58 protein-coding genes, 1 pseudogene and 1 riboswitch (1 of these 60 running past the window's edge) are annotated in these 55,972 nt (G+C 68.5%); of the genes and pseudogenes, 30 read left to right on the top strand and 29 right to left on the bottom strand.

Features of this window, described 5'->3' with window-relative positions; genetic code table 11:
* The 11 genes from ACH442_RS40780 to ACH442_RS40730 form a co-directional block, all read left to right on the top strand.
* Positions 1-1,755: the 3' portion of a type IV secretory system conjugative DNA transfer family protein gene (locus tag ACH442_RS40780; RefSeq protein WP_396343493.1), read on the top strand. 714 nt of this gene lie to the left of the window's left edge; only the last 1,755 of its 2,469 coding nucleotides appear in the window; its start codon lies beyond the left edge, outside the window; its stop codon occupies positions 1,753-1,755.
* Positions 1,756-1,960: 205 nt separating this feature from the next.
* Positions 1,961-2,815: a replication-relaxation family protein gene (locus tag ACH442_RS40775; RefSeq protein ID WP_396343492.1), complete on the top strand. Its 855-nt coding sequence runs from the start codon at positions 1,961-1,963 to the stop codon at positions 2,813-2,815.
* A 326-nt stretch (positions 2,816-3,141) separates the two neighbouring features.
* Complete coding sequence (locus ACH442_RS40770; protein WP_396343491.1) at positions 3,142-3,843, top strand: hypothetical protein; 702 nt, start codon at positions 3,142-3,144, stop codon at positions 3,841-3,843.
* A gap of 92 nt (positions 3,844-3,935) precedes the next feature.
* On the top strand, positions 3,936-4,523 hold the full coding sequence (locus ACH442_RS40765; protein WP_396343490.1) for a hypothetical protein: 588 nt from the start codon (positions 3,936-3,938) through the stop codon (positions 4,521-4,523).
* A gap of 126 nt (positions 4,524-4,649) precedes the next feature.
* Entirely contained in the window at positions 4,650-6,053 is a 1,404-nt protein-coding gene (locus ACH442_RS40760; protein ID WP_396343489.1) for a MarR family transcriptional regulator, read from the top strand.
* 302 nt (positions 6,054-6,355) lie between these two features.
* The gene (locus ACH442_RS40755) at positions 6,356-7,345 is read left to right on the top strand and encodes a DUF932 domain-containing protein (protein ID WP_396343488.1); all 990 of its coding nucleotides are present in this window, start codon (positions 6,356-6,358) and stop codon (positions 7,343-7,345) included.
* An 88-nt stretch (positions 7,346-7,433) separates the two neighbouring features.
* The gene (locus ACH442_RS40750; RefSeq protein WP_396343487.1) at positions 7,434-7,838 is read left to right on the top strand and encodes a hypothetical protein; all 405 of its coding nucleotides are present in this window, start codon (positions 7,434-7,436) and stop codon (positions 7,836-7,838) included.
* Positions 7,835-8,278, top strand: coding sequence for a hypothetical protein (locus ACH442_RS40745; protein WP_396343486.1), 444 nt, complete (start codon positions 7,835-7,837; stop codon positions 8,276-8,278). The genes ACH442_RS40750 and ACH442_RS40745 overlap by 4 nt, the downstream gene beginning before the upstream one ends.
* Before the next feature lie 37 nt (positions 8,279-8,315).
* Positions 8,316-8,654, top strand: coding sequence for a hypothetical protein (locus ACH442_RS40740; RefSeq protein WP_396343485.1), 339 nt, complete (start codon positions 8,316-8,318; stop codon positions 8,652-8,654).
* A 79-nt stretch (positions 8,655-8,733) separates the two neighbouring features.
* A complete protein-coding gene (locus ACH442_RS40735) occupies positions 8,734-9,075 on the top strand; it encodes a hypothetical protein (protein WP_396343484.1) in 342 nt (113 codons plus the stop codon).
* Positions 9,076-9,157: 82 nt separating this feature from the next.
* The gene (locus tag ACH442_RS40730; RefSeq protein ID WP_396343483.1) at positions 9,158-10,174 is read left to right on the top strand and encodes a hypothetical protein; all 1,017 of its coding nucleotides are present in this window, start codon (positions 9,158-9,160) and stop codon (positions 10,172-10,174) included.
* A 76-nt stretch (positions 10,175-10,250) separates the two neighbouring features.
* Here the strand turns inward: ACH442_RS40730 and ACH442_RS40725 are convergent, their stop codons facing one another.
* Positions 10,251-10,469, bottom strand: coding sequence for a hypothetical protein (locus ACH442_RS40725; RefSeq protein ID WP_396343482.1), 219 nt, complete (start codon positions 10,467-10,469; stop codon positions 10,251-10,253).
* Between the two features lie 349 nt (positions 10,470-10,818).
* Here ACH442_RS40725 and ACH442_RS40720 point away from each other — a divergent pair, with 349 nt between their 5' ends.
* The 4 genes from ACH442_RS40720 to ACH442_RS40705 all read left to right on the top strand — a co-directional run bounded on the left by ACH442_RS40720 (position 10,819) and on the right by ACH442_RS40705 (position 13,869).
* Positions 10,819-11,631 carry an SAM-dependent methyltransferase gene (locus ACH442_RS40720; RefSeq protein ID WP_396343481.1) on the top strand — a complete coding sequence of 271 codons (813 nt, stop codon included), beginning with the start codon at positions 10,819-10,821 and terminating at the stop codon, positions 11,629-11,631.
* A 599-nt stretch (positions 11,632-12,230) separates the two neighbouring features.
* On the top strand, positions 12,231-12,560 hold the full coding sequence (locus ACH442_RS40715) for a hypothetical protein (RefSeq protein WP_396343480.1): 330 nt from the start codon (positions 12,231-12,233) through the stop codon (positions 12,558-12,560).
* A 12-nt stretch (positions 12,561-12,572) separates the two neighbouring features.
* Positions 12,573-13,109, top strand: coding sequence for a hypothetical protein (locus tag ACH442_RS40710; protein WP_396343479.1), 537 nt, complete (start codon positions 12,573-12,575; stop codon positions 13,107-13,109).
* A 256-nt stretch (positions 13,110-13,365) separates the two neighbouring features.
* Positions 13,366-13,869 (top strand): barnase inhibitor, encoded by a 504-nt coding sequence (locus tag ACH442_RS40705; RefSeq protein ID WP_396343478.1) that lies wholly within the window; start codon positions 13,366-13,368, stop codon positions 13,867-13,869.
* Positions 13,870-13,933: 64 nt separating this feature from the next.
* On the opposite strand, the gene ACH442_RS40700 is transcribed toward ACH442_RS40705, so the two are convergent.
* The 3 genes from ACH442_RS40700 to ACH442_RS40690 all read right to left on the bottom strand — a co-directional run bounded on the left by ACH442_RS40700 (position 13,934) and on the right by ACH442_RS40690 (position 16,470).
* Positions 13,934-14,266 carry a hypothetical protein gene (locus ACH442_RS40700; protein ID WP_396343477.1) on the bottom strand — a complete coding sequence of 111 codons (333 nt, stop codon included), beginning with the start codon at positions 14,264-14,266 and terminating at the stop codon, positions 13,934-13,936.
* 269 nt (positions 14,267-14,535) lie between these two features.
* A complete protein-coding gene (locus tag ACH442_RS40695) occupies positions 14,536-14,793 on the bottom strand; it encodes a hypothetical protein (protein ID WP_396343476.1) in 258 nt (85 codons plus the stop codon).
* 48 nt (positions 14,794-14,841) lie between these two features.
* On the bottom strand, positions 14,842-16,470 hold the full coding sequence (locus ACH442_RS40690; RefSeq protein WP_396343475.1) for a methyl-accepting chemotaxis protein: 1,629 nt from the start codon (positions 16,468-16,470) through the stop codon (positions 14,842-14,844).
* Between the two features lie 216 nt (positions 16,471-16,686).
* Here ACH442_RS40690 and ACH442_RS40685 point away from each other — a divergent pair, with 216 nt between their 5' ends.
* The 4 genes from ACH442_RS40685 to ACH442_RS40670 all read left to right on the top strand — a co-directional run bounded on the left by ACH442_RS40685 (position 16,687) and on the right by ACH442_RS40670 (position 20,129).
* Positions 16,687-17,217, top strand: a complete 531-nt coding sequence (locus ACH442_RS40685; RefSeq protein WP_396343474.1) for an ATP-binding protein — start codon at positions 16,687-16,689, stop codon at positions 17,215-17,217.
* Positions 17,106-17,549 (top strand): STAS domain-containing protein, encoded by a 444-nt coding sequence (locus ACH442_RS40680; RefSeq protein WP_396343473.1) that lies wholly within the window; start codon positions 17,106-17,108, stop codon positions 17,547-17,549. The genes ACH442_RS40685 and ACH442_RS40680 overlap by 112 nt, the downstream gene beginning before the upstream one ends.
* A 117-nt stretch (positions 17,550-17,666) precedes the next feature.
* Positions 17,667-19,637, top strand: a complete 1,971-nt coding sequence (locus ACH442_RS40675; protein ID WP_396343472.1) for a PAS domain S-box protein — start codon at positions 17,667-17,669, stop codon at positions 19,635-19,637.
* 111 nt (positions 19,638-19,748) lie between these two features.
* On the top strand, positions 19,749-20,129 hold the full coding sequence (locus ACH442_RS40670; protein WP_396343471.1) for a response regulator: 381 nt from the start codon (positions 19,749-19,751) through the stop codon (positions 20,127-20,129).
* Positions 20,130-20,405: 276 nt separating this feature from the next.
* Here ACH442_RS40670 and ACH442_RS40665 read toward each other — a convergent pair whose 3' ends face one another.
* Both ACH442_RS40665 and ACH442_RS40660 read right to left on the bottom strand, forming a co-directional pair.
* Entirely contained in the window at positions 20,406-21,050 is a 645-nt protein-coding gene (locus tag ACH442_RS40665; RefSeq protein ID WP_396343470.1) for an SMI1/KNR4 family protein, read from the bottom strand.
* A gap of 1,401 nt (positions 21,051-22,451) precedes the next feature.
* Positions 22,452-25,124: a LysM peptidoglycan-binding domain-containing protein gene (locus ACH442_RS40660; protein ID WP_396343469.1), complete on the bottom strand. Its 2,673-nt coding sequence runs from the start codon at positions 25,122-25,124 to the stop codon at positions 22,452-22,454.
* 146 nt (positions 25,125-25,270) lie between these two features.
* Here ACH442_RS40660 and ACH442_RS40655 point away from each other — a divergent pair, with 146 nt between their 5' ends.
* The gene (locus tag ACH442_RS40655; protein ID WP_396343468.1) at positions 25,271-27,145 is read left to right on the top strand and encodes a hypothetical protein; all 1,875 of its coding nucleotides are present in this window, start codon (positions 25,271-25,273) and stop codon (positions 27,143-27,145) included.
* Between the two features lie 934 nt (positions 27,146-28,079).
* Here ACH442_RS40655 and ACH442_RS40650 read toward each other — a convergent pair.
* Entirely contained in the window at positions 28,080-29,564 is a 1,485-nt protein-coding gene (locus ACH442_RS40650) for a recombinase family protein (protein ID WP_396343467.1), read from the bottom strand.
* On the opposite strand from ACH442_RS40650, the gene ACH442_RS40645 reads away from it, so the two are divergent.
* Entirely contained in the window at positions 29,563-30,090 is a 528-nt protein-coding gene (locus tag ACH442_RS40645) for an SAM-dependent methyltransferase (protein ID WP_396343466.1), read from the top strand. The two genes, ACH442_RS40650 and ACH442_RS40645, sit on opposite strands and share 2 nt — an antisense overlap.
* A gap of 76 nt (positions 30,091-30,166) precedes the next feature.
* Here the strand turns inward: ACH442_RS40645 and ACH442_RS40640 are convergent, their stop codons facing one another.
* Complete coding sequence (locus tag ACH442_RS40640) at positions 30,167-31,213, bottom strand: CPCC family cysteine-rich protein (RefSeq protein ID WP_396343465.1); 1,047 nt, start codon at positions 31,211-31,213, stop codon at positions 30,167-30,169.
* 217 nt (positions 31,214-31,430) lie between these two features.
* On the opposite strand from ACH442_RS40640, the gene ACH442_RS40635 reads away from it, so the two are divergent.
* A complete protein-coding gene (locus tag ACH442_RS40635; protein WP_396343464.1) occupies positions 31,431-31,979 on the top strand; it encodes a hypothetical protein in 549 nt (182 codons plus the stop codon).
* A gap of 293 nt (positions 31,980-32,272) precedes the next feature.
* Positions 32,273-32,548 carry a hypothetical protein gene (locus ACH442_RS40630; protein WP_396343463.1) on the top strand — a complete coding sequence of 92 codons (276 nt, stop codon included), beginning with the start codon at positions 32,273-32,275 and terminating at the stop codon, positions 32,546-32,548.
* Between the two features lie 22 nt (positions 32,549-32,570).
* On the opposite strand, the gene ACH442_RS40625 is transcribed toward ACH442_RS40630, so the two are convergent.
* The gene (locus ACH442_RS40625) at positions 32,571-33,227 is read right to left on the bottom strand and encodes a TetR/AcrR family transcriptional regulator (protein ID WP_396343462.1); all 657 of its coding nucleotides are present in this window, start codon (positions 33,225-33,227) and stop codon (positions 32,571-32,573) included.
* 118 nt (positions 33,228-33,345) lie between these two features.
* On the opposite strand from ACH442_RS40625, the gene ACH442_RS40620 reads away from it, so the two are divergent.
* Both ACH442_RS40620 and ACH442_RS40615 read left to right on the top strand, forming a co-directional pair.
* A complete protein-coding gene (locus ACH442_RS40620) occupies positions 33,346-34,176 on the top strand; it encodes a TIGR03620 family F420-dependent LLM class oxidoreductase (protein WP_396343461.1) in 831 nt (276 codons plus the stop codon).
* A gap of 2 nt (positions 34,177-34,178) precedes the next feature.
* On the top strand, positions 34,179-34,916 hold the full coding sequence (locus ACH442_RS40615; protein WP_396343460.1) for an SDR family NAD(P)-dependent oxidoreductase: 738 nt from the start codon (positions 34,179-34,181) through the stop codon (positions 34,914-34,916).
* Here ACH442_RS40615 and ACH442_RS40610 read toward each other — a convergent pair.
* Together ACH442_RS40610 and ACH442_RS40605 are read right to left on the bottom strand one after the other, a co-directional pair.
* Positions 34,886-36,307: an amidase gene (locus tag ACH442_RS40610; RefSeq protein ID WP_396343459.1), complete on the bottom strand. Its 1,422-nt coding sequence runs from the start codon at positions 36,305-36,307 to the stop codon at positions 34,886-34,888. The genes ACH442_RS40615 and ACH442_RS40610 overlap by 31 nt on opposite strands.
* 65 nt (positions 36,308-36,372) lie before the next feature.
* Positions 36,373-37,116, bottom strand: coding sequence for an SDR family oxidoreductase (locus ACH442_RS40605; protein ID WP_396343458.1), 744 nt, complete (start codon positions 37,114-37,116; stop codon positions 36,373-36,375).
* A 104-nt stretch (positions 37,117-37,220) separates the two neighbouring features.
* On the opposite strand from ACH442_RS40605, the gene ACH442_RS40600 reads away from it, so the two are divergent.
* A complete protein-coding gene (locus ACH442_RS40600) occupies positions 37,221-38,135 on the top strand; it encodes a helix-turn-helix transcriptional regulator (protein ID WP_396343457.1) in 915 nt (304 codons plus the stop codon).
* On the opposite strand, the gene bluB is transcribed toward ACH442_RS40600, so the two are convergent.
* A complete protein-coding gene (gene bluB / locus ACH442_RS40595; protein WP_396343456.1) occupies positions 38,044-38,664 on the bottom strand; it encodes a 5,6-dimethylbenzimidazole synthase in 621 nt (206 codons plus the stop codon). The genes ACH442_RS40600 and bluB overlap by 92 nt on opposite strands.
* An 11-nt stretch (positions 38,665-38,675) precedes the next feature.
* Positions 38,676-38,882, bottom strand: a riboswitch (cobalamin riboswitch).
* A 106-nt stretch (positions 38,883-38,988) separates the two neighbouring features.
* Between bluB and ACH442_RS40590 the strand changes: the two genes are divergently transcribed.
* The gene (locus ACH442_RS40590) at positions 38,989-40,704 is read left to right on the top strand and encodes a DUF6528 family protein (protein WP_396343455.1); all 1,716 of its coding nucleotides are present in this window, start codon (positions 38,989-38,991) and stop codon (positions 40,702-40,704) included.
* Positions 40,705-40,741: 37 nt separating this feature from the next.
* On the opposite strand, the gene ACH442_RS40585 is transcribed toward ACH442_RS40590, so the two are convergent.
* The 12 genes from ACH442_RS40585 to ACH442_RS40530 form a co-directional block, all read right to left on the bottom strand.
* Positions 40,742-41,050 (bottom strand): NIPSNAP family protein, encoded by a 309-nt coding sequence (locus ACH442_RS40585; RefSeq protein WP_396343454.1) that lies wholly within the window; start codon positions 41,048-41,050, stop codon positions 40,742-40,744.
* 31 nt (positions 41,051-41,081) lie between these two features.
* Complete coding sequence (locus ACH442_RS40580) at positions 41,082-41,423, bottom strand: ester cyclase (protein ID WP_396343453.1); 342 nt, start codon at positions 41,421-41,423, stop codon at positions 41,082-41,084.
* A 119-nt stretch (positions 41,424-41,542) separates the two neighbouring features.
* Entirely contained in the window at positions 41,543-41,938 is a 396-nt protein-coding gene (locus ACH442_RS40575) for a DUF6578 domain-containing protein (protein ID WP_396343452.1), read from the bottom strand.
* Positions 41,939-41,954: 16 nt separating this feature from the next.
* A complete protein-coding gene (locus ACH442_RS40570; protein WP_396343451.1) occupies positions 41,955-42,851 on the bottom strand; it encodes an LLM class flavin-dependent oxidoreductase in 897 nt (298 codons plus the stop codon).
* Positions 42,848-44,920 carry an LLM class flavin-dependent oxidoreductase gene (locus ACH442_RS40565; RefSeq protein WP_396343450.1) on the bottom strand — a complete coding sequence of 691 codons (2,073 nt, stop codon included), beginning with the start codon at positions 44,918-44,920 and terminating at the stop codon, positions 42,848-42,850. The genes ACH442_RS40570 and ACH442_RS40565 overlap by 4 nt, the downstream gene beginning before the upstream one ends.
* Before the next feature lie 56 nt (positions 44,921-44,976).
* Positions 44,977-45,777: a thioesterase family protein gene (locus tag ACH442_RS40560; protein WP_396343449.1), complete on the bottom strand. Its 801-nt coding sequence runs from the start codon at positions 45,775-45,777 to the stop codon at positions 44,977-44,979.
* An 8-nt stretch (positions 45,778-45,785) separates the two neighbouring features.
* The gene (locus tag ACH442_RS40555) at positions 45,786-46,040 is read right to left on the bottom strand and encodes an aldo/keto reductase (protein ID WP_396343448.1); all 255 of its coding nucleotides are present in this window, start codon (positions 46,038-46,040) and stop codon (positions 45,786-45,788) included.
* Between the two features lie 230 nt (positions 46,041-46,270).
* Positions 46,271-47,038, bottom strand: coding sequence for an SIR2 family NAD-dependent protein deacylase (locus tag ACH442_RS40550; protein ID WP_396343447.1), 768 nt, complete (start codon positions 47,036-47,038; stop codon positions 46,271-46,273).
* A gap of 137 nt (positions 47,039-47,175) precedes the next feature.
* On the bottom strand, positions 47,176-47,724 hold the full coding sequence (locus ACH442_RS40545; RefSeq protein ID WP_396343446.1) for a nitroreductase family protein: 549 nt from the start codon (positions 47,722-47,724) through the stop codon (positions 47,176-47,178).
* Between the two features lie 312 nt (positions 47,725-48,036).
* On the bottom strand, positions 48,037-48,648 hold the full coding sequence (locus ACH442_RS40540) for a hemolysin III family protein (protein WP_396343445.1): 612 nt from the start codon (positions 48,646-48,648) through the stop codon (positions 48,037-48,039).
* Positions 48,645-49,052 (bottom strand): TIGR03618 family F420-dependent PPOX class oxidoreductase, encoded by a 408-nt coding sequence (locus tag ACH442_RS40535; RefSeq protein WP_396343444.1) that lies wholly within the window; start codon positions 49,050-49,052, stop codon positions 48,645-48,647. Before ACH442_RS40535 ends, ACH442_RS40540 begins: the two co-directional genes overlap by 4 nt.
* Before the next feature lie 14 nt (positions 49,053-49,066).
* Positions 49,067-49,780 carry a GTP pyrophosphokinase family protein gene (locus ACH442_RS40530; RefSeq protein ID WP_396343443.1) on the bottom strand — a complete coding sequence of 238 codons (714 nt, stop codon included), beginning with the start codon at positions 49,778-49,780 and terminating at the stop codon, positions 49,067-49,069.
* Between the two features lie 121 nt (positions 49,781-49,901).
* Between ACH442_RS40530 and ACH442_RS40525 the strand changes: the two are divergent.
* Positions 49,902-50,033 (top strand): annotated as a pseudogene (locus ACH442_RS40525) (LLM class flavin-dependent oxidoreductase); the annotation flags it as partial.
* Positions 50,034-50,213: 180 nt separating this feature from the next.
* Here the strand turns inward: ACH442_RS40525 and ACH442_RS40520 are convergent.
* Both ACH442_RS40520 and ACH442_RS40515 read right to left on the bottom strand, forming a co-directional pair.
* A complete protein-coding gene (locus tag ACH442_RS40520) occupies positions 50,214-50,423 on the bottom strand; it encodes a hypothetical protein (RefSeq protein ID WP_396343500.1) in 210 nt (69 codons plus the stop codon).
* A gap of 28 nt (positions 50,424-50,451) precedes the next feature.
* Positions 50,452-51,414: an EamA family transporter gene (locus tag ACH442_RS40515; RefSeq protein ID WP_396343442.1), complete on the bottom strand. Its 963-nt coding sequence runs from the start codon at positions 51,412-51,414 to the stop codon at positions 50,452-50,454.
* Positions 51,415-51,484: 70 nt separating this feature from the next.
* Between ACH442_RS40515 and ACH442_RS40510 the strand changes: the two genes are divergently transcribed.
* On the top strand, positions 51,485-52,036 hold the full coding sequence (locus ACH442_RS40510) for a CGNR zinc finger domain-containing protein (protein ID WP_396343441.1): 552 nt from the start codon (positions 51,485-51,487) through the stop codon (positions 52,034-52,036).
* 6 nt (positions 52,037-52,042) lie between these two features.
* Here ACH442_RS40510 and ACH442_RS40505 read toward each other — a convergent pair whose 3' ends face one another.
* The 3 genes from ACH442_RS40505 to ACH442_RS40495 are packed head-to-tail and all read right to left on the bottom strand — an operon-like array spanning position 52,043 to position 55,088.
* Positions 52,043-53,314: a hypothetical protein gene (locus ACH442_RS40505; protein ID WP_396343440.1), complete on the bottom strand. Its 1,272-nt coding sequence runs from the start codon at positions 53,312-53,314 to the stop codon at positions 52,043-52,045.
* On the bottom strand, positions 53,286-54,017 hold the full coding sequence (locus tag ACH442_RS40500; RefSeq protein WP_396343439.1) for a methyltransferase family protein: 732 nt from the start codon (positions 54,015-54,017) through the stop codon (positions 53,286-53,288). Before ACH442_RS40500 ends, ACH442_RS40505 begins: the two co-directional genes overlap by 29 nt.
* Before the next feature lie 48 nt (positions 54,018-54,065).
* The gene (locus ACH442_RS40495) at positions 54,066-55,088 is read right to left on the bottom strand and encodes an alpha/beta fold hydrolase (protein WP_396343438.1); all 1,023 of its coding nucleotides are present in this window, start codon (positions 55,086-55,088) and stop codon (positions 54,066-54,068) included.
* A gap of 95 nt (positions 55,089-55,183) precedes the next feature.
* Between ACH442_RS40495 and ACH442_RS40490 the strand changes: the two genes are divergently transcribed.
* Positions 55,184-55,657, top strand: a complete 474-nt coding sequence (locus tag ACH442_RS40490; protein WP_396343437.1) for a carboxymuconolactone decarboxylase family protein — start codon at positions 55,184-55,186, stop codon at positions 55,655-55,657.
* The last annotated feature ends 315 nt before the right edge of the window (positions 55,658-55,972 follow it).

Here is a 55,972-nt window from a genome sequence, read left to right as displayed (position 1 = left end):
CTGTGGTTCCTTGAGGTATTCCTTCCGGGACCGTCCCGGACTCGTACTCCGGCGAATTCCATGGCCGGGCGCTCGGCCGACCGGGATCCGGTCGCCGGGGCCGAGGCGCGCACGGTGGTGGACAAGGCCGTGCGGGTGCCGCACTTCGAGATCGCGGTCCGGTTCGCCGTCGCCGCTCAGCCGGACAAGAGGCCGCCCACGCCGGAACGCACCACAGAAATTCAGCGGCGGCTCGCCGGATTGGGGCACACGATCGCCTCGGCCGCCGCCGCGTACACCGGCCCGAACCGGCTGCGCCGGATGAAGATGCCGCACCCGGTCGCCACCCTCGCCGCACGGCGGCTGCGGCGCGGGTTCCTGGCCACCGTGCCGGAGCTCGCGGGGCTCGCCGCCCTCCCACAGGACCTGGCGGTGCCCGGTTTGGATCGGGCTCGGGCCAAGGCGGTGCCGGCGCCGGTGCAGGTGCCCAGCGGTGGCCGGGGCGTGAAGATGCTGGGCCGCTCGCAGGTCGGGAACCACAAGGTGGGGCTCAAGGTCATTGACGCGCGGCAGCACATGCACATCGTCGGCAAGACCGGCGTCGGCAAAAGCACGCTGTTGCTGAATCTGATCCTCGGCGACATCAAGGCTGGGCGGGGGACCGTGGTCATCGACCCGCGCGGGGACTTGATCAACGACATCCTCGACCGGCTCCCGGCCTCCTACGCCAACCGGATCCACATCATCGATCCGGATCAGGAGAACCCAGCCTGTTTCAACCCGCTCGACGACCAGGGCGACGTCCATTTGGCAGTGGACAACCTCGTCGGGATTTTCGCGAAGATCTTCCAGGGCCAGTGGGGGCCGCGCATGGACGACACCATGCGCGTCGCGTGCCTCACTCTCATGCGGCATGCGAAGCCCACGCTGAGCCTCGTTCCTTCGCTGCTGCAGGACCGGCAGTTCCGGGGCCGGTTCACCCAAGGCCTGGACGACCCGGACGGGCTCGGCGGGTTCTGGCTCTGGTACGACGGCATCAACGAGCAGTTCCGCGGCCAGGTCATCGCGCCGGTCCTCGCGAGGCTGCGGGCGTTCCTGCTGCGGGACTTCGTTAAGAGCGTGATCGGCAACGCCCACAGTTCGTTCGACATGGGCAAGGTCCTCGACGGCGGAGTGCTGCTATGCCGGCTGCCGAAAGGGCAGCTCGGTGAGGAGACCAGCCGGATCCTCGGCTCGCTGATCGTCGCCCGGGTCTGGCAGGCGGCCATCGCCCGCGCAGGCATCCCCGAGGATCAGCGCAAAGACGCCACGTTGTACGTGGACGAGGTCCAGAACTTCCTCACCTTGCCGGGCTCGGTCGGCGACATGCTGGCCGAGGCGCGCGGGTACCGGCTCGGCCTAGTGATGGCCCACCAGGACCTTGCGCAGCTGCCGAGGGACGTCGCCGCGGCGATCAGCGCGAACGCCCGCACCAAGGCGATCTTCAACGTCGACCCGGCCGATGCGCGGGAGCTGTCGCGGCACACCAAACCCGAGGTGGACGAGCACGACCTCGCACACCTTGACGTGTTCACCGCTGTGGCCCGGGTGCTGGTGGACAACCGGGAACTCCCGGCCTTCACCTTCGTCACCAACCCGCCGCCGGAGCCGGACGGGGAACCGACCGCGATCCGCGTGGCGTGTGCCGCTGCGAATACGCCCGCCGGGGAGGAACCGCCGATGCAGCAGCTCGCCCGCACGGCGATGAAGCGGCGGATGGCCGACCGCGACCGCTGACAGCCGGTGCGTCCGGGGGCTCGTCTGGGTGCGGCATTGGGGGCTCGTTTGGGGGTGTCTGCGAAACGAGGTCCCAGACGAGCCCCCTGCGCGTCGCCTGTCAGGTGTCTGAGCTGTGCGGATACCGGCGGCGGCCGTCTCACAGTCAAGATCCACATGTCCAGACTCCCTACAGGGTGTCTCTCTCCACCAGGGGGTGATCACTATGCCGTTTTCGCGTACGGCCAGCCTGCTGGCCATCTATCCCCATATCACCCCTCGTGATCGTCTACTCCTCCAGCTCCTCGACGACCATCAGGTCCTGACCACCGGCCAGATCCACCGGATGCTGTTCATCGCCCGAAGGACCTGCCAGCTACGCCTCAACGAGCTGGCCGCCCTAGACCTGGTGGAGCGGTTCCGGTTCTCCCGCGTCGGCGGCGGCAGCCAGCCCTGGCACTGGACGCTCGGCCACAACGGGCACCGTTTCCAGGCCGCCGCCCACGAACGGCCGGAGCCCACACCGAGGACCAGCAACCAGACCGTGCAACGGCTATCGGCGAACCCGCACCTGCCGCACCTCGTGCTGGCCAACGAGTTCTTCGTCCGCCTGACCGAGCACGCCCGCCGGCACCCGGACACCCGCCTCGACCGGTGGTGGTCCGAGCACGTCACCACCAAGCAGTACCGGACCATCACCGCCGACGGACACGGCCTCTGGACCGCCGGCCCCGTCACGATGGGCTTCTTCCTTGAAGCCGACACCGGCAGCGAGCCGCTCGGCCGCCTGGTCGCCAAACTCGACCGGTACGCCAAACTCATCCGCCGTGGCGGCCCGCAATACCCGGTGCTGTTCTGGCTCGGCACCGAGCAACGCGAAGAACATCTGCACCGGCAACTGCCCGGCCAGCACACCGCCGTCCCGGTCGCGACCTCCGTGCACGCCAGCGAACCCGCCGCCCGCGTGTGGCTGCCGCGGGGCGCCACCGGCCGAGTCGAGCTGGCCGAACTGCCGAGCGACCACGGGCAGCCGGTCGCGGACAACCCCAACTACGACGATGACGGCGTCTTTGTCCTCTGACAGCCGCTGACAGCTCGATACCCCAACCTGTCAGCCCAGCTCAACGGCATGATCGCTATTCCTGACAGAAGCGGCGCTGTCAGGCCGCGAAGCTACGGTGCAGTTTCTTCTTTTTCTTTTGTTCGCACCGCCGCCCGTCTCGGCCCCCTTTGCGGGACTGCCCCGCGCCTGGCCCAGCTCACCTCATAGCCCACCTTCCCGGTCGGCTCGTGGTCTGCGCCCCGCGCATCTCTTCGGCAGTTTCCCGCCGGTCCAGACGCCGCGATCCGGTGGCACCACCCCCGGCAACACCAACCCAAACCCCGCTTCGCGAAAGGAGCACCGCCATGCCCGCCAACGACCCCCTCACCGATCAGATCGTCACGGTCTGCTTCAACCCCGGCGAAGACGCCGACTGGTTCGCCGCCAGCGAGAAGGTCAACGACCTCATGAACGCCAACGGCACCCCGGCCCGCCGGTTCCGCGTGCGGCACCGCAAGTTCATCGGCTGGTTCACCCGGTTCCTCGGGTACTACCTGCTCGACGCCGCCCGCAAGTTCGGCGCCATCACCCTCGCCGCCGGAGGCCGCAAGAGCCGACTCGACCTGTCCGGCATGTCGCAGATCGCCGCGAATGAGGCCATCGCCCGCTGGCGCGCCTGGAACATGCACATCAACGCAACGACGAAGCTCGCCCGGCCCTGGGAGGACTACCTCGCCCAGCACCACGCCGACCCCGCCAAGGTCAGCCTGACCGAGGCCCGACGCCGCTTCGAGCAGCAACCCCGCGTCCTGGCGATGCTCGCCTTCAACGGCGGCCACGTCTTCGACCCCTACGAGCTGTCGCTCTACCAGGCCGGCGAGGCCGCTTACGCGGGTCTCTACTGGCGAGTCGCCCTCGTCGGCGACGCACTGATCACCACTGACGGACGCATCATGCGGCCCGCTACCAACACGGCCGCGGACCGACTCCGCTTCCTCAACGAGGCGTGCACGTACCTGCGCACCCTCCACAACCGCGCACGGCTGTGCGCCGTCGACATCGCCTGACCCACCACATTCCGCGCACCTCGAAGACCGGTCGCAGCCCCGCTGCAACCGGTCTTCGGCGTGCCCGGACTACCCCGAAAGGAGACCCCGAGATGTACCTGGACCTGGTGGAGAAGTGGATCGTCCGGACCACCGGCCGAACCCTCGATCAGCACGCTGCCGATCCCATTCCGGCCGCCGCGCACCTCCCGGCGAACGCCGACGCGCTGCGCCTCGCGCGCGAAGTGCTGCTCAACGCGGTGGACGAATTCCGTACCCAGCTCATCAACGGTGACGACCTGACCGGCTCGGCCACCGTGCTGGCCAGCACGCTCGACGCCATCACCGAGTACGTCAGCGACTACGAAAGTGCTCGCATCCACCTCGACCGGCTCATCAACGATCCCGACCGCACGGCCTATGTCGCCACGAACCCCGTGCAGCCGGTTCGGCGGCGCTACGTCAACCCCGGCGACACCGTCCTGATCGTGCTGCCGCACCTCGCGTACCTGCGCCAGCAGAAGTTCGCCGGGCGAGCCGTACGAGCGCAGATCCACACGGCAGACGTCGAACTCGACCCCGGCGAGTTCCCCGGCCCTGTCCGCCTGGCGCATGGCCTCGCCGGGATCTACCGCGACCGCGTCGAGGACCGCCTCTACCACCTGCGGGCCACCGGCGAACGCCGGATCTCCCGCCACTGATCACCCCGGTTCCTGCCGGGTGTTCGCGTGCGGCCACCCGTGGCCGGTGCGCGCCTTCGAGAACCACCACCCCCGCACCGTCCGGTGCCCGGGTGTCACCCCTTATTCCCGAGGAGGGGAGTTCCCATGGAATTGCAGTCCCTGACGCCTGCCACGCAGGCCGTCCTCAAGGCGCTGGTCGACCTCGGCCAGGGCAACGTCCACGAACTGGCGGAGAGGTCCGGCAAGGCTCGTTCCACCACCGACAAGGCCATTCGGACCCTGGCTGAGGCCGGTGTGATCGTCGAGGTCGACCTCGGCGCGGACGCGGCCGAGGGCACGCCCACCCGATGGACTCTGTCGGACGATGCCAGGTCCGCGCTGGACTCGGCCGAGCTCAGCGACGAGAACGCCGCCGGCCCGGATGAGCCCGCCGACGAGCCGGACTCCGACCCGGCCGACGAGGCAGACAATGGCGAGAGTTCGCCGACCGGCGACGACAGCCAGGCTCTGCAAACCGGCGGATCCGGCGAGGAAGCGACCGACGAGCAGGACACGCGCGACGGCGACGGCCAGAGCGACGAGGACCACGACAACGACGACGAGGGCCAGGCCGACGAGGAGGACACGGACGCCCCGGCCACGGGGGAACCGCGCATGGTCGTCGCACCGCCGCGTCCCGGTGACCGCAAGGTCATGGCCATCAAGGGCGTCCTTGCCGAGTTCGGCGACGACGGTGCGACGGTTGACATGATCGTGGCCGAGAGCGGCATCAGCCACCCCACCACCGTCCGGTTGCTCGACGCGATGCAGCAGGCCGACGCCGCTCGTCGCCTGCCGCTCAAGACGGGCCTGCCGGAGCGGTGGATCGCCGGGCCGACCAAGGCATCCGAGGTCGACCCGAATCCGGAGCCGCCGCGCTGCGCGCTGTGCTTCCAGGTCATCCGGGGCGTCACCAGCACCCCGGCGGCCGTGGCGGCGGTCCAGAGTCTCATCCGCCCGGACGGAACGCTGCACATCGTCGGCCCGGACGACGAGGTCCACGCCGTGAAGCTGCCGACCCGGCTGGCGCCGCGAACGCTGAACACCACTCCGAGCACCGGGGGGCACCGCAGCGACGCGACCGCCAACGCCGACGGCAACCAGCCCTTCCAGCGCGGCGAACTGGAGCGGCTGACCGTCGCCGAGCTGGCCGTCAGCCCCGGCCGGCCGATGACTCCGCAGGAGATCGCCACCGCGATCAGCGCGAAGCTGGGCGGCCGCAACGTCAGCTCCGGCGCGGTGCGCAACAACTGCACCAAGGCCGCCGCCGCGGGAACCATCCTGATGGTCTCCGACGCGCCGCTGACCTTCGTCATCCCGAAGCCCGCCGTCGGCGACGACACCGCCAAGAACGAGGCGGATGCCGAGCAGGCCGACAACCGCACCGACAACGGGGACGGCACGGGCGACGACCAGGCCGAGCACGCCGACAACGCCGACGGCATGAGCGGCGCGGGCGGCGACCAGTCCGACACCGACCAGGACTCCAGCGACACCCAGCAGTCCTGACCGATTCCCATCCTCGCGGGGCCGAGCGCACATGCGCCCGGCCCCGCACCGTCGCGTCGCCGTCAGCCCGCACCTTGCTCGCGACGGCGTCATGCGCTGGGTGATCGGCATCCAGGACCAGACGGCACGGAGATCTACACCGAGCACGAGCTACCCATCACGGCCCGGCCCGAAGATGTCGCGGCGCGGGTCCGCACGGTGATGGCCGAGCACGACATCAGCCAGTCCTGACCCACCTTCCAAACCTCGCGGGGCCGCGCTTCTGCTCGGCGCCGCACCTGTATCCGAGAAAAGGAGAACCCGTGCCACACGAACTCGAGCAGTTCGCCGACGGCAGCACCGCGTTCGCCAGCGCCCGACTGTCGGCCTGGCACCAGCTGGGCACCGTCACCCAGAACACCATGAGGGCCGAAGAGATCATGGCCGCCGCCAAACTCGGCGACTGGGGCGTACGGACCATCCGCACGGTCGGCATCGACATCGTCGACGGCGTCGAGGTGCAGATCCCCGCCGACGACAAGCGGATGACCGTGCGCCGTAACCCGGTTACCGGGGCCATCGAGTATCTGGGGATCGTCGGCACCGACTACACCGTGGTCCAGAACGAGCAGTGCGCCGATATGCTCGACCAGGTCGTGGACCAGGTCGGCGGCGCCCACTTCGAAACGGCCGGCAGCCTACGCCGTGGCAAGAGCGTGTTCGTCACGATGAAGCTGCCGGACGCGATGACCATCGCCGGAGTCGACCGGATGGACCTCTATCTGATCGGCACCACCAGCCACGACGGGACCGCCGCGCTGCGGGTGGACGCCAGCCCGATCCGGGTGGTGTGCGCCAACACGCAGCGGGCCGCGTTCGCGCACGCCGTCGGGCACTACACCTTCCGGCACACCAGCAACGTCAACTCCCAGATCAGCCAGGCCCGCGAGGCGCTGGGCCTGATGTGGAAGTACATGGACACCTTCGAGCGGGCCGCCGAGCGGATGCTGAACGAGGCGCTGACCATGCGCGAGTTCGAGAAGGTCGTCGGCCAGGTGTTTCCGGTCAAGGACAACGCGTCGGAGACCACCAAGCGCAACGCCAAGCAGCGGCTCGGCACATTGAAGTACCTGATCACCGAGGCCGACACGCAGAAGGCCATCAAGGGCAGCCGGTGGGCCGGATACCAGGCCATCACCGAGTACCTGGACCACTACCAGCCCGCCAAGGACGAGACCACCCGCGCCAACCGCGTGCTGACCGGCACCACCGGCGATCTCAAGCTCGTCGCCTTCGACCTGCTGAAGGTCTGACCACCGCTACCCCTCCACCCGCCCGGGGCATGTTGACCCCGCGCGGGGTCAACATGCCCCGGCTCGTACCCCGAAAGGACACGAGCCGATGACCGCGATAACCCCTCACCTGTTGCACCCGCGCGACCCGCGCCAGTCGGTCTGCGGGATCCCCGCCGACGAGGTTCGCCGGTGGGAGACCGACAACCCGCCCCGCGCCCACACCTGCGAGGACTGCCTCACCCAGTACGAGGAGGCGGCCAGGCCGGACGACGCCAGCCACCCGATCGGCGACGCGACGCTGATCGACACGCTGCGGCGCATCGTCGCCGAGAAGCAGTACCTCAAGATCGACGGGGTCTTGGTCGACGTCTGGTCCGCCAGTGTCACCGTCGCCATCTGGGACCAGCTGTACGAGGAGAAGCGGCAACGCCTGCTGAGGTTGCCGTCGCACGAGCTGATCCTGCGGTGCATCCGCATCTACGCCTCCCTCACCACAGAGGGAGGCCAATGATGGCCGACCGGCAGCCGCAGTGGTTCCACTTCGGGCCGTGGGTCTTCGACATCGATGCCGCGCTGAAGCTGATCGCGACCACACACCACGAAACCCAGCAACTCGACGTCACGGCGTGGGCCACCGCCTACAGCCTGCATCACCTCGACGACCCGCACCGCCTGGCCGTCAGTCTCATCGGCCCCACCCGAGATGCCGTCGACCGGGTCTATGCGATGAGCACCGACCTGAGCGACCCGGTGATCCTCGGCCTCGTCCGCGTCGGGGACGGTTCGCCTGCCGGGCTGCTGATCGACGGCGTGCACCGGCTCTACCACGCCTGGCGCAAAGGCGTACCGCACCTGCCGGCCTACGTGCTCACCGCCGAGGAAACCCGAGCCGTCCAGCACGACAAGCTGCTCGGCCCCGGCGGCACCAGCCTCGTCGGCCCCTCCTCCTGACCCCTCACCACCACATCGACGTTCATTCGGAGCCACGATGACCTACCTGATGCCCTGGCAGCGTCCTTGCGACTGCCGCTGCCCCCTGCACGCGCGACGGACCCGGCTCACCTATGACGAGTTCAGCTGTGCCTGCACCATCACCTGCGCCACCCAGCCCATCACGCTGCTGGCCGACCGGTGGGGCTGCGCGCTGTTCCTCGACCAGGGCGGCGACCTCTGGCAGGTTCCGGCCCTGCCCGACGGGACCTGGAACTGGGAAAACGCCGGAAACATCGACACCCGGCACGACTTGTACCACGCGAGCGTGGTGATCGAGACCCGGTTGCGGGAGCTCGTTCACGTGCTCGCGAACCCCGAGGTCTTCAACCTCTGAGACCGCACATCCAAGGTGGGCCGCCCGCGTGGGCGGCCCACGGCCCTTTTTGTGCTTCACGACCCTTTGGGAGACAGCTATGTACCAGACACCTCGCCCCGCCTATGACCTCGCCTGCGACTGCGACTGCCCCATTCACCGCGGCCACCTGCGCTCGGTCTACAACGCGCCGGGCTGCCGCTGCCTCACCAGCTGCGCCAGCCAGCCCATGACCCTGCTCGCCCCGCAGATCCACGGAGCGCTGTTCCTCGACCGCGACGCCGCACTCTGGTTCGTGCCCGCCTTGCAGCCGGGGCACTGGGACTGGCGGTGCGCAACCCCCGTCACCGGCGCCCACCCACTGGCCGAGACCACCACCACGATCGGCGGCTTCCTGGCCGAGACGCAGGTGTGGCTCCGCGCGTACAAGCAAGACCTCTGACCGAACCCGCTCCGCTTCACCCTGGCCGGCCGCGCATCCGCGCGCAGCCCGGCCTTTTTCGTTTTCACTGAAAGGCCAGCTCATGACCAAAGCCGTTTTCGGCATCGTCACCGCCGTTATCGTCGCCTGCCTCGGCGTGCCCATGCTGCTGCTCTCCGCCGTCATGGGCGGCAGCTCCGGGGCGTGCCACGTCGCCACCGCACCGAGCACCAGCGCGTCCGGACGACCGACGGCCACCACGAAGTGGGACACCGATCAACTCAACATCGCGCTGACCATCATCCAGGTCGGCGTCACCAAAGGCGTCGGTAGCTGGGGCCAGACCATCGCCCTGGCCGTCGCCATGCAAGAGTCCGGGCTACGCAACCTGCCCTACCTCGGGGCCAACAACGACCACGACTCCATCGGCGTCTTCCAGCAGCGCCCGAGCCAGGGATGGGGCACCCCCGAGCAACTGGCCGATCCCGCCTACCAAGCGGGCAAGTTCTACGACAAGCTCAACACCATCTCCGGATGGCAAACCATGCCACTGACCGAGGCGGCCCAGGCGGTCCAGGTCAGCGCCTACCCGGACGCGTACGCGAAGTGGACCACCGACGCCATCACCCTAGTTGATCAATACGGGACCGGTGAAATAAGCCTCGACTGCTCGGCGATGCCGTTCGGCAGCGCCGAACCGGCGCCGCGCAACTCCGACGGCTCCTGGCCCACTGAGACCTGCTCCATCGTCCCGGACCCGACAACCGGAACCGGCTGCCTCACCCCGCGCACCCTGCACCTCGTCCAGCAGGTCACCGCCGCCGGCTGGCCGAAGCCCGGCTGCTTCCGCGTCGACGACCACGGTGAACACCCGAAGGGCCGCGCGTGCGACTTCATGACGACCTCCGGCGGCGAGGCGTCCGGGGCACAAAAGGCACGAGGGGATGCGATGGCCGCCTGGGCGGTCGCCAACGCCGACCGCCTCGGCGTCATGTACGTCATCTGGTTCCGCATGATCTGGACCAACGACGGTCGGGGCTGGCACGCTTACGACAATCCCTACGGAGGCGATGATCCCTCCGGCTGGCATACCAACCACGTCCATATCAGCATGTACTAGAAACATTGAAAGTTTCATCTGATGATGAATCCGCACCGTTGGCCGACGGCCCCGCGAAGCTATCAATAGAATGAGGTCAATAATCGCGCCGCGGAACCGCGAGGATCCGTCTGGCATCCCGTTTGAGATCCCAGTCGAGAATCAGAAGCAGAAGGCACAGGCCGCCGCCAACGCCGCCAGTCCACCGAGGAAACGGCTCGGCCCACAGCGCGGCGATGACCAGCAAGGTCAAGGTCATCAGCCACTGGAAGGCGGGCGTGTAGATCAGCCACGGCGGCCTTTTTTCCAGGGCCATCCGCGAGACCTTCACTGCGAGAGCGTCAACGGCGTCATCCGGATGCCGCTCACCTCGCTTGGAGAGTCGTGCCACCTCCAGGCGAGTCTTGAACGGGACCTTATGCCATTCGGCAGCGATCGCACGCCTTTCCCGGCGCGTCAAACGCGTTCCAGTCATAACGAAGGATAAGACGATGCCGCCGACCGCCAATAATCAAGTCGCACATCGCACCCGTTCGTGTGGGCCTGTCGCGTGACCCGCGCAACTGGCGGACCATCTACGCTCGCGTGTCTCACCGTCGTAGCAGGCTGGTCTCGGGGTGTGGCCGCCGCGAGCCTGGCCCTCCAGAATCGACTATCGTCCTCCCATGGCCTCGGGAGCTGACAGGATCAACATGGACGTTGCACACCCGGCACGTCGGTACAACTACTGGCTCGGGGGCAAGGACAACTTCGCCGCGGACCGAGCGTCTGCCGACGAGATTGAGCGAGCTTTCCCGACCGCCCGTATCGCGGCTCAAGCCAACCGGCAAACGCTAGGCCGGATGGTTACCTACCTCGCACGCGACGCGAAGCCAGCGGTACGGCAGTTCCTCGACATCGGCACGGGTCTTCCTACAGTAGATAACACCCACGAGGTCGCCCAGCGTATTGCCCCGGAAAGCCGCATCGTTTACGTCGACAACGATCCGCTGGTCATGAGTCATGCTCGCGCACTGCTCACCAGCTCGCCCGAAGGCCGGACTGCCTACATCGAGGCCGACCTGCGTCAATCGCGGGACATCCTTGCCGACTCGCAGCTGCGCGAGGTTCTCGATTTCGGTCAGCCGGTCGCGGTGATGCTGATCGCCGTCGCGCACTTCATCCCTGGCCCCGGCGCGGCGAAACCGTTGCTCGACACGCTCATGGAACCCCTCGTCTCCGGCAGCTACGTGGCGCTCACCCACATGACGACCGACTTCATGACACCTAAAGACCGGCAGACCTACACCGCCATGTTGGAATCCGGCAAGAGCGACGTCTGGCCTCGCAGCAAAGACGAGATCGAAGAGCTGCTGGCCGGCCTGGACCTCGTCGAACCGGGCATCGTGCTCGGCACCAACTGGATGCGCGAGCCTCAATCCGGCGACCCGGCCCCGGGTGAGACGAACTTCTGGGCTGCGATGGCGCGCAAGCCCTGAACCTTCCCCGGCAACCGGACGAGCGCGGCGAACCCCGCGCAGAGCCGAGCTGACATTCGGGCGCGTTACCCCCGTGACGGAGGCTTGTGCAGCCCGGCGTACAGCTCGCCGATGGCCTTCCGCGCCTTCGGCGTCGAGGTCGGCGCTTCGGCAAAGGCAGATGCAGTACTGAACGCCGGTAATCAGCAGGCCGAGCCCGGCGACCGAGGCCAGCAGGATCACGAGTCCCCACCCGAGGACGGTCAAGGCGTGCAGGGCCGAGTCCTGTAGCGACAGCAGGACAGCGAAGGTGATCGCACCGAACACCGCCATGAGTTCGCCGGTGGCGAAGTAGAGCACCTGACGTTTGAGCCGATCCCTGATTTGCGCGGTGTGGTCCGCGGGATAGACCCGAGGAACCAGACCAGTGTGCCGCATGCCGGGCGGGTCGCGGGGCCCCGACACCGGGGCACCATGATCGTCCAATCTTTGACCGTCTGCCCTGGTAAGGGCTGGGGTGACGCCGCACCTACCGGGTAGGGCTTGACGAGTCGCGCGGATGGAGCGGGAATCACGCCAGTCCGGCACGAACCGATCATGGCCCGTGAGGGGAAACCGTCATGACCCACCCGCACACGCAACACCCGGAACTCCTGATAGACGCGCTCACCGCCGTCCGGGACGCCATCCTGCTGTGTTCCACGATGATCAGGAACCCGGACCGGAAGGTGGTGACGGCCATGCTCAACACCGCCGCCGCGACCGGGGAATTCACCGAGCTTCTGCTGCGGGAATCGGCTCCGCCCGCCGACGACGAGGAACCGGGCACCGGCGAGGCGTTGGAACGCGCAACCGATCTCGCGGGCGATACCCGCCGCCACCTCATCACGGCCTTCCACCTCATGGGCGGTGCCCGCGCCATCGCGACCAGCGTCGCCGAGAACCGATAGGGGCGGCGATCCATGTACGACGACGGCATCAACGACATCGAGTTCCCGACCCCCATCTGCCCGATCACCGAGCCGCACCCGAAGCACCTGATCCCCGGGACCTGGCGGCAGCAGTGCAATGGCGTCGAAGGGCCTCCGGTCGAGCACATCGCGACTGACGAACACACGTGTACCGAGTGTGGTCACCTGGGCCGTGGCAACGTCGCCGGATGCGCCTGCATCGGTTGCGACGATGAGACCTCTGTCAAGGGGATCGATCCGGTCCTGGCGTCGTACCGCGCGGCCGGATTGGCCTTCCGGCCCTACCGGTTCAACGCACCATCGAAGGCAGCGGAGGAGTCCATCGCGTGTCCGGAGTGCTCGGCCACGCCCGGCGAGAAATGCCGCTGGCCGGACGGGGGGACGTGCGTGTCCCGCCTTAACGCGTATCGGTTGACGGCCGAGGAGCGTGACGCCCACAGTTCCGTCTACTGGGAGACCGTGACCGAGGGGCTGCCGCGAAAGCCAGCCTGGTCGATCCAGGCGTCCGATCCGCGACGGAGATCCTGAACCAGGCTTCTTTGCCAGTCGCCCGGGGATCCTCGCCGAGACGCGACCCCCACATCCCACTGTGCGGGGGTCGCGTGACGTCAGGAGTCCGTGCTTACAACCTCCTGACCCGACACAGCTAGCGGACGAGGAATGCTCTTGCCGGTCTGGTGTCTTCGCTGTTAAGCGGGGCACCGAGTGATCCTGACGGCCTGACGCGGCCCCAAGTGGCCCCACCACGATGGCCGTCGGGTTTGCGGCGTCATGACACTGCGTTATGCAGCGCCTGGTCCGGACCGCGCGCTATCTGCGGCAGATGAGCGAGCATGGCGCCGACGCAGCCACCCTCCATACTTGGCTCGTGGAAAAGGACGGCATTGACCTGCCTGTGCTCGTCGTAGACGGGGCGAGCTTCGTTGATTTCGACGGATTCGCCCGAGAATTCTCCAAGTTGCTATGTCGCTACACCTGGCGCGGAAACCTGGACGCGTTCAATGACATTCTTCGAGGAGGCTTCGGAACGCCCGAAGATGGCTGGGTGCTGCAGTGGCAGAACTCCGAGTTGTCCAGGACAGCGCTGGGCTACGAGGCGACCATCCGTAGGCTTGAACAGATCCTCGTGACATGCCACCCGTCCAACCGTTCCGTCATCCGAGACCGGATCGCGACTGCGCGACGGGGGGAAGGGCCGACGCTCTTCGACGAGATTGTCGAGATCATCCGCGAGCACGGAGCCGGCGGTGGGGAGTCCGAAGACGGGGTCGTGCTGGAGTTGGCGTAACCGCCTGCGACCGCGTACTGGTGCGACCGCGCGACTCGCGGCAGACATCCCATGTTTTTCGATGTCAAGCGGTGAGCTGCAAATGGGCCCAGGCGGTGGCTTCGTCGTAGGCGGTCTTGGTCTTGAGGCAGCCGTGCAGGATGCCGACGAGGCGGTTGCCGAGCTGGCGCAGGGCGGCTTGGTGGCCGATGCCGCGTGAGCGTAGTGCCTGGTAGTAGGCGCGGGCGCCGGGTGAGCCGCGCATGGCGCAGAACGCCCACTGGTGCACAGCGTCGGCGAGGCGGCGGTTGCGGGCGTAGCGGGCCAGCACGACCCGCCGGCCGCTACTGGAGCCATCCTGCACCCGCAGGCTGACGGAACCTATTAGATCAGTGCGTCGGCGGTACTTGCTGCTCACCGTGCGCCCGGCTGGAATTCTGACCTGCTAATCCGGCCGTGCGGATATTCCGACGACGCAAATGGGTGGGGTACGTAGCTGTAGTGGCGATGAGCGTTATTGGCAGTGGCGTTGCTGCCTAAAGTTTGAGGAGACTTCGGCGAGGTCGAGTGACTCTGACGGGCCTCATTTCGGTGCTGGGCGCGGATCGTATCGGAATGCCGCTGACTGTTTCGTAGCCAGGGAGGGTCACTGCTACCTGGACCGCTGTTCAATTTCCTGTCTGGTTTTCAACCAGGGTTTCGTGTTTGTCCGGACCGGTCGTTTTCGCCGGGGCCGGCGGCGCGGATCAGGTTGTCGTGGATATGGGTGAGGGCTGCCGCGGCGTCGGTGAGGGCGGCGGCTGCTTGAGGCTGGACAGCGCGGCTGACGGCCGTCGCGTGCAGCACGCCGGCGATGGTGGCACGGGTGTGCAGGGCGGCGGCGAGCAGCTCGTTGATGAGGTCTTGACCGTCGTAGTGGCCGGTGGGCGCGGGTGTTGATGGCATGGCGGGCCGGATCGATCCTTGGAACGGCAACCAGACTGGCTGCGGCGGTCAGTAACGGAATTGTGTGACCAGGGCGTTGAGCTCGGTGGACATGCGCGCGAGTTCGCTGGTGGCGTGTTGTGCCTGCGTGACGCCCGCGCTGGTGAGGCGGGCCGCTTCAGCGACTCCGGTGATGTTCTGCGCGATCTCGCCGGTTCCGCTCGCTGCTTCGGCGACGCTGCGGTTCATCTCGCCGGTGGTCGCGGTTTGCTCCTCCACGGCTGAGGCGATGGTGGTCTGGAAGTCGCTGATCCGGGCGATCACCTGGGTGATCTCCTCGATCGCGGCGACCGCGCCGTTGGTGTCGGTTTGGATGACCTCGACCCGGCGAGAGATGTCCTCGGTGGCCCGGGCGGTCTCCTGGGCCAGATCCTTGACCTCGGAGGCGACGACCGCGAAGCCCTTGCCGAGTTCCCCTGCCCGGGCGGCTTCGATGGTGGCATTGAGAGCGAGCAGGTTGGTCTGCTCGGCGATCGCGGTGATGGCTTTGACGACGTTGCCGATCTCGACGGAGGACTGGCCGAGTTTCGCCATCGTCTGGGAGGTGGCGGCGGTGACGGTGACGGCTTGACTGGCGACCTGGGCGGCCTCGCTGGCGTTGACGGAGATCTCCCGGATCGCGGCACCCATTTCTTCGCTGCCGGCCGAGACGCTGTCGACGCTGCGGGAGATTTCCTCGGTAGCGGTCGACACGGCCTGCGCCTGCACGGACGTCTCTTCGGCGGAAGCGGCGATCTGGCCGGTGGTGGCGGACAGTTCTTCGGAGGCAGCGGCCAGTGACGTCGCCGAGTCGTTGATCGTGGCCACGGTGCGCCGAAGCTGGTTCATGGCTTTGTCCAGGGCCTGGCCCATCTGGCCGGGTTCATCGCGGGTGTGCAGTCCGGTGGTGCGGGTCAGATCACCGTCGGCCAGACCGACACAGACGTCTTTGACCTTGGTCAGTGCCCGGACGATCATCCGTGCTACCCAGAAGCCCAGCGCCAGTGCGAGCAGGCTGCCGACGCCCATCGCGATCAGAGAGGTGTGCCGGCCGGTGTCGTAGACGGACTCTGCGGAGGCGGCGTTCTTAGCCGCGTCGGCTACCTCGGTCTCATCGAGGGTGTCGGTGGCTTTCTTGATCTCGGTCAGGATCGGTATTGCTTCGGCGTCTCTGACCTTCTGCCACCCGACTATGTCGTTGGCGGCACCCAGCTTGATTAGCTTGTCCTGGGCGAGCTGAACGTAGGCTTCCCAGTTCGTCTGCAACGCCTCGATCACCGCCGGGTCACCGGCCGGCATGCTGCCGCGGTAGGCAGCCATTCCGGCGTCGAACGCCTCCTTGTCGGCTTCAAAGGCCTCGAGGTATTTCGCCATCGTGGCCGAATCCTGAGAGATCGCATGGCTGGCCAGATCCAGCCGGGCCTGACGAATCACCGTCTCCAGCTCTCCGACACCCTTGATGCTGGCCACGTTGCTCTTGTAGATCAATTGCGCGGAGGCACTGGTGCTGCTGAGCGCGCTCAACCCGATCATCCCGACAACGATCGTTGCGGCGACCGCAAGACCGACCGCCGCGAGGATCTTGACCTTGACGCTGAGGTCGGTGAAACCCCGCCGTGGCGCGGCAGGGGCTGCGCCTGAGGATGATGTGGTTGTCATCGGGCTTCCTTCACTGCGGGCGCCGGGGCGCTGCGAGCAGGCTCGAAGGTCCGGCGTCAGGGCATTCCTCGGTTCTTTTCGGCATGGACCGCCGAACGCTTAGCGCCGTTGATGCCCCTGACTCTCGTCCATCTGGACCTCTGTTGGAGGCAGGGAGGCATGCGTCCCGGTTGTGATCGCGGGAGCCCGTTCGGGTATGGGTGTACCGTGCGCGCCATGACCAGCGAGCCGGGTGCTGAGCCACCACCGGTGGATCCCGGCAGTGAACCCGGGGTGGAGTTGTTGTCGGCCTCATTCACCGTCGCGAACGTGTCGAGCGTGCGGCATCAGCTTCGCCGGCACGCCGCTGCGGCGGGAGCCACCGGCGATGATCTCGACGATTTCGTTCTGGCCGTGCACGAGTTGGTCACTAATGCCGTGCGTCACGGGGGCGGCAGTGGGCGTCTGTGTTTGCGTCGCCAGGCTGACACTCTCTGCTGTGAGGTGCGAGATGAGGGCGGCATGAGCGGCATGCTGCGTCCGCACCTGCCTGCCGGTGACATGCCCGGCGGGCGAGGGCTGTGGCTGGCACAACAACTCACCGCCGGGCTGACGGTGAGCGCCGGGCCAGTGGGCGTCAACGCGAGTGTGATCATGTGCCTGACCTCGGTGGCGGCCCTGACGGGGCCGTCCACCAGCGACGCAGTTCCCGATGCCCGCCCGTACTGTCAATCCAGCGAAGATCCGGCCAGAGGAGGCGCGTCCTGAGTAGCGAAACCCCCGGCTGGGGCCACCGAAGCTTCTACGATGGGAACCGCTGCGTCGTTGCGCTGCACGGCGAACTCGATATGGCCGACGTCGCCGACCTGCATGGGCTGCTGGCGGACGCGCTCAGTCACGCTTCGAGCGTTGTGCTCGATCTGAGCGCGGTGGCCTTCATCGACTCCACGGTCATCAACACCCTGATCAAGACCCACCAGGCCGCCAGTGCGGCTGGATCCCACTTCGCCGTCGCCAACGCCACCCGTCAGGTTCACCGTGTCCTGGCCATGACAGGCGTACTGCCTACGCTAAGCGCTGCTGGCCACACGGCTGACTGATCTCACCCCGGTCGTGTTCATGGCCCCAGGTCCCGCTGAGCGGCTGGCGGGAGGACCAGGCACCCGTGTGACCTGGGCCTCGCTCAGGTTGCAGGACGGTTGTCCGAACGGAGGGGCATGCCGGACCAGATCTTCTTGATGGGCAACCTAGTGATCATGGTTGCCTATGCGGCGATCACGGTGGCGATCGTGGTACCGGTCGCCCGCGCCGGACAGCTACGCACCAACCGGCTCGCCACCGCCACCGCAATGATCTTCTTCAGTTGCGCGGTCGGTCACGGCCTGCACGCGGTGATGGCCTACCGCACCGTCATACAGGTCCCAGCGGGCCACCAGCTGCACATGGATGCTTCCGGGTGGCGGTGGACCTCGGCAGTGTGGGACCTGCTCACCGCCGCTGTGGGCCTCTACTACTGGACGCTACGCCGCAACTATGGAGTTCTGCTCGGCAAAGGCGCCATCTACGTGGACCCGTGGGGCCAGCACCGACTGGACGAAGCGGATGCTCGCGAACGCGCCGCCCGCGATGTCGCCGAGGCGCAGCGGGCAACCCTGGCGACCGTGGTCGAGCACACCGACGACGCCGTTATCGGAGTCACCCCGGAAGGGATCATCACAGCGTGGAACGGCGGCGCGGAACGCCTGTTCGCGTACACCGCCGAGGAAGTTCTCGGACAGCCCGCCACCATGCTGGCCGACGACACAGGCTCGGACGAGCAGGCGGGCGTGCTCGCTCGCATCAAGCGGGGCGAGCGTGGCATGGCCTACGAGACGCGCCGGCTGCGTAAGGACGGAACAGTCGTCGACGTCTCACTGACGATCACACCGATCACGGACCAGACCGGCACCGTCATCGGCGCCTCGGCCGTCGCCCGTGACATCACCGCGGCCAAGGAAGCCGCCGAGCGTCGGCGTGCCATCGAGGAACGCAGCAACCAGGCGCAACGCCTGGAAAGTCTCGGCAAACTGGCCGGCGGTGTCGCGCACGACTTCAACAACATCCTGGCGATCATCGCCAACTACACCGAGTTCGTGGCAGAGGAGACCGCTGACCAACCGGACGTGCAAGCCGACCTGGCCCAGGTACGTACGGCAGTGGAGCGGGCGACCAACCTGACCCGGCAGCTGCTGACCTTCACCCGCGCAGAGGCCACCCAGCCGCAAGACGTGGACCTCAACGCGGCAGTCACCGAAGTACAGATGATGTTGGAGCGCACCATTGGCGAGCACATCAATCTGATCGCCGTGCCCTCCCCGCAACCGCTGACCGTGCACGCCGACCCAGGTCAACTCCAGCAAGTACTGCTGAACCTGGCGATCAATGCCCGTGACGCGATGCCCGAGGGCGGCACCCTGGTCGTGGAGGCCAACACCGCCGCGCTGGACGGCGACGAGGTCAACATGCAACCACCCCTGCCCGCCGGCACTTACGCCCGCCTGCTGGTCAGCGACACCGGCGAGGGCATGTCACCGGAGACCGCAGCACGGATCTTCGAGCCGTTCTACACCACCAAGCCCCAGGGCCGCGGCACCGGACTCGGGCTGGCCACCGTCTACGGCATCGTGACCGAAGCCGAAGGCAGTATCAACGTGTACTCGGAGCGGGGCATCGGCACGACCTTCCGGATCTACCTTCCGCTGGCGACCACTACGGCCGACACAGCTACCTCACCGCCGGCACCCCGTACGACGCCGCCGCGCGGAGACGGCAGCACGGTGCTGGTCGTCGAGGACGAACCAGCGCTCGCCCGCGTAGTCACCCGCATTCTGACCAACGCCGGATACCACGTGCTCACCGCGGCCGACGCCTCCGAAGCGCTCGGCCTGTACGAACAACACGGCTGCGACACCTTGCTCACCGACGTGATCATGCCGGGGATCTCCGGACGTCGTCTGGCCGAGCTGCTGCACGAACGCCAGCCAGGACTTCCAGTGCTGTACATGTCCGGCTACAGCAACGGCCTACTCGGCACTACCCATATCCTCGACGAGGACCTCGCATTCCTCGAGAAACCCTTCACCGCCGCCGACCTGCTCCACGAGCTCGCAGCGACGCGCGAAAGAAGCTTGTCCCACGTTCGGCTATGACCGGCGTTTCTTGCAAGGCGCCCGCGATCCGGCCCACGCAACACCTCATGACAAGCACCCAGCGGTACCTCACGGCACCCGGAACAGAACAACGCAGAAGGCAGGCGCACCATGAGTCACGTTGTGGCGGCAGACGATGACCCCAGCGCCCGCAGCGTGGTGGAAAGAGTCTTGACACGCGCCGGCCATACGGTCGACTTGTGCAGCGACGGCCGCGAGCTGGTCACTGAAGTCCGGGCCCAGCATCCGGACGCCGTCGTGACCGACAACGAAATGCCAGGGATGACCGGCCTGCAAGCACGCGCCGAGCTACTCACGACGCCGGATACGGCACACATTCCCGTCGTCATGGCCACCGGCTCCGTCACGCCCGAACAAGCCGCCGAAACACTCCAGGACGGCGACCGCATCGTGCGCAAACCGTTCCAGCCCTCAGAACTGCGAAACGCCGTACAAGACGCATTGATGCACCGGCGACCGCGACCTGCCTAACCCTCAGCAGCCACCGCCAGCTACCACGGGCCGGACGCCGTACGAGGTGGAGCGACTCTACTCCTAACCCGGCATGCCCTAATAGAGTACCGAGTACGCCACACCGCCCATTTGCTAAGATTGATGTTGAGGCTTCTGGAAATTGTTGCTGAACCGGTTGGAAAACGGCGAGCCGTCGCACTCTTCTCGGCATGAGCGGATGCGGAATCGCCAAGTATCCACCGGGCGAAACGCCTCGCTGGTGGTCGGCGCGCACGATCGGCGGCACGAGTGCATTCACCTTTCGGCCGCTGCCCGTTCCGACTGGCAGAGCCAGGTGCGGTACCAGTCGGCGAAGGTCATGCGGCTGCCGTCGGGGTTCTGCAGCGGACGGAAGCCCTCCTCATCCGCCGTGTCATCGGCCCACATCTGACCACGGGACGGGCCGCTTACCACCAGCGCTTCATGTAGGGCGCAGCCAAGGTGACAGAGGTAGAGCAAGCCGGTCGAGTGGGCCGGATCGAAGAGAGTTTCGCTGCGCATTTCCCACCAGGCGTCCTCCTCTCGCCCGAACTCCGGCCGAGGAGGCAAGTCGTCGGCCGGATTAAAGGCTCGGATGTGAGCAAACGGTCGGACAAGTGCTTCGCGGTCGTTGAGAGTGGCAGCGCCGCCCTCCCATGTCCAACGCTCATCCAACCGGTGCACAGGAAAGAGGCCGTATGCCGGGCCGGCGCCGCCGCGGCTCACCTCCAGCAGGAACGAACGGTACTCAACCGGAAGCTCGACACTCAGCTGGCCCTCCAACTCGGCAAGCTCATCGACGGTCAACGGTTCCGCCAGCCGCCAGCCGTGCGAGGTCGCGCCAAAGACCTCGGCGGCACCGGTGAGTCCCGCCAAAGCGGCGATGCGGGGCCGGACGTCTGACCAGTCGATCTCTGTCATGGCCGGACCCTAGCGCTACCCACTGACACAAGATTAGGTCTGAGGCGGCGAAACTCAACGCACTCTCATCGGCATGTAAGCGCGGCGTCGGGAATGCGACGTGACGCCCGCGCTGCAACTCTCCGCTATTAAGCAGTGCGCCGAGCCGGACGCCTCGGTGGGGCCACCTGAGGCCGTCCGGGTGGGGGCCACGTGATGCCGTCAGAACCCGCACCGGGCCGACGATGTTCAGCGCCCGCCTGCCGGGGTGATCCTGATGTACACGGGGGAGGTCGCCCTCCCACTCGTGGCGTTTGCGCCGTCCGAGGCCGGTGCTGGGCGGCACTCGGGCGGCCCGGGAGAGATCGATCCCGGTGGGGACACGGCCCTGGGCGGTCTCGCTGTCCCAGAACCGGCGCATGGCAGCGACGGCCGAACGGTCGGCTCCTCGTCACTCTCGTGTTCGTCATCGTCGCCGTCGGGGTCGCTATAGGGATCGCGCGGTGCGGAAGCCCACGGCTGCGATCGGCCATCCACCTCGGGCACATCGGCGAACCTCCGGTGGTCAGCGTTTGACGGTGGCCGACGCTGAGCCTGCCCTGCGGCGTGACGCGCGGGGCCTTCATTCCCGGACTTGCGTTTTGCCGAGTTGGACCGTCCTCGGCCCGCGCCGGCGGGCCGAAGACCGGGCGTTTCTGGCTGATGCGGTCTTCGGTCCGACCATCATGCGTTGAATGCAGCTACCGCTGAAACGGCCATGTTCCCGGCCGAGCGATGATTCTGCTGGGTCGCGGGGGCGCGAATTGGGTTCGGTCTTTCGTACGGTGCTGTTGTGCTGACAGCATGCTGTGGTGAATGCTCCCGTCCGCTGGTCCGGCATGGAGTCATCCTGGCGTCGTCGTTTGACTTGGACCTTTCATTACGGTGACCGTGCGGGACCCGGTCTACTTGGCGCAGCCATGGCAGCATGGGTCGGCGCCTCCTGGCTGCCCGCCGGTGCCTCGGTCTTGCGGCCTGTCGCGGCGGCGATTGCTGCTGTCGGGATCGTGGCGTATTCCGGGAAACTGCTCATTCATCAACGCAGTCTGTGCCTTACCTGCCTCGACCTGGCGGTCCTGGCGGATCCGCAAGCCGCCGTCCGCAGGCATCGGCATCGTTTGAGTCTGTTCCATCGGGACTGGCTGCGAGCCTTGATCGGTCTTGTGGCTCCCGTGGTCATTGTGGCGGACCTAGCACAGTCAGAGCGGTGGTGGCTTGTCCGGGGGGCGGCCGGGCTGGTCGCGGTCGCCGGATATGTCTACTGCCTTCTAGCTATAGACGCGCACCGTCGTCTGCAGCCCTGGTGCCCGTCGTGCCGCCGGTTGAGGCCGTAGCGGCATTCGCCGGTATGGCCGGAGCTGAAGTGGGGTCGCTGGCAGTTGATCAGCTTTTGCCTAGCGTCCTGTTACGGAGGTCGTTTGCCAGCGCGATCGTTTCCTCTTTGGGTTCTGCGTCGAGGTCAGCCAGTGCTTTGGTCAGGGCGCGTAGCAGTGTGCGGATGCCGTCGGCGTCGCCGAGTGCGTGCCTGGCCTGCATGGCTTTGGTGTAGAGGGCTTCGTTGTAGATGTCCAGGTTGATGGCTTTGTCGAGAAGGTCGGATGCGGCTTGGGGGCTGTCGGTGATTAGGTCGTCGGCCAGCATGAGGTGGGCGTCGTTTCCCCAACGGCGTACGGCTTCTCGGTGGGGCGCAAGCCATTCGTAGTCGCGGCCTTCCGCTAGTGGGGCGGTGTATAGGTCGCATGCTGCGGTGAGGAGCTCACGGCGGTGTGGCGCGGTTGCGATGGTTGCGCTGCGTACCAGGTCGCGGAGGGTCCAGACGTCGACATCGACCGTTGCTGGGTCGAGGCGGTAACGTCCGGCGGTTTTGATGACGTAGGAGTTTTTGGGCTCGGCGGCGCCGGCGCGGCTGAGTACGTGGCGCAGGTTCGAGGCGTTGGTGTGCACCCGTTGGTCGGCCTGGCTGATGCGGGCATCTGGCTCGAGGTGTTCGCCGATGTCGCGGGTGGCGACCCCGTCGGGGTGGACAGCGAGAAAGACCGCGAGCTCCAGAGCTTTGGCGCGCAGCGGCCGGCCCTCCCCGGTGATGCCTTCGATGCGGGGCGGACCGAGTACGCGTAGCCGCGCCCGAGCCGACGTGGGCGTTGTTGGTGTGCTGGAGGCAGTGTCGGCTGGTTCGGTTTTGGTTTGGCTATCTTGCAGGGGGAGGGGTGTGGCCGGTGTGGTGACGGTCGGGGGTTCGCCGGTGTGTGCCTCTCGGAGTACCGCGAGGATGTCGAGCGTGGCATCTGGATCGAGGACGGGCAGGCGGGGCGGCAGCGGCTTGGTGGGTTGCCCCGACACGACTGTGGTGGTTCCGTCTGAGGCGACGTCGGCGGTGGCACCGTGGGCCCACTCGCCGAGCAGGATTGCCGACACGCGCAGTCCCTCACCCAGCGCGAGGGTTGCTTTGGCCCGCATGCGGTTACCGGCGGCCGGGGCTTCGGTGACGAGCATGACCGGCGGCAGCGCCTCCTCATCGGGAGCTACCTGACGAAGTTCATCGAGATCGGCCAGTTCGTGCTCGTCGAGGACGCGGCTGCGGTGCAGTATCCGGGCTTCGATCACGGCGAGCGCGCCGTCGAGGTTGGCCGTGACGTTCATACGTGGCCACTGGTCCAACTTAGGTGCGGCTGGACCGAACAATCTGGTTAACGTTGCCATGTCGATGACGATCTCCGCCTGGGCGTCCGGGTGGCGCGGATTGCCGGATGCCAGGACCGCGACGAGCGCCGCGCGGGCTGCTGAGGTCGCGCCGTCGCCGACGAGGCCGGTTCCGCCAGCCGGTAGTGGCACCAGGTCCGGAAGGCCGGGCGGCTCGCTATCGAAGTTCGGCAGGTTGGGATTGAGGTGAACCTTACGGCGTACTTCGGCCACGGACGATGGAAGCTCCGTCGGCGTGTCGGTCTCTGGTTCGCCGGTGTAGCGACGGCGGCGCTGGAGCCAGACCATGGCGGCGGCTGCACTGATTGTGGCCGCGAGAGTCCACGATATCCAACTACTGGTTGAAAGCTGCACGCCGTGCTCGTCGTTGACCCCGGCCGAAGGCGCGTCGCCAGTCGTCGGCGACGACGAGGCCCGGTCGGCGGTTGACGATGCCGACGGGGACGTGTCGGCGGTAGGAGCGGCAGGCGACGGTCGCGGGATGCCGGGTTCCCGTGGGGCCGCCGGTCTCGCCGACGGTAAATCGTCCTCGCGTGGCGAAGCGGATACCCTCGGGGGCTTGGTCGCAGCACCGGCGGGTGGGCGGGCATCGAGCGGGAGCCGGATCTTCCAGCCGGGGTAAATGAGGTCGCAGTCGGTCAGCTCAGCTCCGCCGATCTGGTGCTGATGCCGATTTAGACGGCAGATCTCGGGCCAGCGGTCTGCGTCCCCAAGCCACCGCCGGGAGATCTTCGAGAGAGTGTCACCGCGTTTCACCTCGTACTCGAACCGGGTGTCACCGACCATCACCGTGACCGTTCCGCCTTGCCGCAACGTGCTCGCGCCCGGCTGCCCGCCGTCGAGCGCCGTCGTGCCCACGGCTGGAGACTGACCAGCTGTCGCGCCGACATGAGGAACGGTGACGAAAGCTACGACGGCCGTTCCCGCAAGGCCGAACAGCAGCCGGTGCAGCGGGGCCGGGAGACGCCATCGTGGGAAACGCCAGCCCATCACGACCGTGACCAGGCTGCCGACGAGCAGGATCATCATGATCGCCCAGAGCAGCCACAACCCGATCGCGACTACCGCGACGGCAAGTTCAGGCGTGCTCTGCGAGTGCTGGCTACCCAGAAACGCCGTCAGGAGTTCCCGGGACGGTACGAGTCCTCGGGGATCTCCAAAGACCAGCACTAATAGCGTCGGCGGAATCACGCTCAGAGCAAGCACACCGACCAGGACCCGACCGACCGCGAGGACACGCCAGCCGTTGACCTTCTTCTCGCTCGGGCTGGCCGGCGTTGCGGCCCACACGGAGGGCTGGCGGGCGAAGGCGGCGGCCTTGCGCTTTACCTCGTCGAGTTCGTTGCCTTCGCTCATCAGCCTGCCTCAAAAGATCTCGCCGAGACTAGATCTTTACCGGCGCACTCACCGCTCCAGCCACCGGATTTGTCTGCATCTATCGCCATCCGAAGAATGTCAGCACGGGATCACCTAGAGTAAGTCTCTTTGGGACACTGCCCGGCATGGCCGTGAACGATCTTCATCTGGCTGTACATATCGGCGCCTGGTGGACCACAGCGGTCTACACGCAGGGCACCACCGCGCAGCCCCTCTACTTCGACGGACAAGCACGCCTGCCCACCGGTGTCTACCAGCCACTAGACAGCGGTGCCCTACTCACCGGAGTTACAGCGCTCGCAGCAGGCATCGATGACCCTGACCGATATCGGCCAGACCCTATGGCGTTGCTCCACGCCGCTGCACCCACCGACAATGGCACTGCGGCGGTCGCGGCGGTCCTTGCCCACGTGGCCAACCTTGCTGCCGGGCAAACAGCGAGTCCCGTCATGGCGCTCACCATCGTCACTGGCCGTGCATGGGGTCCCCGCGCCCGGCAACGTCTCCAGCAGGCGGCGATCAGCGCTGGGCTGCCTGACCCGCACATCGTCACTTCGGCTGCGGCGGCCGCGAGCGTCGTCAACCAGCCAGGCACGGACGGACCGGTCCAATACGTGTTGGTCGGCACGCCCAGCATGGAGCTGGCGATCTTAGATTGCGCGGCTGGTTACCAGCAGCTCGCTTACCTTCCTGTCCAGGACTCAACCGCCGCTAGCGTCGATCAGGTGCTTGTCCAGATTGCCACCGAGCGCGCCGCTGGCGACTCCGCAATTTCGCCGTCTGACTGGCGAATGATGCGTGAGATTCAGCAGGCCCGCGCCACTCTTGCCACTCAGCCTCGTGCGTCGTTGTTGCTTCCCGAGCCCTACCCGCCTGCACCGCTGGGCCGTGCGGATATTCAGTATGCAGTCGCGCCGCACCTAGATCGATTTGAGGAATGTGTCAAACAGCTAGTGGCCGAGGTCGAACTGGAGACCTCGGAAGTTGGCGCCGTAGCGCTCATAGGCGAAGATGCCGTCACCCTGGAGCTGCAGGCAGCCCTTGCCGCCACGGAGCTGGCGCCGGCGGCTATCCTCCGGGACCCTCATGCGATCCCTCGGGGCGCGCTACAGCTCACCCAGCCGCTGCACACAGGAAATCCGGGCACCGCAGCCACGGTGCGGCTACCACGGACCCGGCTGACGCTGGCCAATCTCGCTCGGGTCGCGGTCCTCGCTGCCTGTTCCGTCGCCTTGCTGCTGCAAACGATCAAGACAGCGCTGACGTGGAAGACCGGCGGGACGGTCACTGCTGTATACCTCCCGCAAGAGAATCTCGCCTTAGCAGCGTCACTCGCGGCGCTCACCGGCTGGGCAGCAGCTCAGCTGGCACCCACCACCTGGATCGTCTCCGCACCCGTCGATGACGACGTCACAACCGGCGTACTCCTGCGCCGTGGCTACCTCAGCGCGGCGTCGCTTAGCCTCGCCATCGCCGGGCTGTGGGGCATGGGCACCGGCATCGGCGTCCACTACACCGTCAATTCATACCTCAAAGCCGCCCTGATCGCCGCAGCCCCCTTCGCCGCCGCCGCGGCCATCATCGCCGTCGTTGCACCGCGCATCCCCGCACCAGCACTCCCGGCGTGGCTCCGCCGCGCGAATCCACCTGTGTCGGCTATCGCTCTGGCCGCAGCCGGTGTCTTCATCGAACAGCTGGCGTTCTCGACCTCTCCCACATATTTGTTCAACATGGCCGGTCTCTTCCAAACGGCTGGCGCCGCCATGCTCGGAGCTGCCACCGCCTTTACCGCGACTCGCCAGCCATTACTTCGAGGTATCGCCGGCGTAATCCTCGGCGGCGGATACGCCCTCGTCACCGGCTTCTTCACCGCTCGGTACCTGACGATCGCTTACATTGTCGTCCTCGTCTGGTGGGCGGTCACCACCACCGCGACCACGATCACAGCGAGCACCTCAATCGGCGCACTTTTCAGACGGCTGCTCCCTCCAACCGGATAACCACCGCTGTTGCGGGTATGTCCACGAAAGCGTCCTTGTCCAGGTCCATCGGTCATGGCACAGCTGGCGCGGTCGTTACTTTGCGGCAAAGGGCTCCGCCGGACCGTACGTCGGAGAACCATGTCGGCGCCGCTGAACCGAACGCTCGCCTGTCCGGTGTGTCCGGGGACAGGGAGCCGACACCTTAACCCCGTAGTCGAGGCCGGTTAGTGCACAACGCCGAGTTGAATACTTGCTGACGGACGGTGTGCACTACCTGCTCCGAGCGCGATTGATACTGCCCCGGTTCGCGCTCGGTCGCGCTGACCCTGCCGCTAGCCGGGCCGCGTGATTTTTGTCCTGCCCGTTGACACGACGAACGAGGCATCCCACGAACGAAGGTCCCACCGGAAGCCCATTTCCGGCGGCCTTGCTCATGTAACACCTCGTTACACAACCGATGGCCTGCAGAGCTTCACGCTTTGCGGGCCATTTCACTAGATCCACCGACCGAGGAGGTACGAAATGGACAACTCCACGACGATGCAACGGCCCAGATCATCGGCTCCGGCCGCCTATGGCTGACGACTCGCGACCCTCTACTCCGCCCGTTCCGGAGGAACCAGGACCGCCGCGGCGGCGCCTTGCCATCGAGGACCGACGTACGACAGCCGACGTCAACAAGGCCAGGGACAGTGAAGCCCTCACGGCGAAAAGCCCTAACGAGCGGCCCGAGCAGGAAGGGGCGAACGCCAACGCAGCGGATGACTCGGAAAGGTCAATTGTGATCATCCAACCTTCGGACTTCAGGTTTCCTAACGCGCTCAAGTACATCGAGTCGGGAAAAATCGTGCTCATCATTCCGCAACCCAGCAACCCTGACTAGACGCCAGAGCAGCAAAATGCAGAGGATCACCCGGCAAAACCCCCGGGTGATCCTCTGCTGCTTCCCCTGCTAGCGCCGGAAACACAAGCCATTGCCAAGGTCGACAATCCCGATCTCGTCGACCGGACGCTTTTCTGCCGCCACCCCGATAGCAACCCCCCACAGTCCCTCTCGCTCCACGAGAGCCATTCCCCATGATCGCTTGACAGCGAGAAGCATGCCGCGCTTGACAGTGTCATCACCCGCATTCCACATGTCAGCTACCGTCTGCCCCGTAGGTGCGTAGTCGAACCGATCAGGAACGATCAGGAATCCCTCCATGCGGGCCTTAATCGCCTTGCGTTCCGCGATCATATTGTCCAATTCGTCATCATCTTCGGTGGCGGACAGCCGAGCCTGTATCTTCCGGAGCTCGGCATGCAGCTCGTCCAGCTCGTGAGCGTTTCCCGTCACCCGCTGAAAAGCAAGAATGTCCGTCGAGTCGCTGGCAAAAATTCCGGCAACAACGTCGATAATGGGTTTCGCTTCAATGCCTTTGAATTCGCCGCAGGACAGACGTCGCTTGGTGTGTCCACCACAGCGAAGCTTTGGCGGGCGCGGCTTCGGCACGCGTGGTTTGCCCGAGCGCGCGTCCCTCGCCGGTGTCATGCCAGCATGAACGAACAACTTCCCCCCACATGCGGGACAATCGAGAATGCCCGAGATCCAATTGGACGGACTGGCGACCGGCCGACCACCCTTGTTCACGCGGCTCTCGCTCATGTTCGCGTCCAACACCTTATTCGCCCGCCACCACAGCGCGGACTCAACAACCGGTTCAACCTCGTGCGCCCACGTCTCCGTTTGCCCCCGATACGTATAAGAACACTCGACAACCCCCGTGTGGTTCGCCGCGAAACGGATGAGATTTTTGACCGAAGTTGGATAGAGGTCGTAAGCGCGGCCCAAATTGGCAAGAGAATCGTCGCTGGCGACACGCTGGTAAATGTCCACAACAGCGGCCGGGTCCTTACACCGCGCCTGCTTGGCATAACGGACGCCCTCCGTCGTCCAGAACGCGGGCAGCGGGCCATGATGCGCCCTGTTGTCACGGATCATCATAATTCCGCGATACGTGTCATCCTTGACCTTTCTGGACTTCTCGGCATTGCCGTACTGGGCCACGAGCGTTACGAGACGACCTGCAAAATCGGTCCGCCCGAACTGCGGCTCACTGATGGAGACAATGTCGCCACCGGCGGATCGGATAGCCAACAGAATCTCAGCCTGAGCGTCCAAATCCTCCCGCCGATCGAGCCGAGACGACTCGGTGACGTGCAAGGTCGAGTAGTCACCACGCGCGATGTCTTCGATCGCCTCGCGCAACGCCGGCTCCTGCGTCCCATGGCTCGCCGAGTAGCCATGCAGGCGGAACCACTTGACGATCGTGACACCACGCTCCACGGCGTCAGCCTCGATCACCTTTATCTGAGACGCCTCGTCCTGACTGCCAGTGCTGACCCGCACGAACCCTGCGCCGAGTGCCACATGTACCCCCATCCGAGAATCGACCATGTGTGCATACTACCCAACATCTATTGACCCGCTGGTACTCGCGCACGCCCGCGCGCTGCTGACCGGCGACCCGCGCGGCAAGACCACCTACCTCGACGCGGACCTGCGCGACCCGGCCCGGATCCTCGGCCATCAGGAACTGCGGGACACGCTCGACCTGACCCAGCCGGTCGCGCTGATGCTGATCGCGATCCTGCACTTCATCCGCGACGCGGAAAACCCGCGCGCGATCCTGGACACGCTGATCGACGCGCTGCCGGACGGCAGTTACGTGGTGGCCTCGCACGTGACCCTGGAATACATGACGCCGGAGGAGTACAAGGCGGTGCGGGCGGTCGCCGAGGCGCAGTCGCAGTCGCGCACCGGGGTCGAGCTGGCCGAGCTCTTCGCCCGGCCGGATCTGACGCCGGTCGGGCCGGGGGTGCAGTCGGTCTCCGAGTGGTGGGCCGAGGATGCGCCGGCTCCCCGCCCGCGCGTCGAGGACGTGGCCTGCAACGGCTTCGTCGCCCGCGTCACCCGGCTCTGAGCAACGCGGCGCGAAGCAGTTCCCACTGCTCATCGGTCAGGTCAGACGGATCCCGCCGTGCACGCTTCACCAGGAATTACACGGGCTCGCTCGGTGGGAAATGGGGCTTCAGTCTCCTTCCCCGACCTTTTCTGACGTACTGGATGCGGGCCTCGTCGAGGCTCAAACTACCGTTCGGTCCGCCTCTGACGACTGCGCTGTCGTGATTGTCCCGGCCGTCGTCCTCCCAGTCGCACTCATCGCAGATCTCGAACCTTCCCCGTCCCGACAGCGTGGCGTGGCCACAGCAGGGACAGGTGTAGGGCTCGTCCCGGGCATCGGCAATGACGTTCCTCATCGAGACATATCGGTCTAGCCAGGCGGCGCGGCTGGGAGCCAGGCCGTCATCGCCTGGTCCCCCCGGAACGCGCGGTACAGGATCGCGTCGCCGGGGGACGCTCTCGGATGGCTGCCCCGTTCCATGGAGGCCGTCCTGGCCCGTTCGCATCGCTGACGATGGGGAGAGACCGGTACTCTCCGGAACGTCTCCTGTGGTTTCGTTTTGCGCCAGCGGCGTGATGCGCCATTGCCACGGACCCGCAGCGTCCAGGCGTCCGGTGTACCGGAGCAGGATCTGTGTGGGGTGCTCCCGCCTTCCCGTCCTCCGTCGTCGCTCAGCGGTCGCGTCCGGAGCCAGCCGATCCAGGATGCGGGTGCTGAACCTCGCGGGTAGCCGCCAGTTCGCCTTCAGACCCTGGGTGATGTCGTGCGTGTGGAGCACCACCTCGGCGGCGCCGAGCGCCGCGAACCCGCTGACATCGCAGGGCCCGAGATGCCAGGCCCGCATGTCCGGACCTGCGGCCCGCAGCGCCGCGACAAGCAGTCCACCGCAGGCCTCGACGGCCGCCAACGCGTCCTGCACCGGAACGCCGTCGTGGATCACCAGATCCAACGGCAGGTATGCGTCCTTCGCCTGGCCTGCGACCTGAGCCGCGTAGGCGAGCAGTTGATGGCCGATATGGGCGGGCGTCTCTCGGCAGGTCCAATCGAGGGTGCCGGCGGCGGCCGACCAGTCCTGGGCCGAAAGCGGTTCGAGAACCTCGCCCATCATACGAACGGCACGCTGCAGGTCCTGAGCCTCCATGCCCCGCATTCTCGCAGGCAGGGCCGGCCGGGTCGGTCCCCTGCAGATCCCGGAACGTCCTTTGCTGCCGCTCCACCGGACTCGAACCGGCTCACCCCGGACTGCCCGGTTGCTCAGCGGGAGCACGGCGCACTTTCCCATCGGCTTTCGCCCGGCGCGAGCAGGAGAGCACTCGGCACCGCCGCAGTTCCACGCGTGGCTTCACAGGCTTGCTGTCATGCCGCCGATCGTGCTTGCCTCCCCCGCCGAACTCGGGCGGCAGGTGACCTGCAACGGGGATGCGAGACATCGGTCGCGGTTGGATCATGTCGACGTGCAGATCGAAGCGTGGCTCAACCGGGTCAGCCAGTTCATCCCCGGGCAGGAGATCTTCCGGTCCGAGCGTGACTTCTCCGTGTGGGCGTACACCGTGAGTCATAGGCAGCTCCTGCTCCGCTCCCGGCCTACTGGCGGCCAATCGCGTATCGACGTCTTGTTCAAGCCGGTCCGGGTCATGAAAATGCGTACCGAATTCGACGGCCTGGTCATCCGGTGCGGGACGACCGCCGAACGTGATCGCATCCTCGCGTCGACCGGGCTGGCCGGAAAAGACCTCCACGTACTCATGGTCGGAACGGCAGCCGAGCTCGACTACGTCGTTGCCGGAGCCGTGGGCTGGCGCGAGGACGACGGCCAAGACAATGAGCCGAGCTCGCTCGCTTTCTTCCCACCTGGTGGCGACCCGAATCGGCTTCTCCCGGCGGCCGACCCAGGGTCCGCAGAGTGATGATCCGAGGCACTTGTCTGTCCGGCCGCGAAGGTGTGGGGGCGTCGCCGGCGGCGGTGCGATACCGGATGTCGCTCGGGATCGACATAGGGTCGGGAGCATGACCAGGCGATTGTTCTCAACGGTTACGGACCTCCCGACGTGCTGCGCCTCGGCGAGGTCGAGGTGGGCGCGCCCGGGGACGGGCAGATCCGAGTCGCCGTGCGGTTCGCCGGGGTCGGGCCGACCGACCTGGCGATCCGGTCGGGGCGGCTGGGCGCGCGGTTCCCGGGCCGGGTGACCGGGTCGACGCGGTGTTCGACGCGTCCGGGCGTAGTGATCTGCGCGCGATGGTCGCGCTGGCCGGTGGGCCGCAACGGGTGATCACGCTGTCCGACCCGCGGGGGCCGGCGCTCGGGGTGACGCTGTCCGAGGTCGTTCCGTCCCAGGTCAAGGTGGCCCTGGCGACGGTGGCCGGGGCCGGGTTGACGCTGCAGTCGCGCACTGTGGCGCCGCTGGGTGAGGCCGCGGACGTTCATGCGCGGCTGGATAACGGCTCAGTCCGTACCAAATTCGTTCTGGAACTTTGACGATCGCGCTGGAGCCGGCCGTTCAGGAGCCGTTCGCGGTGTGGACGGCCGTGGCGGGCCTCGACGACGCGCTGGTCCGGCGCGGGATGGCGCGCAGGGCGATGTCGACCGTGGCGTGCAGCGCGGCCCGGCCGGCGCCGCCCGCGGCGTGCACGGCGTTGCCCTCGCTGACCACCATCACGTAGCGGGCCAGGGCCACCGGATCCGTTCCGGCGGGCAGATCCTTCTCGGTCACGGCCTGCGTGAGGCGGTCGGCCAGGGCCGCCTCCCCGGCGAGGCGGCTCGCCGCCAGGAATTGGGCGATGTGGCCGTTGTCGCTGCCACAGGCGAGCCCGCCCTGGATCGACAGGCATCCGGCGGGCCGATCGGTCCGGGTCAGCGCGTCGGCGTTCGCGCGAAGAAAGGCTTCGATCACCGCGTACGCCGTGGGCTGCGCGAGGGCGTCACGCGCGTAGGCCATGTCGAACTCGGCGTAGCGCGCGACCGCGCGGCGGAACAACTCGTCCTTGTTGCCGTAGGCCGCGTACATGCTGGTGCGGTTGATGCCCATGGCCTCGGTGAGGTCGCTCAGCGACGCCCCCTCGTAGCCGTGGCGCCAGAAGACCTCGACGGCCCGATCCAGAGCGGCGTCCGCGTCGAAGCCCCGGGGCCGGCCGCGCTCCCGCGTCTTCACTGTCATCCCGGTTCCTCCTGATGTCGTGACGCAGCTCATCTTAACCGATCGGTACAGAAATAGCCCGGGGCATGTTAGCGTTCCGTAACTACGTATCGAGCGGTACAGAAATTCGGTGAGGGTGATGAACCAGCTGGGACGCGTAGGCGTCTGGAGCATGGAGTTACGCAACGCCGGGCGGCCCGAGATCCGGGACGCGGCAGCCGAGCTCGACGAGCTCGGGTGGCGCACGATCTGGCTGCCCGGCCTGGACGGCACCGGTGTCCTCGACGCGGTCGACAAGCTGCTGGTGGCGGCACCGAACGCGCAGGTGGCCACCGGGGTCCTCAACATCTGGGGACAGCCGGCCGCGACGCTGAAGCCCTGGGCTGCGGCCCGTCAGGACCGGGTTCTGCTGGGGCTCGGCATCGGCAGCCCGGCCGGAGCGGCGGCCCACGGCCTCGACTACGGCAACCCGGTCGCGTCGATGAGCCACTACCTGGACGAACTCGGGCCGGGACGGCAGCTGCTCGGCGCGCTCGGGCCGAGGATGGTCGACCTGGCCGTGCGGCGGACCGCCGGGTGGCACCCGTTCCTCGTCACGCCGGACTACGTGTCGTCGTACCGACAGAGGGTCGGACCGGACCCGCTGATCGCGCCGCACCAGGCCGTCTACCTGGGCACCGACGTCGCCGCGGCGCGGGCGGCGGCCCGGGCCGGGGTCGGGATGTTCCTCGGCTTCCCGACCTACCGCAACAACCTGAAGCGCCTCGGCTTCACCGACGACGACCTGGCGCCCGGCGGCAGCGACCGGCTCATCGACGCGCTGGTCGCCCACGGGACCGCCGACGACATCGCGCGGCGCGTCCAGGAACACCTCGACGCGGGCGCGGATCACGTCGCGCTTCACGTCCTGTCCCCGTCCCTCCCCCGCACGCAGTGGCGTGAACTCGCGTTCCTTTCGAAGGAGAACTGATCATGAGCAAGACCGCACTCGTCACCGGCGCCACCTCCGGCATCGGCCTGGCCGCCGCCCGTAAGCTCGCCGCCGACGGCCTGCACGTCTTCATCACCGGCCGGCGCCAGGACGCGCTCGACGAGGCCGTCGCCTCGATCGGGCTCAACGCCACCGGCATCCGCGCCGACGTCGCCAGCCTCGACGACCTCTCCCTGGTCGCCGACGAGATCCGTCGTCGCGGTGACGGCCTCGACGTGCTGTTCGCCAACGCCGGCGGCGGTGAGTTCGCGGCGCTCGGCGACATCACGTGGGAGCACTACGCCAGCACGTTCAACACCAACGTCGGCGGGACGCTGTTCACCGTCCAGACCGTCCTGCCGCTGCTCAACCGCGGCGCGTCGATCATCCTGACCAGCTCCAACATCGACGTGAAGGGGGCCGCGTCGTTCAGCGTCTACGCGGCCAGCAAGGCCGCACTGCGGTCCTTCACCCGCAGCTGGGCGGCCGAGCTGGTCGGCCGGGAGATCCGGGTCAACAGCATCGCGCCCGGCCCGATCGAGACGCCCGGCCTCAGCGGCCTCGCGCCCGACCCGGCCGCCGCCGAGCAGCTACTCAAGGGGCTGGCCAGCGGTGTGCCGATGAACCGCCTGGGCAAGCCGTCGGAGATCGCCGAGGTCGTCGCCTTCCTGGCGTCCGACGCGAGCGCCTACATGACCGGCGCCGAGATCTACGTCGACGGCGGCGCCAGCCAGGTCTGACGCGGGTCGATCGGGGCCAGGGTCCCGAGTCGTCGCTCGATGGCCGCCGCTGCCGTGAGGCACATGTCCTCCCGGTAGGGGCGGCCGACGATCTGGACCCCGGCCGGCAATCCGTCCTGGACGCCGGCCGGGACCGCGACCGCGGGCAAACCCAGAAAACTGGTCGCCGTGCAGAGCCGCATCGCCTCGGTGACCGCGATCCGGCCGGCCCGGTTGCGGCTCTCCAGGCCCGGCTCGACCGGCGGCTGCGTGAAGACCGGCCCGAGCAGCAACGGGAAGCGCTGCAGGAACTCGCCCCAGGCGCGCTGGATGCCGAGCCGGACCCCGGTCAGGCGCAGGAACTCGGCGGCGTCGACCGGCGGGTGCTCGGCCATCCCCAGCTCGATGTACCGGTGCGCGTCCTCGCCCAGCAGCGGGCGGATCGCCGGCCAGGCCGGCGCGAACTCGGTCATGACCATCGACTGGTACGCCCGGAGCGCGTCGTGCAGCCGGGGCACGTCGGCCACGGGCTCGACGACGTAACCGGCGTCATGCAGGGCTTCGGCCGCGCCGGCGATCGCGCGGGCCACCGTGGGGTGCACGCCCAGGTCGCCCGGGTCGGTCACCACGGCGACCCGCACCGGGCCGGGCACCGCGTCGCCGTCCACGGGCATCGCCACGGCGCGCGGGTCACGGGGATCGGTGCCGGCCAGAACCTCGTACGCGGTGCGCAGATCCTCGACGGTGCGTGCCAAGGGGCCGTCGACGACGAACATCTGGGAGCACCACCCCGGATCGTCGGCGCCGAGACGATGGTCGGCCGGGAATCGCCCGTACGACGGTTTCAGCCCCGCCACCCCGCAGAACGCCGCCGGGATCCGGACCGAGCCACCGGAGTCGTTGCCCAGCCCGAGCGCGGCCATCCCGGTCGCCACCGCGGCGCCGTCGCCGCCGCTGGATCCGCCCGGGGTCCGCGCCGGATCCCACGGGTTGACCGTGTCACCGAACAGTTCGCTGCGGGAGTGCATGCCGGCCAGGGTGAGCGTGGGCATGTTGCTGTGACCGATGACGATCGCGCCGGCCGCGCGCAGCCGGGCCACCGGCGGGGCGTCCGCGGCCGCGACCAGGTTCCGCAGCCGGGACGCGCCGTGCGTGGTGGGCACCCCGGCGACCGCGAGGTTCTCCTTGACCGTGAACGGGACCCCGGCGAGCGGTCCCGCAGGGTTCCGGTCGATCGCGGCGGCGTCCTCCAGCGCTTGGTCGGCCAGGAGCTGGGTGATCGCGTTGATCGCGGGGTTGACCTGGGCGATCCGGCTCAAGTGCTGCTCGGTGAGCTCGACGGCGGACAGGTCGCCGGCGCGGACGGCGGCGGCTTGGCGGGTCGCACTCAGGCGCCACAACTCCTCGGTCACAGTCCGGAACAGTAGGCCGTCTCCGCTTTCCCCGGGGACCCCGCCCGGGTCACGGCTGAGGCGGCTCAGCGCCCCGGCAACGTCTTGAGCGCCTGCGATCGTGCCGCCACCAGCTCGGCGTAGGTGCCGTCGCGTTCGGCCCAGCGGTGCTGCAACACGGCCTGCACGAGGATCTCGTCCGGGGTCGGGTCCTGCGCGAGAAGTCCCATCACCTCGTCGAGGTAGTCGTCGAGGTCCAGCGCGCGCGGGTTCAGCCGCTTGTGCTCCGGCGTGGTCGCCACCCCCGGCGGCACCAGTTCGGTGACCTCGACGCCGGTGCCGGCGAGCTGCGCACGTAACGCCTCCGTGTACGCGTGCACGCCCGCCTTCGTCGCGGCGTACGTGGCCATCAGGGGAAACGGCAGGAACCCGATGCCCGAGCCGACCGTCACGAAGGTGCCGGTGCCCCGGGCGACCAGGTGCGGGGTGAAAGCGTCGAGCACCCGGATGGTGCCGAGCAGGTTGGTCTGCACGGCCGCCTCGGCCACGGTGAAGTGCTCCGGGTCGCGCAGGTCCTCGGTCGGCTGGATCCCCGACATGGTGACCACGACGTCGAGGCCGGGGTGGCTGTCCAGTACGGTGTCGCGGGCCCGCCGCACCGAGCCGGCATCGGTGACGTCGATCTCGACGGTGCTCAGACCGGCGAGGGAGACCGGGCGGCGCCCGCCGACGATGACGGTGCCGCCCGCGGCGGCGAAACGGCGGGCCAGGCCCAGGCCGATGCCCGAGGTGCCCCCGGCGATGAAGACCGTGCGGTGGTTGATGTCCATGAACACCAAGGTCGCAGCCCCGCGAGAGCCCAGGAAGTGCTCTGCTGATCCAGGTAGTGGCAGGACCCCCTGTCCGCGCTCGCGCCGGGACTAGCCTCGGCCTCATGAGCGGCGACAGCACCAATCGGCTGGGCGAATACCTGCGTGCGCGGCGCGAACTGGTCACGCCCGAGCAGGCCGGCATCCTGCCCGGGACCCGCCGCCGGGTCCGGGGTCTGCGCCGGGAGGAGGTGGCGCTGCTCGCCGGGATCAGCGCCGACTACTACCTGCGGCTGGAACGGGGCCGCGACAAGAACCCGTCACCTCAGGTGCTGGAAGCGCTCGCCAAGGTCCTGCACCTGGACGACGTCGAGAGCCGCTACCTGCTCGATCTGATCGCGCCCAGGCCGCGGACACGCCCCCGGACCCGGCCCGAGCACGTGCCCGCACGGCTGCATCACCTGCTGGCCGCCATCGGGGTCCCGGCCTTCGTCGAGGGCCGGGCATTCGACGTGCTGGCGGCCAACACCCTGGCCACGGCGCTGTCACCCCGGCTGCGCCCGGGCCAGAACCGGCTGCGGTCGATGCTGCTCGACCCGGAGGAACGCGAGTTCCACGCCGACTGGGAACGCTCCGCGGCCGGCCTCGTCGCGGCGTTCCGCCAGACCATCGGTGACGCGCCCGACGACGCCCGGGTCGTCGAGCTGGTCGGCGAGTTGTCGCTGTCCAGTGCGAGATTCCGTTCGTTGTGGGCGCGTCACGACGTGCGGCAGCTCCAGGGTGGCACGACCACCGTGCGGCATCCGGTGGTCGGCGAGCTCACCCTGCACCGGGACAAGTTGCCGGTCGACGGCCTGCTGCTGGTGCTCTACTACCCCGACGAGGCCGGTGAGAACGCGGAGAAGCTGCACCTGCTCGCCTCGCTGGCCGCGTCAGGGCAGGGCATCGTTACCACCGGTCGTCGTGACGGGCGAGCGCCGGCGGCCGGCGACGGCGCCAGCCGTGGCGTTCCAGGTCGGGAATCTCCTGGAGCCGGCTGACGGGGCCGACGCAGAGCCACGCGACCGGGCGGATGCCGGCCGGAATCCCGAGCAGCTCCTGCAGGAACTCCTCGCGGTAGAACGACACCCAGCCGACACCCAGCTCCTCGGCGGTGGCGGCCAGCCACAGGTTCTGGATCGCCAGGCACACCGAGTACAGACCGGCGTCGGCGATCGCGTGCCGCCCCAGGATCGCCGGGCCGCCCCGCTCCGGGTCGTAGGTGACGACGATCGACAGCGTCGACTCCAGCACGCCGTCGATCTTGATGCGGGCGAACCGGCCGGCGGCCTCCCCCTCCAGCGTCGCGGCGAACACGTCCCGCTCGTGACGGACGTGCTCGTGGAATGCTTTTTTCAACCCCTCCTCCCGTACGACGATGAAGTCCCACGGCTGGGACATGCCCACACTCGGCGCGGCATGCGCGGCGGTCAGGATCCGGTCCAGCACCGCGTCGTCGACCGCGTCGCCGGTGAACTCGGCGCGGACGTCACGGCGACGGTGGATGATCTCGTACAAATCGTGCATCATGGGCAGGCTCCCGTTGCGGTCGGACGCGAGGCCGGTCTTCGGACTCCCGGATCGTCACCTCACCGCCCGCCTTCCCAGCCCGTTTCCCGGCCAGTGGCTACGCGCGAACGCGTGTGGGCGGCAGCTCCCCGGTCACCGCGGCGGGCCCGTGCCGGACTCCCACCGGCTTCCCAGATTCTCCCCGCCGAGGGCGGGGCACCTCGCAACAAGTTCGTGCCGCCTCGCACCCTATCGCCCTCGGCCCGCGCGCCGGACAGGTCCTAAGCTTTCCGACGCAACGACAACCATCGACGAACAGGGGTTCGCGTGCGCCGACGATTTCCGGTGGCCCATCTGCTCCTCGCCCTGGCCCTGCCCGCGGTCATCACCCCGGCGGCCGTGCCGCCCACCGCCGCCGCGGCCGCCGCGGCAAGCACACCGAGCCTGTCGCCGCTGGTGCTCAGCGGCCCGGGAAACCTGGTGACCCGGACGCAGGACACCTACATCACCACCGCGGACACCGCCGACCACAGCCTCGGCGCGTTCCTGCACATCGGCACCCCCGACAACGGGGTGACCAAATACCGCAGCCTCCTGCAGTTCGACGTCTCGAAGCTCAGCGGCGCCAGCATCGAGAGCGCCTCGCTGCGGCTGTACAACTCGTACACCGGATCCTGCGACGGCTGGTGGATGTACGCCGACGCGGTCGGCAAGTCGTGGACCGCGTCGACGGTCACCTGGGCGAACCAGCCCGGCACCGTCTCCGGGTACGGCGCGGCGGCCACCTTCGGCATCGGCAACGACGCGCTCGGCTGCCAGGACCACCCGAACGCCACCGACCCGGAGAACACCGACGGCATCTTCCGGCTCGACGTGACCGCCATGGTCCGGGCGTGGGCGTCGGGCGCGCTGGCCAACAACGGGCTGCGGTTGTCGGCCGGGGAGCAGGAGACCAAGGCGTACAAGGACTTCTGCGCGATGAACCCGGCCTCGACCGCCGGGCCGTGCGCGATCACGTACGACATCCCGACCCTGGAGATCAAGATCAATCCGGGGCGGCCGGTGCTCGCCGCGACCAACGGCGCCACCAAGCGCATCGAGTTCTACGACGGGTCCGCCCCGGCGGCGTGGAAGACGACCGGGCCGTTCCTGTGGTGGGCGCCCGACGCGTACCACTCGCTCACCGACACGACGCTGGTCCCCGCCGGCACGTGGGGCGGCGGGGTCGACGTGAAGCTGCGCCCGGCCGGCCGGTACGGCCCCGGTCAGGTGCTGGTGGTCGCCGACAACTCCAGCGGGTTCGTCGGCGTCGTCGGCTACCCCGCGCTCTCCGGCCGCAAATGGGCCGTCAACGTGGGCGGCACCGGCGTGTCCAACGTGCACGGCGCCGAACTGATGCCGGACGGCAACGTCGCAGTCGCCCTGCCACTGCCCGGCAAGGTGCAGATCTGGTCGGCCACCGCCGGTCAGAACTGGACGCCGGGCACGAAGCCGGTCGCCGAGGTCAGCCTCGAAGCCGCGCACCAGGTGCTCTACGACCCGGCCGGGCCGTGGCTGTGGGCCGTCGGCAGCGACAAGCTGGTCCGCTACCGGTACACGCCGGACGCCGGCACGATCGCCGTCGACCAGGAATTCCCGATCCCGGGCCAGACCAAGGTCTCGGCCACCGCCAAGGCATGGGGGCACGACCTCACCACCGTGCGCGGCAACCCGGACCGGCTGTGGGTGACCGCCAACGGCGGCGTCACGCAGTTCTCCAAGTCCGGGACCACGTGCACGGTGACCGACACGGCCACCCACTGGCCCGACCCGGCCAGCCCCGGCGTCGGCGTGCACTGGTGCGGCGACTATCCCGGGGTGGGGCTGATCAACGCCAACCGGATGGTCAAGAACATCGACGACGACCCGGTCAGCGGCACCGTCACGTACGTCTGGGGTGATCTTCCCGGTGAATCCAACGGTTCAGTGATCAACTTCGTGTCGGGTACGAGCCTGGTCAAGGCGGCGGCGGCCAGCTCCAGCGTCTACTACAGCCTGCGCTGGCTGGTGCCGGCCTACTGACCACCCCGGCCGGCGCCACCACCCCGGGTGGCGTCGGCTATTCGGGCAGCAGCGGGCGCATGAACGTACGCTCGTACCACAGCACACAACCCGACTCGTCCCGGATCCGGTCCGCGGCGACGAACTCCGGGTCGTCGCCGAACCGGGCGCGATAACACTCGTAGGCGGCCAGACTCTCGAAACTGAACAACGCCTCGGCCCGGTCACTGGCGCCCTCAGCCGGCAGGAAATATCCGTGATGGACACCGCCGTGCTTCGCGACCAGACGCATCCACTCGCGGGCGAAGCGCTCGAACGCCTCGATCTGACCAGGATCAATCGTGTAGTGCACAACACAGGTGATCACCCGCCGAGCATATGACCCCCCAACCGACCGCTCAGGCGTCGCGGCGCATGGAGGTCAACGCCCACAGTTCGGCGATCCGGCCGTCGCGGACGCGGTACATCTCCAGCATCGTCGGCGTCTGGTCCGGGATTCCGTGCACACTCAACCGCGTCGCCACGCTGTCACCGTCGACGATGATGTCCTCGACCTCGACGCGGGCCTCCGGAAACGCGTCATGAAATCGTTGCCATGCCTCGACGACGCTTTGCGGCCCTGCCGCCTCCAGCGGATGGCTGTAGAAATCGTCGGTGAAGATCTCCAGCGCCGCAGCGTGGTCATGACTGTTGAAAGCCTGGTACATGCGCAACGCCGCCGCGCGGACCTCGCCTGTCACGTGTCCGGGCCTCCTTGCTCGAGGTTGTCGCGCAGCCGTTGGAGCGCCCGCGGCAGACGCTCCGGGCAGGCCCGGTGCCGGTGCCGCGAAGTCGGCGGCGAGCTGCGTGCCGGGCAACTCTATGCGCAAGTCACCTCGACCACGTAGCCGGCGAACTTGAGGTCGCCGCGGTCGGGTGTCCAGCCGTCCGCTGACCGGACGGTGCTGATGACGCCGGAACCGGCCACCGGGCCCAGCCCGGCTCCGCCGGCGAGCGGGCCGTATCGGCAGTGCACGGCACGGATGGCGACAACGGTCCCCACGGTGGGCGGGGTCTCCTCCACGCCCCCATGGTGTTCCTCGGCCAGGTCGATGCCGGCGGCGAGATCCTTGCCGAGCACCGGTTCCAGCCATTCGGTGTCCGGGGCCCGTAGTGTCCAGGACACCTCGTCACCCACGGCGAACGGCTCACCGCAGCACTGCATCTGCCAGTCGTCCACCCAGATCCGGAGCTCCGACGCCACCGCCTCGTCCATCCGCGCAGCCTATCGATCAGGCTCGCTCGGCGGCGACCAGTTCACGGACGGCGGGGGCGACCTCGGCGGCGAACTCCTCGATGGCCGACGGGTCGTCGGTGGCGAGGATGAAGGTGCTGATGCCGTGTTCCAGGGTCAGGCCGGCCAGGTCTTCGGCCCACTGCTCGGCCGGGCCGTTCAGGAACGAGCGGCCGAACTGGCTGAACGTCCCGTTGATGTTGAGCAGGCGCCGCACCCGGGCCGGGTCGCGGCCGGCCTCGCCCGCGCTGTCGTCGATGTGTTCGTTGATGGTGGCGTAGTCGGCCGGGCCGCCCTCGAGGTAGGACAGCGACGGCAGCACCCCGTCGGCCGCCCGGCCGATGAGGCGCAGCATGCGGGGCTTGTAGGCGCCCACCCAGATGTTCATGTCGTGGGCCGGTGCGGGACCACGCTTCAAGCCTTCCACCTGGTAGAACTCGCCGTGGACGTGGACCGGGCCGGGCCGGTCGGCGTCCCAGACGGCGCGGATCACCTTGATTGCCTCGCCGAGCGCGGAGACGGCCTGGCCGGGGCTGAGCCGGCGGGCACCCATCGCCTCGATGCCGTCCCAGAACGCGCCCGCGCCCAGGCCCAGTTCGATGCGGCCGCCGGTGAGCCGGTCCAGGCTCGCGTGGCTGCGGGCGAGGACGGCCGGTTGGCGCAGCGGAAGGCTGAGCACGTTGCCGCTGAGCCGGATCCGGGAGGTGCGCGCCGCGGCGTAGGTGATCAGCGTCCACGTGTCGTGGAACTTCGGCAGGTACGGGTGGTCCTGGAACGTGGCCAGGTCGAGTCCGGCCCGGTCGGCGACGACGGCCAGCTCGACTGCCTGGTGCACCGGCTGGGCGGTGGGCGTGATGAACGTCCCGAAGAGCAGATCGTGTCCGTAGTCGGTCATCGCGTCGCCGCCTTGATGTTGAAGTTGTCGCGGAACAGGTTGTCCGGGTCGTAGCGGTGTTTGAGCTCGCGCAGCCTCGCGAGGGTTTCCGGCGGGAAGGCGTCGCCGATGCGCTCGGGGCTCTGATCGGTCTCGAAGCTCAGGTAGAGCCCGTCGAAGTGCTCGGCCAATGCCGCCCAGCCGGCGTCCACGCGCTGCTTCGAGGAGCCCATCACGATCACCGAGAAGTTCGCCGAGCGGTGGGCGTATGCGGTCGCGGACTCGGGCACGTCGGCGACCGCCCCGCCGACCGTCCGGATCTGGAACCAGTGCACCACGCCGCTGGCCAGCAACTTCGCCGCGGCCCGGGCGAACTCGGGGGTGAGGTGCTCGATCAGCCCGGAGCGGGACACCGGCTCGCCCGCCCCCTGGTGGTAACCGCCCTCGGCCGCGTTGGAGATCACTCCGGTGTACGGCGTGAGCACCACGTTCTGCTGGTAGAGCGGCGCGATCGCGGCGATCGGCTGCAACGCCTCGATGATGGTCTCCGGGTCGTCGTTGTCGACCACGGCCATGACCTGGGCGAACGCGGGCTGCCCGGGCCGGGGCGGACCCATGATCAGCTGGCCGCTGACGTCGCGGGGTGCCTCCTCGATCGCGCGGCCCCATTTGACGAGCAGGTCGGCCGGATCGTCGGCGGCCATCACGAGCTGGGCGAATCCGACGTTGCCGACGTCGTACGCCTCGAACTCGAACGACGTCACGACACCGAAGTTGGCACCGGCGCCGCGGACCGCCCAGAACAGGTCGGGGTTCTCGGTCGCCGAGGCGCGCACGACGCGGCCGTCGGCGAGCACCATCTCGGCCGCGACCAGGTGGTCGATGGTCAACCCGTGTTTGCGGGCCAGCCAGCCGACGCCGCCGGCGGTCGCCAGCCCGCCGACGCCGACGCCGCCGTAGTCACCGGAGCTCAGGGCCCAGCCGTACGGGTGGATGGCCTGGGCAACGTCCATCCAGCGCGCGCCCGGACCGACTTTGATCAGCCGCCGCGACTCGTCGAGCACCTCGATGGTGTTCATCGCGGCGACGCTGACCACGATGCCGCCGTCGTTGGTGGAGCGGCCGCTCATCCCGTGCCCGGCGCTGCGCAGACCGAACGGCAGGTCCGGGTGCCGGCGCACGAACGCCAGGGCGTCGACGACCTCGCTGGTCGTGCGCGGTCGCAGGACCAGGCCGGGTGCGCCGCCACGCATGTAGGTGGAGCGGACCCGGGCGTAATCCAGGTCACCGGGCTCGACCGCGGTCCCCGCCAAGCTTGCCGGCACGCCGTCGTAGTCGATGCCGGGGCGCCGCTTCGCCCGTACCGAAGAAGGTCTGAAAATGATCTGAGCGGAAGAGGACCGCACGGTCTCCCAGGCGGACAGGTCGGGCAGGTCGCCGGCGCGCACCAGGAACGTGTCGGCACCGAGCGCGCTCAACTCGGCCGGGCCGAAGCCCGGACCGATGATCAGAACTCGGCGGATCTCTTCAGGGTCACGGTCCGCTTCGATCGCGGCCGCTTCGATTTGCTGGTACGCCGTGGCCAGCTCATCCGCACTCACCTGCTCGAGGTCGGCCACCCAGGCGTCCGCCAGCCGCCCGGCGAGGCGCAGTGACTGCTGGTCGTTCCCGGTCAGCCAGATCGGGATGCGGTGGGCCGGGAGGGGCCCGCGCTGCGCCTTCGGGACGCGATGGTGCTCGCCGAGGAAGCGCAGCGGCCCGGCCTCCCCCGCGTCGAGGATCCCGCGCACGATCCCGGTGATCTCGTCGACGTGCGTGCCGGTCAGCGCCAGCTCGAGGCGGCCGCCGGAGAGCAGGTCGAGGCTGGCGGCGGACCGGCCCAGCACGGCCGGCTCGCGGCGGGTGAGGTCGAGGGCGGTGGCGACCAGCCCGACGCGCTCGGTGTGGGCGGCGATCCAGGTCAGCAGCGTCCAGTCGTCGCCGTCGTCCGGGGCGTGCGGCACCGCGACCAGGTCGTAGCCCAGTTCCTCGGCCCGGCGTGCCTCGGCCACCGAGGTGACCAGGGCGCCGAAGCGTACGGGATGTGTCATCGCGGTCCCTCCACAAGTTGATACGTCAATTAGTATCTCACCGGGAGGGGCCGTGCCTAACTGCGCGGCGCCACCAGCAGCGGTTGTGCGATCCGGCACAGCAGGCCGCGGTCGTCGCTGAGCGTGCCGTGGGCGATCCCGGCGCCGTCCGGCCCGATCGTGGTCGCCGCGTCGAAGAACATCCACGGCGAGCCGGGCACGCGCTGCACGATCACGGTCAGTGTCGGCGGGATGAACAGCCACTCGGTGAGCGGCACCTCACCGGAAAGCCCGTTGCAGGAGTCGGCGACGATCAGCATCCGCTGCAGGGCACCCGGCTCCTCCCCACCGACCAGCGGGATCCGCACCCGGGTCCACACCTTCGCAGGGCCGAGCCGGTCGAAGCCGCTCTCGACGAACCGCCACTCGATCGCCTCGCCGTACCCCCATCCGTCGCCGACGCCCTCGAAGTAGATCTCCGGTTGCGGTCCCGGACCCGGCAACGGCGGTGGCAGGACAGCCGGCGTCGCCACGTGCGCGGTCGCGCCGGGCTCCTGGCGGATCCGCCAGGCCGACGCCCGGACGGCGAGCTTGCCGTTCGCCCACAACTCGGCCTCGACCAACTCGACCCGTTTGCCCGGACGCACCACGCGCGCCTGCGTGCGGATCCGCCCCTGCGGGATCCCGCCGAGGAAGTCCACACTGATCCGGGCGATCGGCATGCCTTCGCCCGGGTCGCAGTGCTCGATCGCCCGGGCCAGCAGCGCGGTCGGTGGGCCGCCGTGCTGCAGGCTGACGTCCCACGGGCTGGCAGTGGCCGGGGTGGACTCGAACTCGTCGTCGCCCACCGGCAGGTAGAACGCCTCGTGATCGGACACCGGACTCCTCAGTCCTCGGGGATGACCCGCTCGAAGATCGGGCGGGCCTCGTCCGGATCCGGCCCGTTACGCACGCCGGCGTCGAGCGCGTCGATGCTCGCCAGTTGCTCGCCGGTCAGCTCGAAACCGAACACGTCGAAATTCTCCGCGATCCGGCCCTGATTCGTCGACTTCGGGATCGCCGAGCGGCCCTGCTGCAGGTGCCAGCGCAGCAACACCTGCGCCGGGGTCCTCCCCAACTCGGCGGCGAGCGCGAGGATCACCGAGCTTGCGGGTCGCCTTCTCGAAAGCGTGCAGCGTCTCGTCGTACCCGTAATCGCTGACCCACACCTTCGTCTCGATGAACACCTCGTCGCGGTCCAGCCCGGACCGCCGGATGCCCTCGCCGACCTGCCGTTCGTTGTTCAACACGAGTTCCTGGATCATGCCTTCGACTCTAGGAGCTTCCGCGGGCCGGTGCGGGGGCCTGTCATTACCTCCCACCGCGGGGCTCTCAGCCGCGGACCGGGCCGGGCTTCGTCCCGGCGAGGGCGGCGCAGATCCCCGGAAGCGCCTCACCGATCGGTTCCCGGATCACCGCGACGGCCAGCTCGTCGTAGGGGGTCGGATCGCGGTTGACGATCACCAACCGGTGGCCGGCGTTGACCGCCACCGCGCACAGCGAGGCCACCGGCTCCACCTGCAACGAAGAACCGACGGCGATCATCAGCTGGGCATTGGCGGCGATCCGCTCGGCCAGACCGGCGGTCGCCGGGTCCAGATGCTCGCCGAACAGCACGACAGCCAGCTTCAGGATCGCCCCGCAGTCCACACAACGTGGATCGCTGTCACCGGCCTCGACCCGGGCCATCGTCTGCTCGCTCGGGGTTCGTTCCCCGCAACCGGTGCAGACGACCTCGCGCATCGTGCCGTGCAACTCCAGCACCTTGCGCGGGCTGGAACCCGCGCTCTGGTGCAAGCCGTCGACGTTCTGCGTCAGGACCCGCACCGCGACACCGGAACGTTCCAGGTCCGCGAGCGCACGGTGAGCCGCGTTCGGCTGCGCCCGCCAGGCCGGGCTCTGCCGGTGGGACTGCCAGAACGCCGCCCGTACGCCCGGATCGGCCATGAAGGACTGATAGGTGAACGCTTTGACCAGGCTCGGATCGCGCGTCCACACCCCGGACGGCCCCCGGTAGTCCGGAATCCCGGAATCCGTCGAAACACCGGCGCCGGTGAGCACGGCGACCCGCTCCACCCCGTCGACCCAACTCCCGATCATGGTCGTCGATCGTAGGCCGCCCCCGTCACCCGGGCGACCCGATTACCGGCGATAGGGTGCGGCGTGACGTGGGGCGAGGGGCTCGAGACGAACGAACCGGAGCAGCCGCCGGCCGGCACTCCCTTCGGCACCTGAGGTCAGGGGCCCTTCCACAGCAACTCGCCGACCGCTCGCCGCTCGCGGGCCGACGTGTCCGCGGTGGGCGGCACCCGGCCGAACGCCGACATGGTGGTGACCTCCCAGTGGGTGGGCACACCGAACTCGGCGGCCAGAGCATCGCGGTCGAAAGCGCGGAACTGCCGGGCGAACAAGCCGAGAGCCTGGGCCTGGACCGTCATGTGGGCCACCGCCTGGCCCAGGTCGTAGTGCGCGAACTCCGAATACTCCCAGTCGGTGCCGTCGACGAACCGGTGGGCGAGGTTCGCGACGAGGACACTGGCCGACGGAGCCCAGCGGCGGGAACTGGCGGCGAGGTGACGCACCAGTCGCTGGTGCGTGTCGTCACCGCGACGGCCCATGACGAACGCCCACGGCTGGGAGTTGCCGGCGGACGGGGCCCACCGCGCTGCCTCCACGAGCAGTTCGGCGTGGGCCGTGTCCAGGTCGAACGTCGGGTCGAACGTCGTGGGACTCCACCGTGCCGCAAGCAACGGATGCAACCCGGGCACCATCGAGTCGTCCTGCATCAAGCTTCTCCTCACGGCACCAGCGGGCGGGAAGTGCCACCCCGCGCCGCCTCGACGCCCTCGGCCGCCTGTCCCACAATGCCAGCGTGCCGACAGCGTTGCGTAACTCAGGGCACGAGATGTGGTGCCGTCGCGGCCGGCGCCCGCACACGCGCCCATTCCGGCCGACCGGCCAGGGAGCCAGGGCATCGAGCATCTTGAGGCTGCCTCGCGCGCGGCGCAGCTCGCCGGGACGGTTGACCCGCTCGCCGGGTCCAGCTTCCTCTTCGAGCGCGTAAGGCGGAACCTCAGCGGCCGGCGAAGGCTGCCCGGTCAGGTCGTGAGGAGGAAGACGGCCGTGTAGTGGCAGGTGGCGGCGGCGCAGATGAGGGCGTGGAACACCTCGTGGTAGCCGAACACCGCCGGGGACGGGTTGGGCCGGCGGTAGTGGTAGGTGAGCGCGCCGGCGACGTACAGCAGGCCGGCGGCAGCGGCGAGCGCTCCCACGAGCGGGCCGGCGTGGAGCCAGACCAGCGGGAAGGCCGGCACCGCCACCGCCGCGAGGGCGAGGTACGTGCCGCCGACCACCCGCTCGGGTGCCCGCATCCGGGACACGTGCAGGCCAGCCGCCACGGCCGCGACCGCCCACGTCAGAATCACGCCGGCACGGCCGTGGGGGGCGGCGTACCGGTACATCGGGGTCGCGGTCCCGGCGATCAGGACGAAGATCATCAGGTGGTCGGCTCGCTGCAGGACACGGCGGAGGCCGAGGGGCCGGTCGACGCGGTGGTACAGGGCGCTGGTGCCGAACATCGCGCTGACGCTGATCGCGTAGACGGCGGTGCCGGGCGCGGCCCGGATCAGGAACGCGCCGGCGAGCAGCGAGAGCGGGAACCAGATGAGGTGCAGCCGGCCGCGCCAGACCGGCTTGGGGATGAACGTCAAGCGCGCAGCTTCCCCCACACGTGCCAGCTCTCGATCGTCAGGTGTGTGGCGACCCGCGGGCTCTCCCGGTTGGGGTAGTCACGGCCGGTGTAGTGCCGGGACAACCGGTCGATCTGGGCCAGGCCGGTGTCGTCGGTGATCGGGCCGACCCGGCCCTGCAGGCTGACGTGGGTGTACCAGTCGTCGTCGGCGAGGACGGTCAGCGACACCCGCGGGTCGGCGCGCAGGTGTTTGATGCGGGCGCGGGTGGCGTCCAGCCCGAGCAGCACCCGGCCGTCGTCCTCCAGCAGGTACCACGTGGCCACGGTGACGGGGCGGCCGTCGGCGGCGACGGTGGCCATCACGGCGGGGTTGGGCCGGCGGAGCAGTGCGAGGACGTTCTCGGGCAGAGGCTTGGCAGACATGGTCATGACCTTACTCAGTGGCGTGGGCCGTGGATTTCCTGGTGGAGGCGTTCCATGCGTTCGTCGAGGCGGGCGGCGTCCTCGGCGGCGGCGGCCAGTTCGTCGCGCAGCGGGGCGGGCACGTCGGCGTCGTGCTTGTAGTAGATCTTGTGTTCGAGGCTGGCCCAGAAGTCCATCGCGACGGTGCGCAGCTGGACCTCGACGGGCACGGCCACCACCTGGTCGGAGAGGAAGACCGGGATCTCGACGATCAGGTGCAGGCTGCGGTACCCGTTCTCCTTGGGCTGGGCGATGTAGTCCTTGGTCGTGACCAGGTGGATGTCGGGCTGCTGGGTGAGCATCCGCGCGACGGTGTAGACGTCGGGCACGAAGCCGCAGACGATGCGGATGCCGGCGATGTCGCGGATCCGGGAGCGCAGGTCGTCCATGGTCATCGGGCAGCCGATGCGGCGGGCCTTGGCGGTGATGCTGGCGAGGCTCTTGAGGCGGGGGCTGATGTGCTCGATCGGGTTGCCGCGCCCGCGGTGGGCGAGTTCCTCGGCCAGGATGTTGATCTTCGTGCCGATCTCGGCGAGACCGAACTTGTACACCATGAGGAAGGTGTTGAGTTCCGAGCGCACGTGGTGCGGCATCTCCGGCTCGGGCGTGGTGAAGATCAGCGGGTGCAGCCGGGCGACCTGCCGGTCACCGACGCCGAGGATTTCCGGCTCGGGATGCTCGGTGGTCACGATCTCTTCTCCTCGGTACGTCCGGTGGCCCCTTCACCGTCAATCGGCAGTCCCCGGGCGCACAGTAGCGGACCGGCGCTCACCCTGGGCCAGGAGCCACCGGACTCGCCGCTGACCCCTAATGCCTATAGGTTCCACCGTCTCCACGACGTTCCACCACCCGTTCGACCTCGCCCGTCTCTTCGGCACCCTGGACCACGTCAGCAACGGGCGTGCGGCGTGGAACCTGGTCACGTCGCCGATCGGGAAGGAGAACTCCGGGCCGGGCGCACTGCGGGACTTCGTGGTCGACGGGCTGCTGCACGAGCTGCGCAAACGCGGGACCGTGAAGGACGACTGCCGCGGCGCGACGCTGCGCGAAAACCTAGGGCCGGCCCCTGCCCTGACACGGCCTTCAGGATCGTCCCGGCGACCGCGGCCGGCTCCGAGACCGTCAGCGCGTGCCCAGCGCCAGGGAGTTCCCGCGGCTCAGGACCCGGGCGCGCTCAGCCATGAAGCGCAGCGCGGCCGCCGGGATGTTGCGGTCGGCGTCGCCCCGGACGAACCAGCCGGGCAGCGTGCGCCAGGCCGGCTCGCCGTCGAGCCCGGCGGCGGGGGCCTGCCCGGCGACCGGGCGCCGGGTCGCGGCCATCAGCGCGGACACGACCGGACACCGCCACGGCAGGAGGATCTCAGTGCGCGATCAGTGGTTGTGCCTCGTCGTCGGCGACGGCGGGGGCGGAGGCGGGGGCGACGGCCGGCTGCTCGGCGGGCACGGCCGCGATCCCGGCCAGGATCAGCGCACCGCCGAGCATCTGCAGCGGGCTGAGCCGCTCCCCCACCACGATCCAGGCGAGGATCGAGGCGAAGACGACTTCGAGCAGGCCCACGAAGGACGCGAGGCGCGAGCCGAGCCGCCCACTGCCGAAGATCCCCGAGGCGTACGCGATGGCAGTCCCGAAAACGGCGACCACCCCCAGGGGCACCCACCAGGGCACGATCGCTCCGAGCAGTGGCACCTCCCCGGACGTCGCCGTCATCGGCACCGCCCCGACGAGCCCGCTGAGCCCGAGCACCACGCCGCCGAGCAGCAGGCCGACACCGGCCAGCGCGACGGGCGGCAACCCGTCGGCGGGCCTGGCCGCGACCACGAAGTAGACGGCGCAGCCGACCGCGGCCGCGAACGCCAGGGCCAGCCCGAGCGGGTCGACCGCCTGCAACGCGCCGGGCCCGATCACGAGGACCAGGCCGCCGATCGCGAGCACCGAGCCGAGCAGCACCGCCGGGCGGGGCAGGTGCCGGGTGACCACCCAGGTCCAGAGCACGAGCAGCAGCGGCGCCAGGTATTCGACGAGCAGCGCGGTCGACACCGGCACCCGGCTGATCGCCGCGAAGTAGGTGAGCTGGGTGAACGCGACCGCGATGATGCCCATCCCGAACAGCCGCCAGCGCCCGCGCCACAGCGCGCCCCAGTCGCCGCGCAGGAAGAGCAGCACGAACGGCAGCAGCAGGAGGCCGGCGGTCAGCGCGCGGGCGGTGACCGCGGCAGCCGGTGACCAGCCTGCCTCGAGGAGCGGTTTGATGAACGCCCCGGACGTCCCGAACGAGGCGGCCGAGATCACCGCGGCGGCCAGACCGGTGGACTGCGGTTTCATGACGACTCCTCGGTCATGGACTAAGTTTGTTACGCCCCTGACGCTAGGCTCGCCCCAGTGAGGAGTCAAATTGCTTTTTGCCCCTGACACGGAGGAGGCGCTGGAGTTCGCGGTGGTGCTCGTCAACACCGAGGCCGGCGCGTCCCGATCCGGCACCGACGAGCTCGCCACCGTGGATCACCTGCGCAAACTGCTCTCCCGCAACGTCTTCACCGGGCGGGTCGACTACGACCGGGCCGAGCTGGACGAGGTCCGCGAGGCCCGGGCGCAGATCCGCGCGGCGTGGACCCTCGGCCGCGACGAGGCCGTCGAGGCGGTCAACCGGATGCTGCGCGAGTCGCGGGCGTTGCCGTACCTGACCCGGCACGACGGCTCCGACTGGCACCTCCATGCGACCGACCCGGACGCGCCGCTGGCCGAACGGATCCGGGCCGAGGCCGCGCTCGCCCTGATCGACGTGATCCGGATGAACGAGACGGGCCGCCTGCGGGTCTGCGCCGCCGACGACTGCACCGGCATCTTCATCGACCTGTCCCGCAACGGCTCGAAACGCTTCTGCACCGTCCGCTGCGGCAACCGGATGAACATGGTCGCCTTCCGCGCCCGGAAGACCGCGGTGTGACGGCGGTCAACCGAGGAGGTCGGCCGGGCGTTCCCACAGCGCGCGCGGCAGCCGGGCGTTGCTCGCGCTCCAGATCATCGTCAGCCGGCACACGCCGTGCGGCGCGGAGAGCGCGACCATCGGCCGTGACTGCTGGTTGAGCCCTTTCAGGCCGAAGAGCGCCACCTCGTACTGCGGTGACCGCCCGGCCTCGCGGCGCTCGTCCTGCCAGGCCCGGAACCCGTCGGCGAACCGCCACGGCGCACTCCCGGCCAGCTGGGCGTAGAGGCTGCGCACCCAGGTCTCGGTGTACCGCGCCGACGTGTAACTGATCGGGAACCCGTCCAGGAGCGCGCCCAGATCCGGGTCGACCTCGACGCCGGAGAGGGTGAGCGCGTCGGCGATCGCGTGCTGGTCGAGCAGGTCGGTGATCGGACGCACCTGCTCGGCCGAGGGTGCCTGCCAGCGCTGTTCCGGGGTCGCCGCCTGCCCGGACGATCGCCACAGCCACGGCAGCCGGTCCCACCGATGGTCCTGGTTGACGTCGATCAGGGCCTCGACCCGGGCGACCAGTTCCCCGCCGTCGTTGCGCACGACCAGCCACGGACCGCGCCGGCCGAGCACGGTCCCGTAACCGGTCAGCGCGACGACGGCGCTGCGGGAGAACCGCCCGTTACGGTCACGCGGGAAGTGGAAGCCGACCTGTGCGTGATCGAGATCGGTCAGATCGACGGCCAGCCCGGGACGGTGCACTGCCGGGACCGCGGACTCGTCGACCGCGAACCGCACCCGGCCCGTCTCGGCCGCGGCGACGCGGGCGGCGTGCAGTTTCGCGCGCCGGGCGGCCAGTCGCGGGTCCGGCGGCGGCGGGGTGGCACGCAGCGTGTCCCGGTAGCTGTGCCAGAGGCGGATGGCGTCGACCACGCCCTCCTCGGTGCCGACCAGTTGCCGCGGCGCCCACACCGCGTCGCCGTCACCCGACTCGTCGAGCGTGGTCACCTCGAAGTAGACGTCACCGACCAGGTCGTACTCCAGGTCGACGTCGCGCACCCACAGATGCGGGTCGGTCGACGATTCACCCGTGCGGTGCGCGGCCACGACGGTGACCTGCATGCTGCCGGGCCCGGACGGCTCGTCGACGACCAGGCCGGTCAGCCCGTCCGGAACTTGGCCGTAGAAATCCCGGTACGGCGTGAGCTGGCCGAACGACACCGGGATGCCGAGCCGGCGCAGTCGTTCGACGACGCCGGCGAGCAGTCGCTGACGCTGGTCACGGTGTCTGTCGAGGGGAGCGGACACGCGCACGATCGTAGCGCCGAATCGCTCCCGGCACGATCGACGGGACTCGCTGGGCGTACCCCTGATACTCGGCACCGAACCGGGCCCGCAGGTCCCGTTCCTCGAATCGGATTCCGATCAGGATGTACGCCGTTCCGGAAATTGCGAAGAAAAGGTGTCCCACGCTCATCCGCGGTGTCGCCCAGAACGCGATGACCATGCCCAGCATCAGCGGGTGCCGCAGCCAGCGATAGAGGAAGCGTTCCTTGAATTCCGGCGGGTGGTATTCCTGGCCGCGCCACCGCGTCCACGCCTGCTTCAACCCGAACAGGTCCCAGTGGTCGACCATGTAGGTCGACCAGATCGCCAGTGCCCACCCGGCCGCGTAGACGATCCACATCAGCCCACTGACCTGCCAGATCACCTGCGGAACCGGCTGCCACCAGAAGAGCAGCGCCACCATCAGCAGACCGGCCGCCATCACGAACGTGGACCGCTCGGCGGCCTCGGGAATCAGTCGCGTCAATCGTTTCTTGAAGCCGGCGCGAGCCATGATCGTGTGCTGCAGGGCGAACGCGAACAGCAGCGCGCCGTCGATCGCGAGAGCGACCGGCGTCGATCGAGTGGCCGGGTCGTCGATCGGGCCGGCGAGGAAAATGATCGCCCAGACGGTGCTGGACAGAAACGCCGCATAGGCGACAACGGCGTAGCCGAGAACAATCATCACCCCATTCTCGGCCCGGCGAAGCGGTGGCACAGGCCGGGAAATACCTCAGTTCGCGCCGCCGGTCGCCACGTACCAGGCGGCGATCTGCGAGCGCGACCGGAAGTCCATCCGCAACCGGATCCGTTCGACGTGCGCCTCCGCGGACCGTTCCGCGATGCCGAGCCGCTCGCCGATCTCCCGGTTCGTGCAGCCCTGCGCGATCAGCCCGGCGACCTCCCGCTGCCGCACGGTCAGCGCCGGGAGAGCCGCGCGGCGCCGCACCGGCAGCCCGAGGAAGCGCCGGATCTCCCGGATCAACGGTTCGGCGTCACCGACGTACGGCAAATGGGATCTTCCCGGGATCACCACGAACCGGGCCTGCGCGATCCCGTCCGCGAGCCGCCGCCCCAGCTCGATCGGCGCCGCCCGGTCGCGCTCGCGATGCACCACCAGAGTCGGCGCCGTGACCCGCTTCAAAAGATCGACGACATCGATTCTGTACGCCATGAGCAGCATCGCGCAGGCCGTCTCCGCGCTCGCCGCCTCCCGCTGGTACCGGGTGAACGCGGCCCGCGTCGGCCCGTCAGCGTCCGGCGCGAACACGTCCCCGAGCAGCCCGGACGCCAACCCCCAGTGCTGCCGCACCAGCCCCAGCACGTGGGTCTGGATCTCCGGCGCGGCCACGTCCGGCCCGTACGCCCAGCCGCCGTAGAGCACCAGCCGCGACACCGACGACGGATGCTCGGCCGCCCACGCCGCCGCGACTGCCGCCCCACTGGACACACCCATCAGGTCGAACTGATCACTTCCGGTCGCGTCGAGCACGGCTTGCAGCGCGTCGAACTCGTGCCCGAGCGTGTGATCCGGGGACGCCGGCGTGGACAGGCCGCAGCCCGGTTTGTCGTACCGGACAAGTTCTCGCCCCTCGGAGAGCGCTTCGAAGAAACCGCGCTCGGCGGGCAGCGCCCAGCTGAGCTCCAGGTGGCTGAGCCATCCGTTGACGTAGACCAGCGGCGGCCCGCTCCCACTGACCGCATAGGCGACGCGCCCACCAGCCGGCGAATCCGCCCACGCGACGCGCTGTCCCATCGCCGCAGTCTATGAGACCCAGGTCACGTCACAATCCGGCGGCCGGGGCGGTCTGAATGGTGTCGAGCAAGGCCACCACGGCGAAGGAGAACATCATGAGCACTCGACTGAACTTCCCGAACACCGAGGTCGGCGTCAAGGCCTACAAGGGCTTCCTGGCAGTCACCCGCGCCGTGGCCTCGTCGTCGCTGCCGCAGTCGACGGCGCACCTGGTGGAGATCCGGGCGAGCCAGATCAACGGCTGCGCGTTCTGCATCGACATGCACACCAAGGACGCGGTGCACGCGGGCGAGAGTCACCAGCGTCTGCACCTGATCGCCGGCTGGCGGGAGGCCACCGTCTTCACCGAGGCCGAGCGGGCCGCGCTGGAGCTGGCCGAGCAGGGCACCCGGATCGCCGACGCGGCCGGCGGTGTCCCGGACGAGGTGTGGGCGAACGCGGCCAAGCACTACGACGACGAGCAGCTGGCCGCGCTGATCTCGCTGATCGCCGTGATCAACTCCTGGAACCGGCTGAACGTCATCCTGCAGAGCCCGGCCGGGGCCTACGTCCCCGGCCAGCACGGCTGACCGGGCACCACCGGGTGGGGCGGCACGCCGTCCCACCCGCCGGGCCGGGTACGGGCAACCCGGGTGTGGCGGGCGTGTTTCCGCCGGTCGCCGGGTTCGCCGAGTAGACCGGGAACGTTGGTCCGGCCCCGTCGCCTCGGTATACCTCCGGGATGACAAGCAACACCGATGCAGGACCAGGGTCACCTCCGGCTCGGCGGGCGGTCCCGGTCACGGGCCACCCCGGGCGGGCCATCGCCTCGGCGACCGCGAGGCCGATCCCGGTCACGGGCCACCCCGGGCGGGCCATCGCCGCGGCGACCGCGAGGCCGATCC

The organism is Actinoplanes sp. NPDC020271 (genome assembly GCF_044388125.1).
Lineage (GTDB): Bacteria > Actinomycetota > Actinomycetes > Mycobacteriales > Micromonosporaceae > Actinoplanes.
This window is presented reverse-complemented; position numbering and strand designations above follow the sequence as displayed.

Bases quoted from the DNA above. Each gene is read 5' to 3' on its own strand.
- ACH442_RS40775 (WP_396343492.1), top strand. From the start codon at position 1,961: ATGCCGTTTTCGCGTACGGCCAGCCTGCTGGCCATCTATCCCCATATC.
- ACH442_RS40770 (WP_396343491.1), top strand. From the start codon at position 3,142: ATGCCCGCCAACGACCCCCTCACCGATCAGATCGTCACGGTCTGCTTC.
- ACH442_RS40765 (WP_396343490.1), top strand. From the start codon at position 3,936: ATGTACCTGGACCTGGTGGAGAAGTGGATCGTCCGGACCACCGGCCGA.
- ACH442_RS40760 (WP_396343489.1), top strand. From the start codon at position 4,650: ATGGAATTGCAGTCCCTGACGCCTGCCACGCAGGCCGTCCTCAAGGCG.
- ACH442_RS40750 (WP_396343487.1), top strand. From the start codon at position 7,434: ATGACCGCGATAACCCCTCACCTGTTGCACCCGCGCGACCCGCGCCAG.
- ACH442_RS40745 (WP_396343486.1), top strand. From the start codon at position 7,835: ATGATGGCCGACCGGCAGCCGCAGTGGTTCCACTTCGGGCCGTGGGTC.
- ACH442_RS40740 (WP_396343485.1), top strand. From the start codon at position 8,316: ATGACCTACCTGATGCCCTGGCAGCGTCCTTGCGACTGCCGCTGCCCC.
- ACH442_RS40735 (WP_396343484.1), top strand. From the start codon at position 8,734: ATGTACCAGACACCTCGCCCCGCCTATGACCTCGCCTGCGACTGCGAC.
- ACH442_RS40730 (WP_396343483.1), top strand. From the start codon at position 9,158: ATGACCAAAGCCGTTTTCGGCATCGTCACCGCCGTTATCGTCGCCTGC.
- ACH442_RS40725 (WP_396343482.1), bottom strand. From the start codon at position 10,469: ATGGCCCTGGAAAAAAGGCCGCCGTGGCTGATCTACACGCCCGCCTTC.
- ACH442_RS40720 (WP_396343481.1), top strand. From the start codon at position 10,819: ATGGCCTCGGGAGCTGACAGGATCAACATGGACGTTGCACACCCGGCA.
- ACH442_RS40715 (WP_396343480.1), top strand. From the start codon at position 12,231: ATGACCCACCCGCACACGCAACACCCGGAACTCCTGATAGACGCGCTC.
- ACH442_RS40710 (WP_396343479.1), top strand. From the start codon at position 12,573: ATGTACGACGACGGCATCAACGACATCGAGTTCCCGACCCCCATCTGC.
- ACH442_RS40705 (WP_396343478.1), top strand. From the start codon at position 13,366: ATGCAGCGCCTGGTCCGGACCGCGCGCTATCTGCGGCAGATGAGCGAG.
- ACH442_RS40695 (WP_396343476.1), bottom strand. From the start codon at position 14,793: ATGCCATCAACACCCGCGCCCACCGGCCACTACGACGGTCAAGACCTC.
- ACH442_RS40690 (WP_396343475.1), bottom strand. From the start codon at position 16,470: ATGACAACCACATCATCCTCAGGCGCAGCCCCTGCCGCGCCACGGCGG.
- ACH442_RS40685 (WP_396343474.1), top strand. From the start codon at position 16,687: ATGACCAGCGAGCCGGGTGCTGAGCCACCACCGGTGGATCCCGGCAGT.
- ACH442_RS40675 (WP_396343472.1), top strand. From the start codon at position 17,667: ATGCCGGACCAGATCTTCTTGATGGGCAACCTAGTGATCATGGTTGCC.
- ACH442_RS40670 (WP_396343471.1), top strand. From the start codon at position 19,749: ATGAGTCACGTTGTGGCGGCAGACGATGACCCCAGCGCCCGCAGCGTG.
- ACH442_RS40665 (WP_396343470.1), bottom strand. From the start codon at position 21,050: ATGACAGAGATCGACTGGTCAGACGTCCGGCCCCGCATCGCCGCTTTG.
- ACH442_RS40660 (WP_396343469.1), bottom strand. From the start codon at position 25,124: ATGAGCGAAGGCAACGAACTCGACGAGGTAAAGCGCAAGGCCGCCGCC.
- ACH442_RS40655 (WP_396343468.1), top strand. From the start codon at position 25,271: ATGGCCGTGAACGATCTTCATCTGGCTGTACATATCGGCGCCTGGTGG.
- ACH442_RS40645 (WP_396343466.1), top strand. From the start codon at position 29,563: ATGTGTGCATACTACCCAACATCTATTGACCCGCTGGTACTCGCGCAC.
- ACH442_RS40650 (WP_396343467.1), bottom strand. From the start codon at position 29,564: ATGGTCGATTCTCGGATGGGGGTACATGTGGCACTCGGCGCAGGGTTC.
- ACH442_RS40640 (WP_396343465.1), bottom strand. From the start codon at position 31,213: ATGGAGGCTCAGGACCTGCAGCGTGCCGTTCGTATGATGGGCGAGGTT.
- ACH442_RS40635 (WP_396343464.1), top strand. From the start codon at position 31,431: ATGCCGCCGATCGTGCTTGCCTCCCCCGCCGAACTCGGGCGGCAGGTG.
- ACH442_RS40625 (WP_396343462.1), bottom strand. From the start codon at position 33,227: ATGACAGTGAAGACGCGGGAGCGCGGCCGGCCCCGGGGCTTCGACGCG.
- ACH442_RS40620 (WP_396343461.1), top strand. From the start codon at position 33,346: ATGAACCAGCTGGGACGCGTAGGCGTCTGGAGCATGGAGTTACGCAAC.
- ACH442_RS40615 (WP_396343460.1), top strand. From the start codon at position 34,179: ATGAGCAAGACCGCACTCGTCACCGGCGCCACCTCCGGCATCGGCCTG.
- ACH442_RS40605 (WP_396343458.1), bottom strand. From the start codon at position 37,116: ATGGACATCAACCACCGCACGGTCTTCATCGCCGGGGGCACCTCGGGC.
- ACH442_RS40600 (WP_396343457.1), top strand. From the start codon at position 37,221: ATGAGCGGCGACAGCACCAATCGGCTGGGCGAATACCTGCGTGCGCGG.
- bluB (WP_396343456.1), bottom strand. From the start codon at position 38,664: ATGATGCACGATTTGTACGAGATCATCCACCGTCGCCGTGACGTCCGC.
- ACH442_RS40575 (WP_396343452.1), bottom strand. From the start codon at position 41,938: ATGGACGAGGCGGTGGCGTCGGAGCTCCGGATCTGGGTGGACGACTGG.
- ACH442_RS40570 (WP_396343451.1), bottom strand. From the start codon at position 42,851: ATGACCGACTACGGACACGATCTGCTCTTCGGGACGTTCATCACGCCC.
- ACH442_RS40565 (WP_396343450.1), bottom strand. From the start codon at position 44,920: ATGACACATCCCGTACGCTTCGGCGCCCTGGTCACCTCGGTGGCCGAG.
- ACH442_RS40550 (WP_396343447.1), bottom strand. From the start codon at position 47,038: ATGATCGGGAGTTGGGTCGACGGGGTGGAGCGGGTCGCCGTGCTCACC.
- ACH442_RS40545 (WP_396343446.1), bottom strand. From the start codon at position 47,724: ATGCAGGACGACTCGATGGTGCCCGGGTTGCATCCGTTGCTTGCGGCA.
- ACH442_RS40535 (WP_396343444.1), bottom strand. From the start codon at position 49,052: ATGTCTGCCAAGCCTCTGCCCGAGAACGTCCTCGCACTGCTCCGCCGG.
- ACH442_RS40515 (WP_396343442.1), bottom strand. From the start codon at position 51,414: ATGAAACCGCAGTCCACCGGTCTGGCCGCCGCGGTGATCTCGGCCGCC.
- ACH442_RS40500 (WP_396343439.1), bottom strand. From the start codon at position 54,017: ATGATTGTTCTCGGCTACGCCGTTGTCGCCTATGCGGCGTTTCTGTCC.
- ACH442_RS40495 (WP_396343438.1), bottom strand. From the start codon at position 55,088: ATGGGACAGCGCGTCGCGTGGGCGGATTCGCCGGCTGGTGGGCGCGTC.
- ACH442_RS40490 (WP_396343437.1), top strand. From the start codon at position 55,184: ATGAGCACTCGACTGAACTTCCCGAACACCGAGGTCGGCGTCAAGGCC.